Here is a 55,895-nt window from a genome sequence, read left to right on the forward strand (position 1 = left end):
AGCGATTTGTGAGGCAAACCATATTCCTATTGCTGTCATCCCTATGGCAGATTATGGGATGTTGGATGGTAAGAAAGTACTAAATCTAGCTCTAGAATTGCTAGGAGAAAAATAAGGAGGCTTCCCATGTCTAATTTTAATTCTCAGAAAATTATCGCTCCAATCATGCGTTTTGTAAACATGAAAGGAATTATTGCTCTTAAAGATGGGATGTTAGCGATCCTTCCATTAACGGTAGTTGGTAGTTTGTTTCTGATTATTGGGCAATTACCATTTGAAGGTCTTAACCAGGCTATTGCTAGTGTATTTGGCGATACATGGACAGAGCCATTTATGCAGGTTTATTCAGGAACATTCGCCATCATGGGATTAATTTCTTGCTTCTCCATTGGTTATTCATATGCTAAAAACAGTGGAGTAGAGCCTTTGCCAGCAGGAGTTTTGTCCCTATCTTCATTCTTTATCTTGTTAAAATCTTCTTATGTACCAGCTAAGGGAGAACCGATTGGTGATGCCATTGCAAAAGTATGGTTTGGTGGTCAAGGGATTATTGGTGCCATTATTATTGGTCTGGTAGTTGGTGCGATTTATACTGTGTTTATCCAAAGACATATTGTTATTAAAATGCCAGAACAAGTACCTCAAGCCATTGCCAAACAATTTGAAGCGATGATTCCTGCTTTCGTGATTTTCTTACTATCAATGATTGTCTATATCGTATCAAAAGTAGTGACAAGTGGCGGTACCTTCATTGAAATGATTTATGATGTCATTCAGGTTCCTCTACAAGGTCTAACAGGATCACTTTACGGAGCGATTGGAATTGCCTTCTTTATTTCGTTCTTGTGGTGGTTTGGTGTGCATGGACAATCAGTTGTCAATGGTGTAGTAACAGCCTTGCTACTTTCTAACCTGGATGCCAATAAATCAATGTTGGCAGCTGGGAAGCTATCCGTTGAAAATGGTGCCCACATTGTAACCCAACAATTCCTAGATAGTTTCCTTATTTTGTCTGGATCAGGTATAACCTTTGGTTTGGTTATTGCTATGTTATTTGCTGCTAAGTCAAAACAATATAAGGCACTTGGGAAAGTTGCAGCTTTTCCTGCAATCTTCAATGTTAATGAACCCGTCGTATTTGGCTTCCCAATTGTAATGAACCCAGTGATGTTCCTTCCATTTATTATCGTTCCAATTTTAGCAGCGATAATTGTTTATACTTCAATTGCTATTGGGTTCATGCATCCATTCTCAGGTGTGACACTTCCTTGGAGTACACCAGCCATTATTTCTGGATTTATGGTTGGAGGTTGGCAAGGTGCTTTCGTTCAAGTGCTAGTTCTTGCAACCTCGACAGTTGTATACTTCCCATTCTTTAAATTCCAAGATAATCTTGCTTATAACAATGAATTACAAGCTGAAAAATAGTGCGTTTATTAGGAATGCACAGATGTGCGACTAGAATAGAATTTATAGGTATAATCCATAATTCATTGAAATTCGTAAAATTTAATGCTACTATAGTTACGAAAGAAAACAAAATAATTTCAAAAGAAAGGTTTTGAAAAAATGAAACAAGTAGAAGTAGCAAGTACAAGCATTAAAACAGAATATTTTGGAAGCCTCACTGAACGCATGAATAAGTATCGTGAAGATGTCTTAAACAAGAAGCCTTACATCGACGCTGAACGTGCCGTTCTTGCAACTAAGGCATATGATCGTTATAAGGAACAACCAAATGTTCTTAAACGTGCCTATATGTTGAAAGAGATTCTTGAAAATATGACAATCTATATTGAGGATGAATCCATGATTGCTGGAAACCAAGCATCCTCTAATAAAGATGCTCCGATCTTCCCAGAATATACTTTAGAGTTCGTTCTGAAGGAATTGGATCTTTTTGAAAAGCGGGATGGTGACGTCTTTTATATTACGGAAGAAACGAAAGAGCAGCTCCGTAGTATCGCACCGTTCTGGGAAAATAATAACTTACGTGCAAGAGCTGGAGCTCTTCTACCTGAAGAAGTATCTGTCTATATGGAAACAGGATTCTTCGGTATGGAAGGGAAGATGAATTCAGGAGATGCCCACTTAGCAGTCAATTATCAAAAATTATTGCAATATGGCTTGAAAGGTTTTGAAGAAAGAGCTCGCCAAGCTAAAGCAGCCCTAGATCTAACGGATCCAGCTAGCATTGATAAGTACCATTTTTACGATTCAATCTTTATCGTAGTTGATGCTGTTAAGACCTATGCTCAACGATTTGTGGAACTTGCTAAACAACTTGCTGAAACAGCAACTCCTGAACGTAAGAAGGAATTGCTTGAAATTGCAGAGATTTGCTCGAAAGTTCCATACGAGCCTGCAAGTACATTTGCAGAGGCTGTTCAGTCTGTTTGGTTTATCCAATGTATTCTTCAGATTGAATCAAATGGACACTCACTTTCATATGGCCGTTTTGACCAATATATGTATCCATACGTTAAAGCTGATTTGGAAAGTGGACGGGAAACTGAAGAGAGTATTGTTGAACGCTTGACCAACCTTTGGATTAAGACTATTACAATTAACAAAGTACGTAGTCAAGCACATACCTTCTCATCTGCAGGTAGTCCGCTTTATCAAAACGTTACGATTGGTGGTCAAACGCGTGATAAGAAAGATGCCGTCAACCCATTGTCTTATTTGGTGTTGAAGTCTGTTGCTCAAACTCACCTTCCTCAACCAAACTTAACTGTTCGTTACCACGCTGGTTTGGATGCCCGCTTCATGAACGAATGTATTGAAGTTATGAAGCTCGGATTCGGTATGCCTGCTTTCAATAATGATGAGATCATTATTCCATCCTTTATTTCAAAAGGTGTTCTTGAAGAAGATGCTTATGATTACAGTGCAATTGGTTGTGTAGAAACAGCTGTTCCAGGTAAATGGGGATATCGCTGTACAGGTATGAGTTATATGAACTTCCCTAAAGTTTTGCTCATCACGATGAATGATGGAATCGATCCTGCTTCTGGTAAGCGCTTTGCACCAAGCTTCGGTCATTTTAAAGACATGAAGAGCTTCGATGAATTGCAGACTGCTTGGGACAAGACTTTGCGCCACTTAACCCGCATGAGTGTGATCGTAGAAAACTCGATCGACCTATCTCTTGAAAGAGAAGTGCCAGATATCCTCTGTTCAGCTTTGACAGATGACTGTATTGGACGTGGAAAACACCTAAAAGAAGGTGGAGCTGTCTACGATTATATTTCTGGTCTACAAGTGGGTATTGCAAACTTATCCGATTCACTTGCAGCAATCAAGAAACTGGTATTCGAAGAAGGACGCTTAACGCCACAAGAGCTATGGCATGCTCTGGAAACCGATTACGAGGGCGAACGTGGAAAAGAAATCCAAGAGATGCTTATCCATGATGCACCGAAGTATGGAAACGATGATGACTATGCGGACAGCTTAGTTCGAGAAGCATACGATATTTATGTGGATGAAATTGCTAAATATCCAAATACTCGCTATGGACGTGGGCCAATCGGTGGTATCCGTTACTCAGGTACATCTTCTATTTCAGCCAATGTAGGACAAGGTCGTGGAACATTAGCTACTCCGGACGGTCGTAATGCTGGAACTCCACTAGCAGAAGGATGCTCTCCATCCCACAATATGGACCAACATGGCCCAACATCTGTTCTAAAATCTGTTTCTAAATTGCCAACAGATGAAATTGTTGGTGGTGTTTTACTGAACCAAAAAGTAAACCCACAAACTTTAGCCAAAGAAGAAGATAAATTAAAACTTATTGCTTTACTCCGTACGTTCTTTAATCGTCTACATGGATACCATATTCAATACAATGTGGTTTCTAGAGAAACGTTGTTAGATGCTCAAAAACATCCGGAAAAACACCGTGACTTAATTGTACGTGTTGCAGGCTACTCAGCTTTCTTCAATGTACTATCAAGAGCTACACAAGATGATATTATTGGACGGACAGAGCATACTCTATAGTAAAGAGGTATGTATATGGAATTTATGCTTGATACTTTAAATTTAGATGAGATAAAAAAATGGGCACGAGTGTTACCCCTTGCTGGGGTAACTTCGAACCCAACAATTGCTAAAAAAGAAGGGGACATTGATTTTTTTGATCGTATCCATAAGGTGCGAGAAATCATTGGGGGCTCTCCTTCCATCCATGTTCAAGTTGTCGCAAAAGATTATGAAGGAATTTTGAAAGATGCGGCTAAAATTCGCGAACAATGCGATGAAAACACCTATATTAAAGTCCCAGTAACACCTGAAGGACTTGCTGCAATTAAAGTGTTAAAAGCAGAGGGTTACAAAATTACTGCAACAGCAATCTATACTGTTTTTCAAGGGCTGTTGGCGATTGAGGCAGGAGCCGACTATTTAGCACCTTATTACAATCGTATGGAAAACTTAAACATTGATTCAGCTCAGGTTATTTCTCAGTTAGCGAGTGCCATAGAGCGTGATCATTCATCAAGCAAAATTCTAGCAGCTTCCTTTAAAAATGTGGCTCAAGTTAATCGAGCATTTAAAGAAGGAACACAAGCAATTACGGCAGGGGCAGATGTCTTTGAAGCAGCTTTTGGAATGCCTTCTATTGCAAAAGCAGTAGATGACTTCGAGGCAGATTGGTCAGCCGTTCATCATAAGAATACAATTTGATAAAGGAGGAGTGTATGAGAAATTTTGCAAGTCCATCTCGTTACATTCAAGGGGAAAATGCTTTATTTGAAAATGCAAAACCAATTTTAGAACTGGGGAGTCATCCCGTTTTACTCTGTGATTCAGTGGTCTATGATATCGTAGGGGAACGTTTTGAAAAGTATCTCCTTCGGTATGGCTTTACAGTCTTGCCAGTATTCTTCAATGGTGAAGCTTCTGACAATGAAATCAATCGTGTGGTCAGTCTGGCAGAAGAGAACGGCTGTGACTTAGTCATCGGACTTGGCGGAGGAAAGACCATCGATAGTGCAAAAGCCATTGCCGATCTTCTAAAATCACCAGTTGTCATTGCTCCGACCATTGCCTCTACAGATGCTCCGGTTTCAGCCTTGTCAGTTATCTACACGGATGAAGGTGCCTTTTTTCGCTATATCTTCTATTCTAAAAACCCAGAATTGGTCTTGGTGGATAGCAAAGTCATCGCTCAAGCACCAAAACGTTTGCTCGCTTCTGGTATCGCAGATGGATTAGCGACTTGGGTTGAAGCGCGTGCAGTGATGCAAGCTAACGGAAAAACCATGCTAGGCAAACACCAAACTTTAGCTGGTGTCGCGATTGCGCAACGTTGTGAAGAAATCTTATTTGCAGACGGACTTCAAGCCATGGCTGCTTGTGAAGCCAAAGTGGTAACGCCTGCTCTTGAAAACATCATTGAAGCCAATACCCTTCTCAGTGGGATTGGATTTGAAAGTGGTGGCTTGGCAGCAGCTCATGCCATCCATAATGGCTTTACAGCCCTTACTGGAGACATCCACCATTTGACACACGGTGAAAAAGTAGCCTACGGAACGCTAGTTCAATTGTTCTTGGAAAACCGTCCTAAAGAAGAATTGAATAAATACATTCGTTTCTATCAACAAATCGGTATGCCAACGACTCTGAAAGAAATGCATCTTGAAAATGCAAGCTACGAAGACCTTCTCAAGGTTGGCCAACAAGCCACCATTGAAGGAGAAACCATCCATCAAATGCCATTCAAGGTACAAGCATCTGATATTGCTCAAGCCATTGTAGCAGTAGATGCTTATGTCAACTCCTTAGGCTAATCAAAGAAATACAGAAACCATCGTCTGTTGGCGATGGTTTTTTTGATGGTTGGTCGTTTCGTTTGATTTGGAGGTTTATCCTTCTGAATGAATAGCTTTTCCCTCCCACATAGCTGAAAAATGCAACCATATAGAAGGATCAAAGGCAAATGCTCCGATTTTTGATAGACTCAGGAGGTAGCGTTACAAATACAAATTGGAGGAAATGAAATGATAGAATGTAGTCAAAAAGAATTGGAACAAATTGTAGGAGGTGGGGGTTCTCGCCCAAATGTGATTCCAGGTCAGTCAGATAAGATTGAGATTGGACGTCCTGGCTTTGTGAAGCGACCACCACTCGCTCGTATTTAAGACATGATAGCAATCTTGATCATGGTGTTTTGAAATCTAGATAGGAAGAATAGGAGAAAAAATGAAAATCTATACAGAAACAGAATTGACGACAAATGAACTCGAACAAACAGTAGGAGGGGTGATTACTCCAATCAGAAGCCCTGAACTAACGTATGGTGGCGGTGGTTGGGGAACCCCTGGAATTTACCCGGGTTGGGGAAATCAAGGAATGTCGCCTTCAGGTGGCGGTTTTAGATGGCTGGAGCAAATTGCCCCAATATTTAGTAGAAAAAGAAAGTAAGATAGAAAGGTGAATGCAATGAGAAAGACAGACAGACCGTTTCAACTCGCGACACTAGGGATTCTCTGCATCAATTTTGCGCTTTTTAACGTGGGGCTCCCAACGGATTTAGTGGGCCACCTATCGGATGACTCTTATTATGGCTTGCTCCTCTTGTTGATTGGATTGATTGGGGGGTTAGCCGTTACACTCTTGGTAAAGAGTCGTCGTTGGGACTTGTACGGGAAATTTACTTTTAAAGCTTCTTATTTTGCGGTTTTTGTGCTTGTTTTTCTTGCTCACTTTTTATGGGATATGTTTTCTGCAGCGGTATTTCCGCCCACTAAGAATTCCATAGCCCTTGCAGAAGTATCTAGTGGTTTGTCAGGCTGGGCCTTGGTATTGATACGTTATGTCTATGCCTGCTTGCTGGCTCCTATTGTGGAGGAACTAGTCTTTCGTGATTTGGTCATGACGGCGTTGGCATCTTATCAGAAGTATAAGCTGGATATGCTGGTGTCTGCTTCCTTGTTCAGCCTCTCGCATGTCTGGCAGCATGGTTGGGATTTGCCAAGCTTTATCGTCTACTTGGTACCAGGCTTGCTATTTTGTGCGGTCCTGCGCTATACCAAATCGATTTACTGGGCCATCCTCCAGCATGCCTCTTGGAATAGTTTCCTTACCCTCGTATCCCTCCTGGTCAGTGGGATTTAAGCAAGGGGAGCTAGTGGCAGAGAGCTTTATCCATCATTAAAGAGAGAGTGGGACAGAAATCGGTAATTCGTTAGAATTCGATTTCGTCGTCCCACCTCCGCACAGTTGAGTAGGGCTGTAAAAGCTGATGAAATCAGCGTAGTAGAGCCCACTCAACCACTGCGTCTTGCTCGACAATCAAAAAATAATTGAGAGGCTAGGACTTTTGTCCCAGCCTCTTTTTGTATGGAGGCAAAATCATTATTTTTTCTTAACTTTTGAAATATTATACAGTTAAGCGTTTACATTTTTCCATAAAGTGCTATAATTTAATATGAAGAATAACATTTTATACAGAGGTGATCCATATGAAAAAAGGGAAGCTACTCTTAGCCACCGGCGCTCTGCTTTTGTCTGTAAGCGCACTGGTAGCCTGCTCACAAGGAGGGAAATCTTCAAGTTCGGACAACCAGGTCTTTAGTTATGTCTATACGCAAGACCCGGATACTTTGGATTATTCACTCTCTAACAAGAAGTCTACCTCAGAATTTACAGGAAATGCTGTGGATGGCTTATTAGAAGTTGACAAATACGGCAACTTGATCCCATCTCTTGCTAAGGATTGGACTGTTTCAAAAGATGGTCTGACTTATACCTACAAACTTCGTAAAGGGGTTAAATGGGTGACCGCTGAAGGGGAAGAATTCGGAGAAGTTAAGGCCCAAGACTTTGTGACGGGGCTTCAGCATGCGGCGGATAAGAAGTCTTCGGCCCTCTATCTCGTCCAACAATCCGTTAAAGGGTTGGATGATTATGTCTCAGGGAAAACCAAAGACTTCTCAACGGTTGGTATCAAAGCCATTGATGACTATACGGTTCAATACACCTTGAACCAACCAGAAAGTTTCTGGAATTCAAAAACGACCATGGGTATTTTGATGCCAGTCAATAAAGAATTCTTAGATTCTAAGGGAGATGGCTACGGTCAAGGTACAAACCCTGCTAGTATTCTTTATTGTGGTCCTTATTTGATCAAAGCGATTACTTCTAAATCTGTTGTGACGCTTGAAAAGAACCCAACCTATTGGGATGCGGATAATGTCAAGATCACCAAGGTGAAGCTAACCTATTATGATGGACAAGATTCAGAATCACTCATCCGTGGATTTGATAATGGAGACTTTACCGTTGCCCGTGTCTTCCCGAATGGTTCCAACTATAAGAGTGTAGAGAAGAAACACAAAGATGACATCGTCTTTAGTGACCAAGGATCTTCTACTTATAACTTGTCCTTCAATATTGACCGTCAGGCTTATGAGATTACAACGAAAACGACAGATGCTCAAAAGAGCTCAACCAAGAAAGCAATCTTGAATAAAGACTTCCGTCAAGCCATTATGTTTGCCTTCAACCGCAAGGCCTATGTAGCGCAAGCCAATGGGGAAGCATCTGCGGATAAGGTCATCCGCAATACCTTCACGCCTCCAAACTTTGTTCAAGTTGATGGCAAAGACTTTGGTGAGTCTGTCGAAAAAAATCTAGAAGAATACGGTGATGAATGGAAAGGTGTCTCCGTCGAAGATGGAAAAGATACCCTTTACAATCCAACCAAGGCCAAGGAAGAATTTGCCAAGGCTAAAGAAGCCCTTCAGGCCCAAGGGGTAGAGTTCCCAATTCATTTGGACCTCCCTGTTTCATCAACCTATACAGAAGGAGTCAAGCAAGCCCAATCCTTTAAACAGTCAATCGAATCGACTCTGGGAGCAGAAAATGTGGTCATCGACTTGAATATGATATCTGAGGATGATCTGCAACGAGTGACCTACTTTGCTGAAAATGCTTCTCAACAAGACTGGGATTTGAACAACAACTTGGGTTGGGGACCAGACTATACGGATCCATCTTCTTACCTAGATATCACAAACTCTAAGAATGGTGAAAATGCCAATGCTTACTTTGGATTTGATGCGGGGACCAATAATGCCGCAGCCAAAGAAGCTGGTTTTGATGAATATGATCAATTGATCGAAGATGCGCACAATGAAACCAAAGATGTCAATGCCCGCTATGAAAAATATGCCAAGGCTCAGGCTTGGTTGACAGATAGTGCCCTCTTGATCCCGATTCATTCAGATGGTGCCTCTCCAGGTGTTCGTAAGACAGTTCCATACTCAGCTGCCTTTGCTTGGACAGGACACAAGGGTCAATCCTTCAACTACAAGTACTTGGAATTGCAAGACAAAGTCTTGACAGCCAAAGAGTACGATGAAGCGCGTGAACAATGGAAGAAAGAAAAAGAAGAATCCAATAAGAAAGCTCAAAAAGAACTACAAAGTCACGTAGAAGACTAGGAATTCAAGAACAATTGCTATTGAACAGGGAAGAGAGTGGGACAGAAATCGGTAATTCGTTAGAATTCGATTTCGTCGTCCCACCTCCGCACAGTTGATAGGGCTGTAAAAGCTGATGAAATCAGCCTAGTAGAGCCCTATCAACCACTGCGTCTTGCTCGACAATCCAAAGACAATTGAGAGGTTAGGACTTTTGTCCCAGCCTCTTTTTGGTGGATAGAACCTTTAAAAATCCCTTAAAAATGGTATAATAGGAGCATCACGAAAATTGGAGAGACAGCATGAGTTTTTACAATCATAAAGAAATCGAGCCTAAGTGGCAAAAATACTGGGCTGACCATCATACTTTTAAGACAGGAACAGATGCTTCAAAACCTAAGTTTTATGCACTTGACATGTTCCCTTACCCATCTGGAGCGGGTCTTCATGTAGGACACCCAGAAGGCTACACAGCAACTGATATCCTCAGCCGTTTCAAACGCGCCCAAGGTTACAATGTCCTTCACCCAATGGGATGGGATGCTTTTGGTTTGCCTGCAGAGCAATACGCTATGGATACAGGAAATGACCCAGCGGAATTCACAGCGGAAAACATCGCCAACTTCAAACGCCAAATCAATGCGCTTGGATTCTCTTACGACTGGGACCGTGAAGTCAATACTACAGATCCAAACTACTACAAGTGGACGCAATGGATTTTCACTAAGCTTTACGAAAAAGGTTTGGCTTATGAAGCTGAAGTGCCAGTAAACTGGGTTGAAGAATTGGGAACAGCTATCGCCAACGAAGAAGTTCTTCCTGACGGAACCTCTGAGCGTGGTGGTTATCCAGTTGTCCGCAAACCAATGCGCCAATGGATGCTCAAAATCACTGCCTATGCGGAACGCTTGCTGACTGACTTGGATGAGCTTGACTGGCCAGAGTCTATCAAGGATATGCAACGCAACTGGATTGGGAAATCAACTGGTGCCAATGTCACTTTCAAGGTGAAAGGAACAGACAAGGAATTCACCGTCTTTACGACACGTCCGGATACCCTTTTTGGTGCGACTTTCACTGTTTTAGCGCCTGAGCATGAACTAGTAGATGCCATCACAACACCTGAACAAGCTGAGGCTGTAGCTGACTACAAACACCAAGCCAGCCTCAAGTCAGATTTGGCTCGTACAGACCTTGCCAAGGAAAAAACAGGGGTTTGGACTGGTGCTTATGCCATAAACCCTGTCAATGGCAAAGAAATCCCAATCTGGATTGCCGACTATGTTCTTGCTAGCTACGGTACAGGTGCTGTTATGGCCGTACCTGCCCATGATGAGCGTGACTGGGAATTTGCTAAACAATTCGGCCTTCCAATCGTAGAAGTCTTGGAAGGTGGAAACGTAGCAGAAGCTGCTTACACAGAGGATGGCCTTCACGTCAACTCTGACTTTTTGAACGGGCTTAACAAAGAAGATGCGATTGCCAAGATTGTGGCTTGGTTGGAAGAAAAAGGTTTTGGTCAAGAGAAGGTGACTTACCGTCTCCGCGACTGGCTCTTTAGCCGTCAACGTTACTGGGGTGAACCAATCCCAATCATTCATTGGGAAGATGGAACTTCAACAGCTGTTCCAGAAAGTGAACTCCCACTTGTCTTGCCAGTAACCAAGGACATCCGCCCTTCAGGTACTGGTGAAAGCCCATTGGCTAACTTGACAGACTGGCTGGAAGTGACTCGTGAGGATGGTGTCAAAGGTCGTCGTGAGACGAATACGATGCCACAATGGGCCGGTTCAAGCTGGTACTACCTCCGCTATATCGATCCACACAACACTGAGAAATTGGCTGACGAGGATCTCCTCAAACAATGGTTGCCAGTCGATATTTATGTAGGTGGTGCAGAACACGCCGTGCTTCACTTGCTTTACGCTCGTTTCTGGCACAAATTCCTCTATGATATCGGTGTAGTTCCAACGAAAGAACCATTCCAAAAACTCTTTAACCAAGGAATGATCTTGGGGACAAGCTACCGTGACCACCGTGGCGCACTTGTGGCGACTGACAAGGTTGAAAAACGTGATGGTTCCTTCTTCCATGTGGAAACAGGAGAAGAGTTGGAGCAAGCACCAGCCAAGATGTCTAAATCTCTCAAGAACGTGGTTAATCCAGATGATGTGGTGGAACAATATGGTGCGGATACCCTTCGTGTCTATGAAATGTTCATGGGACCACTTGATGCTTCCATCGCTTGGTCTGAAGAAGGATTGGAAGGAAGCCGTAAATTCCTTGACCGTGTTTACCGTTTGATTACAAGTAAAGAAATTGTTGCGGACAACAATGGTGCTCTTGACAAGGTTTATAACGAAACCGTTAAAGCTGTCACAGAGCAAATCGAGTCGATGAAATTCAACACAGCCATTGCCCAACTCATGGTCTTTGTCAACGCTGCTAACAAGGAAGATAAACTCTATGTGGATTATGCCAAAGGCTTTATCCAATTGATCGCCCCATTTGCCCCTCACTTGGCAGAAGAACTCTGGCAAACAGTCGCAGCAACAGGGGAGTCAATCTCTTATGTAGCTTGGCCAACATGGGACGAAAGCAAATTGGTTGAAGACGAAATCGAAATCGTTGTTCAAATCAAAGGTAAAGTCCGTGCTAAACTCATGGTCGCAAAAGACCTTTCACGCGAAGAATTGCAAGAAGTGGCTCTGGCTGACGAAAAAGTCAAAGCAGAGATCGATGGCAAAGATATTGTGAAGGTGATTAGTGTACCAAATAAATTGGTTAATATTGTTGTAAAATAACCAATTTATTTGCTTATTTGCAACCTCAAACAGTTTCCCAAACTGTTTGAGCCAACTAAACTCGTTAATATCGTTGTAAAATAACCAATAAAAAAACAGTTGAAATTTTTTCAACTGTTTTTTTATATTAATGGCGTCGGGCTAAGTCAGCTCCGAATTTATATCCTGCATTAAAGACGGATACGAAAAAGTTCGCAACTCCTGAAATCGCAACGATTTCAGCTAGGCCAACACCGCCCTTGGTGTTTTCTAATTCTTCAGTTGTTAAAAGTTGTAAATTGTTCATTGCTTTTCTCCTTTCTGATTCCCCGATATGCAATGATGAGGATCCAAATAACAAGAATCACAGAAAGTAAATCACTCACTCCATAAGTTTCAAATGGGAGTGTGAGATAGTGAAGGTCGTGTAAGATTTGTAGAACTGCTAAAAAGATTCTAGAAAAAAGTAAAGTAGATATCGTGATGATATGGAATATGCGTCTTTTTTTCATCGTTCTTACCTATGGACGGTTAGCTAGATATCCTAGTCCTGCTCCTGCAGCAAAAACGAGTCCGATACTACTGACAGCAGTTGCAGCAATTTTCCATGTAGCTACCCCTGCAATGACAGCTGGAATAAATCCACCTTGAATAGAGGCTAGTTCATGATCTGATAGTATGTCATCAGAATGAATACAAATTGTGTTCATCTATCTTCTCCTTTCTTTGAAGAAAATTGTTTCTTCACTTGTATTATTCGTAAAAATTCCAGAAAATCTCTCCTTATTTTCAAAATCATGAAAAAAGTTGAAAGTCACCTTTGGAGTATGATAAAATAAGGAATTATACTAGTTATGAAGAGATTGGAGAATGAGCGATGAAGAAACCAGTGATTGGGATTACGGGTAACCAACGCCCTTTTCGTGAAGAGGAAGGAATGTACCTCAGTTACACACCGACAGGCTTTGTCCAAGGGGTTCAAGAAGCGGGGGGCATCCCTCTCATCCTTCCGATTGGAGACCCAGCAACGGCTGAGCACTATATTTCCTTGATTGACAAGCTGATCATCACAGGTGGTCAGCATGTCTCTCCTCAGTTTTATGGAGCAGAAAAGGAAATTGTCAGTGACGATTACTTGCTTGAGCGCGACCTTTTTGAATTGGCCTTGATCAAGGAAGCAGTAGCCGTTAAGAAGCCTATCTTCACGGTTTGCCGAGGCATGCAGCTCTACAATGTAGCCATGGGCGGGACGCTTTACCAAGATATCGATCATCACTGGCAGGAAAATCCTGCCAGCGAAGCTAGTCATTCAATCGAAACCGTCGAGGGGACCGTTTTGCGAGACTTGTTCGGGGAAGTTGGTCAGATCAATTCCTACCACCATCAAGCGATCAAGGATCTAGCCCCTCATCTAGAAGTGATTGCTGTTAGCTCTGAAGATCAGATCATCGAAGCGGTGCAATCATCCCACGGGACAGCTTTTCTCGGGGTGCAGTGGCATCCAGAACTGCGTTATCAGATAAGTGAAGGAGACAAGGCTCTCTTTGACTATGTCGTTAATCAACTATAATGGAAACAAAACACGTTAGAAATCGGGTCTTCTGATAGCTAGCGTGTTTTTTCTATAATCTGCGTAAAAATGACTGAAAATAGTCTCTAGGAAGAGGGCTGAAAGGGAGTATAATAGAGAGGAAGACAATGAGAGAGGATAAACACATGATCAACTTTCCACAAGATTTTTTATGGGGGACTTCGACATCTGGTCCTCAGACAGAAGGGCGCTTTGCCGGAGATGGTAAGGGGGACAACCTCTGGGACTACTGGTATCAGGTAGAGCCTCATCGCTTTCGCTTCCAAGAAGGACCTGGCTTAACTTCGACCTTTTATGAAAACTGGGAGGAAGACATTGAGCTTCTAGTCGAGACGGGGCATACTGCCTTTCGGACCTCCATCCAATGGTCTCGGATTTTCCCTAAAGGGCGTGGAGAAGTCAATCCAGTAGGAGTGGCTTTTTACCGCCAAGTTTTTGAACGCATCAAGTCCAAAGGTATTCACTTGATGGTCAATCTCTATCACTTTGACCTTCCTTTTGCCTTGCAAGAAGAAGGAGATGGCTGGGAAAATAAGGAGACGGTCTACGCCTATCGCGACTATGCTCGTTTCTGCTTTGAAACCTATGGAGACTTGGTCGATCAGTGGATCACCTTTAATGAACCCATTGTTCCTGTAGAGTTTGGTTACTTTTATGATGCCCATTACCCACATAAGGTGGATGCCGCTGCAGCAGTTAAAGTTGCCTACCATACCCAGTTGGCAAGTAGCCTTGCTGTTCAGGCCTGTCATGAGGTGGATCCAAACTATCGAATTGGAGTGGTCTTAAACTTGACGCCAGCCTATCCGCGGAGTCAGCATCCAGCAGATGTCAAGGCGGCACGAATCGCTGAGCTCTTCCAAGCTAAATCCTTCCTCGATCCGTCTGTTCTTGGGACTTACCCACCAGAGTTGGTAGAGATTTTGCGGGAGCGTGCTCTCTTGCCAGAGGTGGATCCAAATGACTTAGAGCTGATCAAAGAACATACAGTCGACTTCTTAGGGGTCAACTATTACCAACCAATGCGTGTCTCTGCGCCCCGTTATGCGCCAAACCCAGAGTCTCCTATGTTGGTCGAGCAGTTCTACGAACCCTATGTCATGCCAGGAAGAAAGATCAACCCACATAGAGGCTGGGAGATCTATGAGCAAGGCTTGTACGATATTGCCCAAAATATCAAAGAAAATTACAACAACATCGAGTGGCTCCTAACAGAGAATGGAATGGGAGTTGAAGGGGAAGAAAAATTCCGTCAAAACGGGGAAATTCAAGATGACTACCGGATTGACTTCGTCAAAGACCACCTGCGTGAATTGCACCGAGCTATCCAAGATGGGGCCAACTGTAAGGGCTACCTTATGTGGACCTTTATCGACTGCTGGTCTTGGCTCAATGGCTATAAAAACCGCTACGGCCTTGTCGAATTAGACCTAGCCACTCAAGAAAGACGCCTGAAAAAATCCGGTCATTGGTTCCGTGAATTGAGCCAGCAGAATGGATTTGAAGAGTAAGTTTTTGAGGATTCTGTTATCTAAGTACGATAGGCCCGTTCATTTCAGTAAATGACTGACTAGTTTTATTTTCGGAAGTGTGGAACTCCATCAGATGCAGATGTTTCTGACGGCATTCTTCATTTCCGATTTTTCATTTAGTGCTGGAAAAGGTTCAAAACCCTTCAACTTCAATATGTGCTATAATGAAATCAGAAGAAAAGGAGCTTGTATGATGGATTTTAAAACAGAACTAGGACAAAAAGTACAAACTCTACGTGAAAGTAAGGGATTAAGTAGACAAGCAATCTGTGGTATTGAGGACCTATTAACGACGCGCCAACTCCAGCGAATTGAAAAGGGTCAGTCTTTGCCAACGATTGCAACAGCGAAGTATATTGCTGAACAACTAGGTGTTTCTTTGGATGCTTTGACAAATCAAACTAGTTTGGAATTACCTGCAGAGTATCTGAACCTGAAATATCAACTACGGACGTTATACCATTATGGAGATCAAGATCGTCTTCATCGGCATGAAGAAATTATTGAGGATATTTACGAAAACTATTTTGATAACCTGCCAGAGGAAGAAAAACTGTCTGTCCAGGTCGCCCAAGCCACGGTTGATATGATTGGATCTAAAAATCCTTCTTTTGATCAAGGTTTATTAGATGAGTATCTAGAGCAAGCCATGAAGAAAAAAGAGTTAAGTCTCAACGATGTGGAGATTATCAAATTGCGCTTGCTTTCTTTGGCTTTGGGAGCCTTTGATCAAGATGAATTTATACACTTAGTAGAGAAAATCCTACTTGCGATAGATTATTTCCCCTTATCAGAGTTGGAAATACTACAAAACACTCTTATCTCAGCTGCAGGTGTGTTAGCCCATTATGGGATATACGACAGATTGCCAGACATTGTTAAAGCCTTAAATGATATTATGACAAAGAGACATGATTTTCAGGATAATATTTTTGTTTATGCATTAAATTGGAAAGTTGCTTTATTTATAGAAGATAACTTAGAAGAAGCAAAAAATGATTATCAAAAAGTATGCTTGATGGCTGATTTGTTATCTGAGGATCTAGTGAAGAGAAACATGCAAGAAGAGTGGAAAGAGGACCTTGCCAAAAAAGGTCTAAACTACACTGAGGTATAGAGGAGCATTTATCCTTTCGTTTGTTGCCCTCAAAAAAATATAAAATGAACATTAAACACCTGTGAAGATTCACAGGTGTTTTTTGATGAAAAAGATGCTTAGACTGGACATGAATGTCCTCACGTTAAGGGATAGAAATTGGGTATACTGAGAGTACAAGGAAAGAAAAAAGGATCTTGGTGTCAGAAAATGGAAATTAGATTACACAATGTAAAGAAAAGTTATGGTTCCTTTGAGGCTTTGAAAGGAATTGATTTAGTTTTTGAGGAAGGTAAATTTTATGGACTTCTTGGACCGAATGGGGCTGGGAAAACAACGCTTTTTAATTTGTTGATTCAGAATTTCAAGCCAAGTTCAGGAGAGATTTTTTGGGAAGTAGATGGAAAATCATTGTCAACGAAAGATTTTTATCGACATATCGGTGTTGTATTTCAAAGCAATCGTCTAGATGATCATTTAACGGTAGAGGAAAACCTGATTTCTCGAGGAGCCTTGTATGGATTATCAAAATCACAAGTACAAAAGCGTATTAAAGATCTGCAATCCTATTTGGACGTAGCTAATCTTAAGAAGAAAAACTATGGCAGTTTATCAGGAGGACAAAAACGAAAAGTGGACATTGCCCGAGCGTTATTGCCACAACCGTCTTTGCTCTTGTTAGATGAGCCAACAACTGGTTTAGATCCACAATCTCGTCATGATTTATGGGAAGCGATTAATTATCTGAACAAAAAAGAAAATATGACAGTCGTTCTAATTACACACTATTTAGAAGAGATGGCTGCTTGTGATGTCTTAAATGTCTTAATCGAAGGGAACTTGTACTATTCAGGAGATATTGCCAATTTTATTAAACAGCATTCAACCACTAACCTGAATCTTACGTTAAAACCTGGTAAACCAGTCAATTCGTTATCTGTCTCTAAGTTTGCTAATAAGTGTCAGATCCTTTCGGAGGCAGAAGTCGTATGTAAGGATGTTTCCGTTGAAGAGATGATGGAAATTATTGCAGAAAATCAAGGAAAATCAATTATTGAAACATTTAATGTAGAATATTCAAATTTAGAAGCAGCTTATTTGAACTTACTAAGATCTAAAGGAGGAGAAGGGAATGCTTGAATTAATCTCTAGAAATCGGAAAGTCTATACAAGAGATCGCTTAGCTTTCTTTATGTCCTTCTTATCGGTCATCATCTTAATCTTGGTTTATCAAGTCTTTTTAGGACAAATTCAGATTGATGCCATCAAGGAAGCTTTGAATAGTGATACCGCCTCTACGGACACCATCCAGATGGTCAATTATTGGTTAATCTCAGGTTTAACGACCATTATTTCAATGACCAGTACTCTTGGTGCATTTGGAGTGATGGTTTCGGATAGAGAAAAGAAATTGAGTGAGGACTTTAAAGTCAGTCCAGTTTCTAACTTTAAAATTGAACTATCGTATGCGATCTTTGCGATATTATTTGGGATTATTATGACTCTGTTCTCTTGTATCTTTGCAATTGGTATGTTTAATGGTTTTAGTGCTCTTCTTGACTATTCTATGATGGACTACTTATCTATTTTAGGAGTTGTCACAATGGGAACGGTGTTATCTGCAACTATTATTCTGCCGATCCTAGCTTTTATTCGAACCAGTTCAGCATTTACAACTTTGAGTACAATAGTTGGAACTTTTATCGGATTCATTTCAGGTGTTTATCTTTCTATTGGTTCTGTAGGAGGAAGCTTGCAACAGGTCATGTCCTGGTTCCCTTTGACACAAGTGAATGCACTACTAAAACAGATTTTAATGAAAGATGCAATTAGTAAAGTCTTTGATCATGCACCGTCTACAGTAATAACGAACTACAAAGAATCTTATGGGATTATCTTGAAGAATGCGAGTGGGGAACATCTATCGAGTCAGTCCATGTTTGCCTATATTTTCATTATTATAGTTGTTTTGCTGGGAGTTGATTTGATGATTAAAAAGATCAAAAAATGAAGTGAAACTTATACAATTACTCGATAGGCATTTAGATCAGTTGGCATCAATGACGATCTAAAAATAAGCCAATCATCCTAACCTATCACTAAAAAAGTTGGTAGGTTTTTCTTAATCCTTTCTTAACTAGACCAATTTTTGATATTTTGAAGGTTGACAAACAGAAAAAAGCATTGTATACTGACTCCGCTGATAATTTTTCTATCGAATCAGACTAGACCAATTTTATAAATTGGCTAAGAAAATAAGGGAACTCAAGTACGGATACCTATTTTCTTTCATTTTTATAGAAGGAGAAAGCACAGCTTGTCTGTGTCGTATATACTATGTGTGGAATTGTTGGTGTTGTTGGAAATACAAATGCAACGGATATTTTGATTCAAGGGCTTGAAAAGCTCGAATACCGTGGTTATGATTCTGCGGGGATTTTTGTCCTAGGTGGTGCTGAGAACCATTTGGTGAAAGCGGTTGGTCGTATTGCGGAATTGTCTGCCAAGACAGCTGGAGTAGAGGGAACAACTGGTATCGGACATACTCGTTGGGCCACTCACGGGAAACCAACAGAAGACAATGCTCACCCGCACCGCTCTGAGACAGGACGTTTTGTCTTGGTCCACAATGGTGTGATTGAAAACTATCTCGAAATCAAAGAAGAATACCTGGCAGGTCACCACTTCAAGGGACAAACGGATACTGAAATCGCAGTGCACTTGATTGGAAAATTTGCGGAAGAAGAGGGCTTGTCAGTACTTGAAGCTTTCAAAAAAGCCCTTCACATCATCCGTGGATCTTATGCCTTTGCTTTGATTGACTCTGAAAATCCAGATGTCATCTACGTGGCCAAGAACAAATCACCACTTTTGATTGGTCTTGGAGAAGGCTATAACATGGTCTGCTCAGATGCTATGGCCATGATTCGTGAAACCAACCAATATATGGAGATCCATGACCAAGAGTTGGTAATTGTGAAAGCTGATAGCGTTGAAGTGCAAGACTACGATGGCAACAGCCGTGAGCGTGCTAGCTATACTGCTGAGCTTGACTTGTCTGATATCGGAAAGGGAACCTATCCTTACTACATGCTCAAAGAAATTGATGAGCAACCAACAGTAATGCGTAAGTTGATCCAAGCCTACACAGATGAAGCTGGTCAAGTAGTCCTAGACTCAGCTATCATCAAGGCTGTTCAAGACGCAGACCGTATCTACATTCTAGCAGCTGGGACTTCTTACCATGCAGGATTTGCTTCTAAGAAGATGTTGGAAGAGTTGACAGATACGCCAGTTGAACTCGGTATCTCCTCTGAGTGGGGATATGGGATGCCACTTCTCAGCCAGAAACCACTTTTCATCTTTATCAGCCAATCTGGTGAAACAGCTGATAGCCGTCAGGTTTTGGTCAAGGCCAATGAAATGGGAATTCCAAGCTTAACAGTGACAAACGTGCCAGGATCAACCCTTTCACGTGAAGCCAACCATACTATGTTGCTTCATGCAGGTCCTGAAATTGCCGTAGCATCAACTAAGGCCTATACAGCGCAAATCGCAGCCCTTGCCTTCCTTGCAAAAGCAGTCGGTGAAGCAAATGGCAATGAAAAAGCCAAGGCTTTTGATTTGGTTCATGAGTTATCTATCGTGGCTCAGTCTATCGAATCAACCCTTTCAGAAAAAGAACTGATTGATGCTAAGGTTCGTGACCTTCTTGAAACAACACGCAACGCCTTTTACATCGGACGTGGTCAAGACTACTATGTGGCTATGGAAGCTAGTCTCAAACTTAAAGAGATTTCTTACATCCAATGTGAAGGTTTTGCGGCTGGAGAGCTCAAGCACGGAACCATTGCCTTGATTGAGGATGGAACACCTGTTTTGGCCCTCTTGTCTGACCCAATTCTTGCCAACCACACTCGCGGAAATATCCAAGAAGTGGCAGCGCGTGGAGCTAAGGTCCTTACTATCGCTGAGGAAAATGTTGCCAAAGATACCGATGATATTGTTCTTACAACGGTCCACCCTTACCTCTCACCAATCTCAATGGTGGTACCAACCCAATTAATCGCTTACTTTGCAACCCTCCACCGTGGACTTGATGTAGACAAACCACGTAACCTTGCTAAATCCGTAACAGTAGAATAAAGATGAAAAGAAGTTAGGAGCTTGTCCTAGCTTCTTTTACTTTTATCAGAGCCTGGGTTAAAGAAAGTGAGTTAGAAAAACCCATGAAAAAATTTCATGGGCTATTTATCTGATGGTGGTAAGACATACTTTTGGATAGCTTGTGCTACGCCGTGTTCTTGGTTGCTGCTGGTGACAACTTGAGCTTCCTTTTGGACAGCTTCAGGAGCATTTCCCATGGCAACTCCAAGTCCAGCCAGACGAATCATGGGGAGGTCATTGAAGTGATCCCCGATGGTCATGACCTGTTCCAAAGGGACCTGGTAATAAGCAGCCAGTTCAAGGACAGCATCTCTTTTTGAGACGGACTTGGCGGTGACTTCTAGGTAGTTTTCCTTGGAAAGGTAGAAGGCCGTCTGCGGAAATTCTTGTGGATCCAGCTTCTGATAGAGTTCTTGAATCTTCTGAGTCTCCCCAATCAAGAGCAATTTGTGGAGATGGAGATCAATGTCAGAGAGAGTCTGAGAAAGTGGCTGTATCTGTGGCGTCTCACCAGTTATCGAAGCCTCAACTTGTGTCCACTGGTCCTCTCTGGAGTTGAACCAGACTGCCCCACTATAACAATTAATCGAAATGCTGGAATCTAATTCTTCCACACGATGGAGGAAGGTGCGGATCTCATCTTTGTTCAGGCTGTGTTCAAATAGAATTTCTTCTCCCTTGATGATGAGAGCCCCATTGTAGCAAGCGATTGGTTCCTGATGGACGCCCAATCTTCTTGCGATAGGAGCAATCCCGATAGGAGAACGAGCCGATGCTAAGATAAAAGGAATCTTTTTTTCTTGGAGCTGGGGGATGAGTTCGATGAGGTCGGGATCGACCTGATGCTGCTGGTCCAGAATGGTTCCGTCAATATCACTGACAATTAAACGAATGGAAGACATAGGCACCTCCTTTTTCTTTAGTATACCATATTTTAGGAGAATGAAAAGGAGGGGTATAGTTGATTCTTATAACGGGGTCAAGTAATTTTCAAAGTAGGTTCCTTTCTTCAAAAATAAAATAATAGATCAGAATGCGCGCAAGGCTTTATTTTCAAGGGCTTGCGCTTTTTTTGATACCTACCTCAATAAAGAAATTTTAAGGCCTTGATAGGGAAAATATATTAGTCAGCTACTTTTCGAGGTGATATCATGGTTACAAATTTCAGAAGGGCAGCAATCAGTCTTCCTTTTGGAGAAGAGATTGAGGAGGTTTCACGGTATGAGTAAAAAAGAATTGGTTCTTCGTGCCATTCGAGGCGAAGCAGTAGAGCGAATTCCTGTAGGATTTTGGCTCCATTATGTGACCCAAGAAGAAAAAGAATTGGGTCTAGACAATCCGGCCGTACTTGAAAAAAGTATCAAAGGACACCAACACTATGTTGAAGAAATTTCCCCTGATTTTGTCAAGATTATGAGCGATGGCTTCTTCCGCTATCCGAGTGCTCTTTATTCGAGAGAGATCACATCAATCCAAGAATTAAAGGATATTCAGCCCATCGGAGAGCATCATCCTTGGATTGAAAAACAAATTGAAGTGGTCAAGGAAATTCGTTCTCATTTTCATGAGGAGATTGCTTCTTTCTACAACATCTTCTCGCCCATTTCTTATTTGAAACGCTGGTTCCGGACAGATCATTCTCGCGGGGATCAAGTGATTGCGGACTTTATCAAGGAAGATCCAGAAACCTTGGCCCATGTACTTGATGTCATTGCTGAAGATATCGCTATTCTTAGTCGCCGCTTGATCCAAGAAGCGGGAGTGGAAGGGATTTACTTCTCAACTCAGCAGATCCAAGATGAGCGCGTGACAGATGAAGAATACCGCAAGATTATTGAACCGAGCAGTATCGCTGTCCTAGAAGCGGCCAATGAAGCGGGTGGCATCAATATCCTTCATATCTGTGGCTTTGAAGGAGCTAGCAATGAAGTGGAACTCTTCAAGGATTATCCAGCTCAGGTTATCAACTGGGCGACCCATCATGAAGGGATCAGCTTAGCAGAGGGGCGCAAGCTCTTTGGCAATCGCGCCGTCTTGGGTGGCTTTGTCAATGGTAAGAAAGGCTTGCTCTACCAAGGGGAACGAGCAACTATCGAGCAAGAAACCCGTCGCTTGGTGGCAGAAGCTGGAAGTCGCGGTTTGATCCTTGGAGCAGACTGCACCGTGCCAGACGATTTCCAATTGGAACGTCTTGATTGGGTGCGCCAAGCAGCTGTCTTATAAAAGAGAAAGGAGAGGGAGATGAAAAAAATCAATATTTGGTGTCTGATGCTGGTAGCTTTATTCCTAGTCCTAGGACTCGCAAAAGTTGCTGCCGCTAGCAGTCAAGAGGAAAGCAAAAAGGATCCGGATGTGGAAAGACTGGAGAAAATTCCAGCCCATAGTCTCTCCCTCATTCGCCCGTCTGATCTAGCGGGCGTCCTGCTCCTAGAAGATCAGTGATAAAAAAAGATGAAGGGCTTGATAAAAAATATATATTAGTCAAATAAAAGTCCAAGTGTTAAGATAACTAGCAAGAAAAGAACAGAACGAGGTAAGAACATGTCCACAAAAAGAGAATTAGTCTTAAAAGCTTTCAGAGGGGAAGCGGTTGATCGTGTGCCAGTTGGCTTTTGGCATCATTTTACAAGGGAAGATGAATGGTTAAAAGGATTTTCCAATCCAGAAATTATCGAAAAAAACCTCAATGGTCATAAAAACTTCCTACACAAGGTCAAACCAGACTTTGTCAAACTCATGAGTGATGGCTACTTTGCTTATCCAAACCCAGCCATTCACAAAGGCCTTGAAAACATCTCAGACTTAGCAGGGATTGAACCCCTTGGAGCAGATCATCCATGGATCACAGAGCAGGTAGAGCTTGTGAAAAAAATCCGTGCCGGTTTTGAAGAGGACATTGTAGCCATCTACAACATCTTTGCTCCAGTGACCTACTTCAAATGGTTGGTCGGAGAAGTTTCAGGAGGAGATGACTTGATCGCCAACTTCATCGATCAAGATGCAGCCACTCTTAAAAAAGTATTGGATACCATTGGCCAAGATATTGCCAGTTTGAGCAAACGAATCATCAAAGAAGCAGGAGCAGACGGGATCTACCTCAGTGTTCAAAGTATACAAGATTCGCGTGTCAGTCAGGAAGTTTACAAACAAGTCATCGCACCGAGTGAACTCCATGTCTTAGAGACAGCTAAGGAAGCTGGTGGCGTAAACATTCTTCATATCTGTGGCTACGAAGGAGCTCGCAATGATATCCACCTCTTTACAGACTACCCAGCTCAAGTCATCAACTGGGCAGTCGGACCAGAAGGCATCAGCCTAGCAGAAGGACGCGAAATCTTCGGTGGACGCACGGTTCTCGGTGGTTTTGAAAATGGTAAAAATGGTCTTCTCTACACAGGAGACAAGGCTGCCATCCAAGCAGAAACCAAACGCATCATCGCAGAAACGGGAACGACAGGCTTGGTCATCGGTGCCGATTGTACCATTCCAAGTGACATTGATGAAGAACGAATCGAATGGGTTCGTGAAGCTGCAGCAGAATAAGGAAAATAGAAAGCGAGAAAAGAGAATATGAGTAAAAAAACATGGATTATTGGTGGGGTGGCTGTTCTTGCCCTTGCAGGTGCAACGATTATTGGTCGAAGCTTGAACCACGCAAACGAAAGTAAAGGATCAACAGGATCTAATAATGTAACAACCTTGAAAGTGGCCCATACTCAAAACTATGTGCCGTACGATTTCGTCGATGAAAAAGGGGAATCAGATGGCTATGAAGTAGCTGTGCTCAAAGCTATTGACGAAAAGCTACCAGACTACAAGTTTGAGTATACTGGAACCAGTGACGACGACCTCTTGATTGGTCTAGAATCTGGTAAATACGATATCGGAACCAAAGGAGCTTGGTATACCGAAGAACGCGCCAAGAAATTTATCATTCCAAAAGAACCAATCGGAGCAAGTATCATCGGATTTACCGTACGGAAAGAAGATGCGGATAAATACAAGAACATCGATGATTTCGCTAAAGAAAAAGGAAAATTGGTTCCAATTTCACCACAAAATGCCCAATGGAATGTTATTAAAGAATACAATGAAAAGCATAAGGACCAACCAATCGAATTAACAGCTGCTGAATCTTTCAAAGTCGCAGATGCCTATGCTTGGGTTCTGGAAGGACGTTACGACGGCTTCTTTGACATCAAACTTTCCTTTGAAAAAGCTGTCACAGATAAAGATGGTTCTTACCACCAATATGCAGACAAACTTAGCTGGTTTGCCTACAAAGGAATTCCAACTTACCCATTGATTCATAAGGATAAGAAAAACGAAAAATTTGCGGAAGCCTACAGCAAGGCCATCAAAGAATTGGAAGAAGATGGGACGCTTGCTAAATTATCCGAAAAATATTTTGGTGAAGATGTCTTCAGTTATGTAGATAAAGAAAAATAAGATGAAACTGGGTGCGCATAGCCCCAGCTTCCTTATTTCTATACGGATACAGAAAGGAAAAGAAACATGGTCTCATACGACATTTCCAAGGTCTGGTCATTTCTTCCAACCTTGGTCCAGGCCCTACCGGCGACCCTAGCTTTGATGGTGTTAACGACGCTTCTCGGTTCTGCTTTTGGCTTGGTTTTGACCTGGGCACAAGTATCAGAAGATAAGGTAGGAGCAGGTCTGGCAAAAGGCTATGTCTTTACCTTGCGTTGTACCCCTCCGATAGTCTTGCTCTTTTTGGTCTTTTATGGACTGCCCCAATTTTTGAACTGGTGGTTGGGCATCGACATTGACCACTGGTCCAAGTTTGTCTTTGTCCTGATTGCCATGTTTCTTCTCTTTGCAGCAATGATCTCCGAGGTCTTCAAGGCAGCCTATTTGGCCATTCCAAAAGGTCAGATGGAAGCGGGCTTGAGTATCGGGTTGACACCAGCTCAGACCATTTGGCGGATTGTCCTTCCACAAGCCTTTCGCGTGGCTCTTCCAAATATGACAACTGCCATCTTGAACCTCATGCGCGATGCTGCATTGGCTTATACCATTGGCTTTATCGATATCATGGGAGCAGGAAACAACTTGATCAGTCGCAATCTTGGAAATTATTCCCTCGAGACCTATACAGCCGTCGCAGTGATCTACTGGGCTATTGCCCTTGTGATTTCCTTCTCCGCTCAATTGCTTGAAAAACGACTCAGTGTAACAGAAAGGTAGCTTATGGATTTCAATTTTATTAGTAAAACGTTTCTAGCCACCTTGGGTGGTGTTCCAGTGACCCTTCTGATCATGGTCGTATCGATTCTCTTGAGTTTTTTTCCAGCCCTCTTTTTGGCACTCGGCCAGATCTATAAGGTCAAAGGGGTTCGCAGTTTCTCAGTGGTTTACTTAGCCTTTATTCGCGCGACGCCTCCGATTCTCTTGATTCTCTTCTTTTATAGTCTCTTTCCCAGTCTCTTAAATAGCTTTTTTAAGAGCATAGGCAGTCACTTTAATGTCTTTGAGATCAATCCCATTTACTATGCCTTTATCATTTTTAGCTTGATGACAACAGGAAGTCTGGCTGAAATTCTCCGGTCAGCTATTCTGACCGTGGATAAGGGCCAGTTAGAAGCAGCGCAAGCCATTGGTTTGACTAACCGCCAAGCCTATATCCGCATTGTTTTTCCCCAAGCCCTGCGTGCAGCCCTTCCCAATTTGTGTAACTTAGTTATCAATTTGGTCAAAGGTACCTCCCTTGTCTTTGTCATGACCATCAAGGATATCACTGCCATTGCCAAGGTCGAAGCCTCTTATGGCTATCAATATTTTGAATCCTATCTAGTGATTTTTATTCTTTATATTGTCATTTGTGGGGTGATTCAGTGGGGATTCAATCGCTTAGAAAAACGCCTGACACTCGCATAGAAGAAGGAGAAAAAAGAAGATGTTAGAAGTAGAACACGTATCGAAAAAATTTAAGGACCACCAAGTCCTGGTAGATGTCAATCTCAAGGTCAACCAAGGGGATGTCGTGGTTATTTTGGGTCCATCTGGATCAGGAAAAACAACCTTCCTTCGCTGCCTCAACCATTTGGAAAAGGCGGATACAGGCCGTTTGACTTTGGGTGGAAAAGAGTATGACCTTGCAAAACTCAGCAAAAAAGAGATTCTAGAAATCCGCCAAAAGACAGCCTTTGTCTTCCAGCATTATAATCTCTTTGCCAACAAAACAGCGCTTGAAAATATCTTAGAAGGCCTGGTTGTAGCCCGTAAGATTCCAAAAGAAGAGGCTATCCAACGGGCAGAATCAGCCCTTGAAAAAGTTGGTCTCCTCGCTTATAAGGATTACTATCCTTCTCAATTGTCAGGTGGCCAACAGCAACGGATCGGAATCGCGCGTGCCATCGCAGTCAAACCAGACGTGATCTTGCTAGACGAGCCAACTTCGGCGTTAGACCCAGAGTTGGTCGGTGACGTCTTAGATGTCATGAAGCAATTGGCTCAAGAAGGAGTGACCATGGTTGTCGTAACCCATGAGATGGGCTTTGCGCGTGATGTGGCCAACCACGTCATCTTTATGGATGGCGGACACATCATCGAAGAAAATGAACCGCATGAATTCTTCAACAGTCCAAAAGAAGAACGAACCAAACAATTCCTTTCACGGATTCTATCCGACGCCACCTACAGTGTCGAATACATGATTTAACAGGAGACACACCTAGTAAGGGTGTGTTTTTTAGTCTGGAAAAAATTTTTTAAAAAAATGTAAAAAATTATGTAAAAAGTGTTGACAAAAAAATCGGACTGCGTTATAATAATTTATGTAAACAAAAAGAGGTTGGAAAATCTCAAGAGTTTACAGGATCAATAGTGGAAAGGAGATGGTGAGATGCTATTTCCAAAATATAGAAAACTAATTGATAAAAGAAGAAATACAAGATCCTAGCCCTCGAGGCTATTCATTTAAAAGTAAAATAAAATTATGTAAAAAACGTAAAGTAGCCAAATCGGCTACTCATTTTCAAGAATAAATTAAAATTATGTAAACTAGAGGTAACAACTATGAATAACAACTTTAACAATATGGATGATCTTTTCAATCAACTAATGGGAAACATGGGTGGTTTTCGTTCTGAAAGCCGTCGCTATATGATCAACGGTCGTGAAGTGACACCGGAAGAATTCGCTATTTACCGTCAAACTGGACAACTTCCAAATGAAGGAAGCGAGCAAGTGCAACACCATCAAGGTAAAGGCATGAAACAAGATGGGATCCTTGCAAAACTTGGTCGTAACTTGACCGAAGAAGCTCGTGAAGGTAAGCTAGATCCAGTTATTGGACGTAATAAAGAAATTCAAGAAACTTCTGAAATTCTTTCTCGCCGTACTAAGAACAATCCTGTTCTTGTTGGTGATGCTGGTGTTGGTAAAACAGCCGTTGTAGAAGGCTTGGCCCAAGCTATCGTGAATGGGGATGTCCCAGCTGCTATCAAGAACAAAGAAATCATCTCCATTGATATTTCTGGTCTAGAAGCTGGTACACAATACCGTGGTAGCTTTGAAGAAAATATTCAAAACTTGGTCAACGAAGTTAAAGAAGCTGGAAACATTATCCTCTTCTTTGACGAAATCCACCAAATCCTTGGTGCAGGTAGCACAGGGGATGGTCAAGGATCTAAAGGTCTTGCGGATATCTTGAAACCAGCTCTTTCACGTGGGGAATTGACCGTGATTGGGGCAACCACTCAAGATGAATACCGCAACACCATCTTGAAAAACGCAGCTCTTGCACGTCGTTTCAACGAAGTCAAGGTTAATGCTCCATCTGCTGAAGATACCTTCAAGATCCTCCAAGGAATCCGTGAATTGTATCAACAACACCACAATGTGGTCTTGCCTGATGAAGTCTTGAAAGCGGCAGTTGATTATTCTGTTCAATACATTCCACAACGTAGCTTGCCTGATAAGGCCATCGACTTGGTCGATGTGACAGCTGCTCACTTGGCAGCACAACACCCAGTGACAGATGTCCATGCTGTGGAACATGAAATTGAAGAAGAAAAAGCGAAACAAGAAGCTGCAGCTGCTAAAGAAGATTACGAAGCAGCCCTTAATGCAAAAATTCGGATCGAAGAATTGGAAAAACAAATTGCAAACCATACAGAAGATCACAAGGTGACAGCAACTGTCAATGACGTAGCAGAGTCTGTCGAACGGATGACTGGTATTCCAGTATCACAAATGGGTGCAACTGATATCGAACGCTTGAAAGATATGGGTCACCGTTTGCAAACCAAAGTTATTGGTCAAGACAAGGCTGTTGAAGCCGTTGCCAAAGCGATCCGTCGGAACCGTGCAGGCTTTGACGAAGGAAACCGCCCAATCGGTAGCTTCCTCTTCGTAGGCCCTACTGGTGTTGGGAAGACTGAGTTGGCTAAACAATTGGCCCTTGATATGTTCGGTACCAAAGATGCTATCATCCGTTTGGATATGTCAGAATACAGCGATCGTACAGCCGTTTCTAAATTGATTGGTACAACAGCAGGTTATGTTGGTTATGATGACAACAACAATACTTTGACAGAACGCGTCCGTCGTAATCCATACTCAATCGTCCTTCTTGACGAAATTGAAAAGGCGGATCCTCAAGTCATCACCCTCCTTCTCCAAGTCTTGGATGATGGTCGTTTGACAGACGGTCAAGGAAACACCGTCAACTTCAAGAATACCGTAATTATCGCTACTTCAAACGCTGGCTTTGGTTACGAAGCCAACTTGACAGAAGATGCGGACAAACCAGAACTCTTGGATCGTTTGAAACCATTCTTCCGTCCAGAATTCTTGAACCGCTTTAATGCAGTGATCGAATTCTCACACTTGAGCAAGGAAGACCTTTCTAAGATTGTTGACTTGATGTTAGTAGAAGTGAACAAAACTCTTGCTAAGAAAGACATTGACTTGGTGGTGAGCGATGCTGCCAAAGAATACATGACCGAAGAAGGATACGATGAAGTCATGGGCGTACGTCCACTCCGTCGGGTGGTTGAACAACAAATCCGTGACAAGGTAACCGACTTCCACTTGGATCACCTTGATGCTAAACACTTGTTAGCGGATATGGAAGATGGAGAATTGGTTATTAAAGAGAATACAAACTCAGAAGAATAACTAGGACATCTAGCACCATAAACGAGAGAAAATCAGTTTGAAAAAGAAGGCTAAGAAGAAATTCTTAGCCTTTTTTATGTCAATAAAAGAAAAATATATAAGGTATAGTTTTATCGTTTTTTTTCCCAGAAAGTGAAAAATGATAAAAAATAGGTATGTTTTTTCATGAATTGATGCTAAATACAGCGTGAAAATGCCTTAGAAAGCGTCTGTAAGCAAGATTTCCATATAAATGAACAAATAAATTATATAATATATAAAAGACTAAATTTAAGGGGATAGGATGATTTTATGAAAAATCCAATTGATATTTATTCGACAAAAGATTATAAGAAAGTTGAAGCTGTCGTTCAATTGATGGTGGATGGAAAGGTGACAAGTTATAGAGTAGCAACTGAGACAGATATTAGTAAGATGAGTCTAGCTACCTTGACAAAAGGAACCAGTAAAATTAAAAACATCACCTATCAAACAGCGATGTTGTTGATTGAATGGTATGATAAAAATCATGAAAAATATGGAATCACAATCGATTAGCAAAAACCTATTTTTTATGGTTTTTTCTTTTTGTAAAAAAGAAAGCACTAGAAAAGCTGTCTGGATCGAATTGTGGCTGGACACCTCCATCCATGGACTTATTTTTTTGAAAATCAAGGGTTCGTATTGAAAATACCTATAAAATTTGCTATAGTAGAGCATATATGATTTAAAAAGGAGAAATGGGATGCAAAGTGGTACAACCTTGCTATTTATGCTTGCGCTAATGGTCGGAATGATGTTCTTCATGAGCCGTAGCCAAAAGAAACAATACCAAAAACGGATGGAAAGCTTGAACAAGCTTCAAAAAGGGTATGAAGTGATTACCATCGGTGGTTTGTATGGAACAGTTGATGAAGTAGACACTGAACGTAAAACCGTTGTCTTGGATGTGGATGGCGTATACCTCACATTTGAATTGACAGCTATTAAAACAGTTTTGCCAGTTTCAGAAGGAGTGACAGCTGGTGCAGTTGAAGGTGCTGGTGACTCAGATTCTATCATCGACGGTGAATAATAAGAAAGAGCGATCAAAGGGTCGCTTTTTTCATTTTTAGCTAGATGCCCCCTAGAAAAGGGACTAGACTGCCATTTTAAGCGGATTTATGATATAATGAAGCGATAAAAACAGTGAAATAGGTAGAAAAACATGTTTCGTTTTAAAAAGAAAGAAAAATTAAGCGTTCCCCTAGAAGTGCCCAAGCACATTGGAATCATCATGGATGGGAACGGTCGTTGGGCCAAAAAACGGATGCAACCTCGTGTCTTTGGCCACAAGGCTGGCATGGAGGCTCTGCAAGAAGTAACCATCGCAGCTAAGGAAATGGGAGTGCAAGCCCTAACGGTCTATGCTTTCTCAACTGAAAACTGGACGCGTCCACAACAGGAAGTGAGCTTTATCATGAATCTTCCAGTTGAATTTTACGATCGTTTTGTTCCAGAACTTCATAGAAATAATGTGAAGATCCAGATGATCGGTGAAGTTTCCCGTCTTCCAAAGGAAACCTTAGAGGCTCTGGAAAAGGCAGAGGCGTTAACCCACTCCAATACAGGTTTGATTTTGAATTTTGCCTTGAACTATGGAGGACGGGCGGAACTGACCCAAGCAGTCAAACAAATTGCCCAGGAGGTTCTCGATGCGCACTTGAATCCAGGTGATATTTCAGAAGAGACCATTGCCAATTATCTGTATACCAGTAGTCTACCCAAGGACTTGCGAGATCCTGATTTGATTATTCGGACGAGTGGCGAGCTTCGCTTGAGTAACTTTTTACCTTGGCAAGCAGCCTACAGTGAGCTTTACTTTACCGATGTGATGTGGCCTGACTTTGGAGAAAAGGCCTTGCATGATGCAATAGAAGAATACAGCCATCGTCATCGACGTTTTGGTGGTGTATAGGAGAGAAATAGATGAGAAAAGATTTACAGAAGCGAGTGATTTTTGGAGGAATCGCCCTAGCATTCTTTATCCCAGTTGTCCTTATGGGCGGCCTTGTGTTCCAGATTGTAGTTGGACTCATCGCTATGTTGGGTGTTCATGAATTGTTGAAGATGAAAGGCCTGCAGACTGAAACCATCGAAGGGGCCTTGGCCATGCTAGCAGCTCTTGTATTGGCGCTACCCTTAGAGAGTTACCTTCCCTTCTTGCCAGCGGGTGGCAATTTCATCGCCTATGGCCTGTTGGTCTTATTATTGATGGGGACGACTGTCTTGGCGCAAGGCTATACCTATGACGAGGTTGTCTATCCGATTGCTTCAAGTTTTTATGTTGGCTTTGGCTTCCATGCCTTGATTCAAGCACGCTTAGCAGGTGTAGATAAGATTCTCTTGGCCCTCTTTATTGTTTGGGCTACGGATTCAGGGGCCTACTTTATTGGGAGCCAGTTCGGTAAGAAAAAACTCTTGCCAAGAGTATCACCCAACAAGACTGTTGAAGGAAGTCTTGGAGGGATCGCTTGTGCTGTCGTTGTGACGATGATCTTTATGATGCTAGATCGTACCGTTGCGGGCTCTTACGGTTGGGTGACCATGATTCTCTTTACCATTCTTTTCAGTATAGCAGCTCAGTTTGGTGACCTAGTCGAAAGTGCCATCAAGCGCCATTTTGGAGTGAAAGACTCTGGCCGTTTTATTCCTGGTCATGGTGGTGTCTTGGATCGATTTGATAGCTTGATTTTTGTTTTCCCACTAATGCTATTCTTTGGTCTGTTTTAAACAGAAGTCATCCCATCATCAGTTAAAACGAAGGAGCGTGTATGCAATTTATTGCCTTTATTATCATTTTTGGCGTCATTGTCCTGGTGCATGAGTTCGGCCATTTCTATTTTGCAAAGAAATCAGGCATCCTTGTTCGCGAGTTTGCGATTGGGATGGGGCCCAAGATTTTTGCCCATGTAGGCAAGGACGGAACAGCCTATACCATTCGAATCCTTCCGCTGGGCGGCTATGTTCGAATGGCAGGATGGGGAGAAGACACGACAGAGATTAAGACAGGAACGCCTGTCAGTCTGACTTTGAACCCTGAGGGAACTGTTGTTCGGATCAACCTTTCTGGAAAAAATATCGACCAGACAGCTCTCCCCATGAATGTCACAGATTTTGATTTTGAGGATAAACTTGAAATCACAGGAATCGTCATTGAAGAGACCAAGACCTATCCTGTCCACCATGATGCAACCATCGTTGAGGAAGATGGGACAGAAGTACGGATTGCCCCTCTGGATGTGCAGTATCAAAATGCTAGTATCTGGGGACGACTGATTACTAACTTTGCTGGTCCCATGAACAACTTTATCCTGAGTATTGTTGTGTACTCGCTCCTGGCCTTTATGCAGGGAGGAGCAGTGGACTACTACAGCAACCATGTTCGAGTTGTTCCTCAAGGAGTAGTGGCTAAGGCTGGTCTAAAAGACAATGACCAGATTGTTCAGATCAATGAATACAAGGTTTCCAACTGGGATGAATTGACAGATTCAGTCCAGAAGGCAACCCGTAACCAAGGAAAAAATCCAGAAGTAACGATCACCTATGAACGAGACGGGAAGACTCAAAAAGTGACGGTCCAACCAGAAGAAGATGGTGGACGCTATTATATCGGTGTGATTAATGCCGTTAAGACCGGCTTTTTCGATAAGCTTCTCTCAGGTGTGACAGATACTTGGTACACAGCAAGTCGTATCTTAACGGCCTTGAAGGATATTATCTTCCACTTTAGTTTGAACAAGTTGGGTGGTCCGGTAGCGATCTACAAAGCGAGTTCGCAAGCAGCGGAGCTAGGACTTCCAGCTATCCTGTCCCTGATGGCCATGTTGTCCATCAATATCGGAATCTTTAACTTGATCCCCATTCCGGCCTTGGATGGTGGAAAAATCTTGATCAATCTGATCGAGCTGGTTCGTCGGAAACCACTTAAGCAGGAGGTAGAGACCTACTTGACCCTTGCTGGAGTAGCGGTCATGGTTATCTTGATGATTGCCGTTACTTGGAACGATATTATGAAATTATTTTTGAAATAGAAAAGGAAATGAATCTGAATGAAACAAAGTAAAATGCTTATTCCAACACTTCGCGAAATGCCAAGTGATGCGCAGGTCATCAGCCACGCTTTGATGCTCCGTGCTGGTTATGTTCGTCAAGTCTCTGCAGGTGTTTATTCTTACCTGCCATTGGCTAACCGTGTGATCGAAAAAGCTAAGAAGATCATGCGTCAAGAATTTGACAAGATTGGTGCAGTTGAGATGTTGGCTCCTGCTCTTCTCAGTGCGGACCTTTGGCGTGAATCTGGCCGTTATGAAACTTACGGTGAAGACTTGTATAAACTAAAAAATCGTGAGAAGTCAGACTTTATCTTGGGTCCAACTCACGAAGAAACTTTCACAGCAATTGTCCGTGATTCTGTCAAGTCTTACAAGCAATTGCCACTGAACTTGTACCAAATCCAGCCTAAGTACCGTGATGAAAAACGTCCACGTAATGGACTTCTTCGTACGCGTGAATTCATCATGAAAGATGGTTATAGCTTCCACGCTAACTACGATAGCTTGGATGTAACTTATGATGAGTACAAGGCGGCCTACGAGCGTATCTTCACTCGCAGTGGTTTGGACTTCAAGGCGATCATCGGTGATGGTGGTGCCATGGGTGGTAAGGATAGCCAAGAATTTATGGCCATTACTCCTTCGCGTACAGACCTTGACCGTTGGGTGGTGTTAGACAAGTCTGTTGCATCATTTGACGAGATTCCTGCAGAAGTACAAGAAGAAATCAAGGCAGAATTGCTCAAATGGATGGTTTCTGGTGAAGACACCATTGCCTACTCAAGCGAGTCAAGCTATGCAGCTAACTTGGAAATGGCAACTAACGCCTACAAACCAAGCAACCGTGTTGTGACGGAAGAAGAAGTAGCTCGCGTGGAAACACCAGGTGTCAAATCGATTGATGAAGTGGCTGCTTTCTTGAATGTCTCTGAAGAGCAAACCATCAAGACCTTGGTTTATATCGCAGATGAGGAGCCAGTTGTGGCCCTACTCGTTGGCAATGACCAACTCAACGAAGTTAAGTTGAAAAACCACCTTGGAGCGGACTTCTTGGAACCTGCAACTGAGGCGGAAGTGAAAGAATTGTTGGGAGCGGACTTTGGATCTCTTGGCCCAGTTAATCTTCCTGAAAATGTTAAGATTATTGCTGACCGCAAGGTGCAAGATAGCCGCAATGCTGTTGTGGGGGCTAACGAAGATGGCTACCACTTGACGGGTGTCAACCCAGGTCGTGACTTCACTGCGGAATATGTCGATATCCGTGAAGTGCGTGAGGGTGAGATTTCTCCAGACGGACAAGGCGTTCTCAATTTTGCGCGTGGGATTGAGATTGGTCACATCTTTAAACTGGGTACTCGTTACTCAGCAAGTATGGGAGCAGATGTCTTGGACGAAAATGGCCGTGCTGTACCAATCATTATGGGTTGCTACGGTATCGGTGTCAGTCGTCTTCTTTCAGCCGTTATGGAGCAACACGCTCGCCTCTTTGTTAACAAGACGCCTAAAGGTGAATTCCGTTACGCTTGGGGCATCAACTTCCCTAAAGAATTAGCGCCATTTGATGTACACTTGATTCCAGTCAATGTCAAAGACGAAGCTTCTCTTGAATTGACAAGTAAGATCGAAGATCAATTGATCAAGGCCGGTTACGAAGTCTTGGTAGACGATCGCAACGAACGTGCCGGTGTTAAATTTAGCGATAGTGACTTGATTGGTTTGCCAATCCGCATCACTGTTGGGAAGAAAGCAGCTGACGGTGTCGTAGAAGTGAAAATCAAAGCTTCAGGTGACACGATTGAAGTACATGCAGACAACCTGCTTGAAACTCTTTCTATTTTAAATAAATAAGCAATGGTAGAAGGCTAGGATTCTCAACATCCTAGCCTTCTTTTTTGTAAGCTGATCCAGCTAGCTGAAAGGATCTTCTTATAGTCGAAAAGTTAGGCGAATTATGATAAAATAAAGGCTAGTAATTCGTCAGGGAGAAATCATGTCAACTAGCTTTGAAATCTTAATGAATCAGTTGGGAATGCCTTTAGAAATGCGTGAATCAGACGCTTTTAAAGGGGCTGAAATCCAAGAGGTCATCGTCCATAAGCTCAGTCGTGTTTGGGAATTTCGTTTTGTTTTTGCCGAAATTCTTCCCATCACGATTTTTCAGGAGCTCAAAAACCACTTGGCTGAGGAGTTTTCAAAGACAGGAAATCGAGCGGAGTTTGAGATTCAGGTAAAGAATCCAACTTTTAGTGATGAGCTCTTGCAAGCCTATTATCAGGAAGCTTTTGAAGATGGTCCCTGTGCGAGTCAAGGCTTTAAGAGCATGTATCAGCACCTACAAGTCCGCTCTCAAGGAGAAGAGTTGATCATTAGTGGCCCTTCATCTGTGGATACGGAGCACCACCGGAAAAACCATCTGCCTAATCTTGCTAGTCAATTGACCAAGTTTGGTTTTCCTCATTTCCAGTGTCGGGTTGAGGCGGATGACCAGTTGACAGAAGAACTCCATCAAGCCTTCGAGGCTGAGAAGGATCAAATCTTCCAAGCAGCTAATGAAGAAACCTTGCGGGCCATGGAGTCCTTGTCTCAAATGGCTCCACCACCAGCAGAGGAAAAACCAGCCTTTGATTTCAAGGCCAAAAAGGCTGTGGCCAAGCCTAAGCTGGATAAGGCAGAAGTCACTCCTATGATTGATATCACGACAGAAGAGAACCGCATTGTCTTTGAAGGAGTGGTCTTTGATGTTGAGCACAAGGTGACGCGGACAGGTCGGGTCTTGATCAATTTCAAGATGACCGACTATACTTCTAGTTTTTCGCTCCAAAAATGGGCTAAAAACGAAGAAGAAGCTCAGAAGTTTGATATGATCAAGAAAAATTCTTGGTTGCGGGTCCGTGGGAATATTGAGGTCAATAACTTTACCCGAGATTTGACCATGAATGTCCAGGATGTCCAAGAAGTGGTCCACTATGAGCGCAAGGATCTGATGCCAGAAGGCGAGCGTCGGGTCGAGTTCCATGCCCATACCAATATGTCGACTATGGATGCCCTACCTGAGGTAGAGGAGCTAGTCGCAAAAGCAGCCAAATGGGGTCACAAAGCAGTGGCTATCACAGACCATGGAAATGTGCAGTCCTTCCCTCATGGCTATAAGGCTGCCAAGAAAGCTGGTATCCAACTCATCTATGGGATGGAAGCCAATATCGTCGAAGACCGTGTGCCGATTACCTACAATGAAGTCGATCTAGACCTTCATGAAGCAACCTATGTGGTTTTTGACGTGGAAACGACTGGACTTTCAGCGATTTACAATGATTTGATTCAGGTTGCCGCATCTAAAATGCACAAGGGCAATATCATCGCTGAATTCGATGAGTTCATCAATCCAGGACACCCCATTTCCGCCTTTACAACGGATCTGACAGGCATTACCGATGACCATGTTCGAAATGCCAAACCTTTGAAACAGGTCTTGGAGGAGTTCCAGGAATTCTGTCAGGATGCGGTTTTGGTTGCCCATAATGCCACCTTTGACGTGGGTTTCATGAATGCCAACTATGAGCGTCATGGCCTTCCCAAAATCACTCAGCCAGTGATTGATACGTTAGAGTTCGCGCGTAACCTTTATCCAGAGTACAAGCGTCATGGTTTGGGTCCCTTGACCAAGCGCTTCGGCGTTGCCTTGGAGCACCACCACATGGCCAACTATGACGCGGAAGCGACGGGTCGCTTGCTCTTTATCTTTATCAAGGATGTCGCAGAAAAACATGGCGTGACCAATCTAGCCAAGTTGAATGTGGATCTAATTAGTCCAGATTCCTATAAAAAGGCACGTGTCAAACACGCGACCATCTATGTCAAGAACCAGACCGGCTTGAAAAATATGTTCAAATTGGTCTCTCTTTCCAATACTCAATATTTTGAGGGTGTTCCTCGGATTCCGCGGACAGTTTTAGATGCCCATCGAGAAGGCTTGATCCTGGGATCGGCTTGTTCTGAAGGAGAGGTCTTTGACGCGGTCGTTTCTCAAGGAGTTGACGCAGCAGTCGAAGTAGCCAAGTATTATGACTTTATTGAGGTGATGCCTCCAGCCATCTATGCGCCCCTCATTGCCAAAGAGCAGGTCAAAGACATGGAGGAGCTCCAGACCATCATCAAGAGCTTGATTGAGGTGGGAGATCGCCTTGGGAAACCGGTCCTCGCGACAGGTAATGTCCACTACCTAGAGCCTGAGGAAGAGATCTATCGAGAAATCATTGTCCGCAGTCTTGGGCAAGGAGCTATCATTAACCGGACCATCGGTCATGGAGAAAATGCTCAACCAGCTCCTCTGCCAAAAGCTCATTTCCGCACAACCAATGAAATGCTGGATGAATTTGCCTTTCTAGGGGAAGACTTGGCACGAAAATTGGTCATTGAAAACACCAACGCTCTGGCAGAAATCTTTGAACCTGTTGAAGTGGTCAAGGGGGACCTCTACACACCATTTATCGACAAGGCCGAAGAGACAGTTGCCGAATTGACCTATCAGAAGGCCTTTGAAATCTATGGCAATCCGCTACCAGATATTGTCGATCTACGGATTGAAAAAGAGTTGACCTCTATCCTGGGGAATGGCTTCGCCGTGATCTATCTGGCTTCCCAACTCTTGGTGCATCGTTCCAATGAACGGGGCTACCTGGTGGGTTCACGGGGATCTGTTGGATCCAGTTTCGTGGCAACCATGATCGGGATTACGGAGGTTAATCCACTTTCTCCTCACTATGTCTGTGGTCAGTGCCAGTACAGTGAGTTCATCACCGATGGTTCCTATGGTTCTGGATTTGATATGCCTAATAAGGACTGTCCAAACTGTGGCCACAAGCTTAGTAAGAACGGCCAAGACATTCCCTTTGAGACCTTCCTTGGTTTTGATGGGGACAAGGTACCCGATATCGATTTGAACTTCTCAGGGGAGGATCAGCCGAGTGCCCACTTGGATGTCCGGGATATCTTTGGGGAAGAATACGCCTTCCGGGCAGGAACGGTTGGTACTGTGGCTGCCAAGACGGCCTATGGCTTTGTCAAGGGCTATGAGCGAGATTATGGCAAGTACTACCGAGATGCAGAGGTAGAACGCCTAGCCCAAGGAGCCGCTGGGGTCAAACGGACAACCGGTCAGCACCCAGGGGGAATCGTTGTTATTCCAAACTATATGGATGTCTATGACTTCACTCCGGTCCAATATCCAGCAGATGACGTGACAGCTGAATGGCAGACAACCCACTTTAACTTCCACGATATCGATGAGAACGTCCTCAAGCTCGATGTCCTGGGACACGATGATCCGACCATGATTCGGAAGCTTCAAGACTTGTCAGGCATTGATCCAAATGATATTCCTATGGATGATCCAGGGGTCATGGCCCTCTTCTCAGGGACCGATATCCTAGGAGTCACACCGGAGCAAATCGGTACCTCGACCGGTATGCTGGGAATTCCAGAGTTTGGGACCAACTTCGTTCGGGGTATGGTCGATGAGACCCATCCTACCACCTTTGCCGAATTGCTTCAGCTTTCTGGTCTGTCTCACGGTACCGACGTATGGTTGGGAAATGCCCAAGACTTGATCAAGGCAGGCATTGCTGATCTATCGACCGTTATCGGATGTCGGGACGACATCATGGTTTACCTCATGCACGCTGGCCTGGATCCAAAAATGGCCTTTACCATCATGGAGCGGGTGCGGAAAGGCATGTGGCTCAAGATTCCTGAAGAAGAGCGCAATGGCTATATCGAGGCCATGAAGGCTAACAACGTCCCTGAATGGTACATCGAGTCTTGTGGAAAAATCAAGTACATGTTCCCCAAAGCCCATGCGGCAGCCTACGTTATGATGGCCTTACGGGTAGCTTATTTCAAAGTGCACCATCCTCTCTACTATTACTGTGCTTACTTCTCTATTCGGGCTAAGGCTTTTGATATCAAGACCATGGGTGCAGGCCTAGAAGCCGTGAAAGCGCGGATGAAGGAGATTGCTGAAAAACGTAAGAACAACGAAGCTTCCAATGTGGAAATCGACCTCTACACCACTCTTGAAATTGTCAATGAGATGTGGGAGCGTGGCTTCAAGTTTGGGAAGCTAGACCTCTACCGCAGTGATGCGACGGAATTCATCATCGATGGAGACACCCTTATCCCACCATTTGTCGCCATGGATGGATTGGGAGAGAACGTAGCCAAGCAGATTGTACGAGCTCGCAAAGAAGGAGAATTCCTTTCTAAAACAGAGTTGCGCAAACGTGGAGGCGTCTCCTCAACCTTGGTAGAAAAGATGGACGAGATGGGAATCCTTGGTAATATGCCAGAAGACAACCAGCTCAGTCTCTTTGATGATTTGTTTTAATGGATCAACGATCCTCGCTCGGTTTGAGGTTGGTTAATGATAGAAAAGAAAAAAAGAGCAACATCCTGGAAGTCAGGGAAAGTCATTTCCATTCGCCTACGAAATGGTGTTTATGTCTTAGCACAAATGGTGCGAGAGCCCTATCTGATATTTTTTAACCATTTTAAGGAGGAAAATAGCTGGAAGGGAGTGACCTTGAAAGAGGAGAATATTCTCTTTTGTAAAGCAGTCACTCGTCAGTTTCTACGCTCTAGTCCTGTAACGATTGTCAAAGACCTTGAGCCCCTGTTAGATTATCGGTTACCCAAAGAATGGATTTATAGCCATATGGGTGGGCACCCGATTACGGTTTCGGTGAAGGGACGGGAGCGCCAAGTAGCTGGTTTTGGTCGACGCTGTTCTTTAGTTCTAGCGGATAAGGACAGTGGTCAACCGGAGGATAATCCTCTGCTGGGACTCTTCCAAGCCTATATCCTACCAGATATCAAAGAACAGGATTGGGAACGAGTAGGTCAGGCTGAACACATGTCCATTGAAGTATTTCCAACACTCAATGAACGTCTCTATCTCTGCTCTCTCTATGGGAAAAATGTGAATCCAGAGCTAGATATCTCTTTGGGAAAGCCCCTGCCCGATGCTTATGAAATCTATCTCGATATTCTTACCAACAGCCCAGAGGCTCAACGTCTCTATCTAGGAGAGTACGAAGAATAAGAAAGGACATTTGATGAAACTTAGAATTTTTGCGGAAAACAAGCCAGCTCAAAAGGTTTTTGAATATCAGTTAGAGCTTGCTGATCAGACAATTCTTCTATCGACAGCACTCTTGTCAGGTGCAATTGCTTTGGCAGGATTATTTTCTGCTTTGAAAGAAAAATAAATATAGAAAAGGATTGAACATGGTTTTACCAAATTTTAAAGAAAACTTAGAAAAATACGCAAAATTGTTGGTGGCAAACGGCATCAACGTGCAACCTGGCCATACCTTGGCTTTGAACATCGATGTGGAGCAAAGAGAATTGGCCCACTTGATTGTGAAGGAAGCCTATGCTTTGGGGGCACATGAAGTTATTGTCCAATGGGCAGATGATTTTACTACCCGGGAGAAATTCCTCCATGCACCGATGGATCGCTTGGACAATGTGCCTGACTACAAGATTGCTGAGATGAACTACCTCTTGGAACACAAGGCCAGTCGCTTGGGTGTGCGTTCATCTGATCCAGGTGCCTTAAATGGTGTCGATGCAGAGAAGCTTTCTGCTTCTGCTAAAGCTTTGGGCATGGCCATGAAACCAATGCGCATCGCCACTCAATCTAACAAGGTCAGCTGGACAGTTGCTGCGGCAGCAGGTTTAGAGTGGGCGAAAAAGGTCTTTCCAAATGCGGCTAGTGATGAAGAAGCAGTGGATCTCCTGTGGGATCAGATCTTCAAGACCTGCCGGGTATACGAAGAAGATCCAGTCAAAGCTTGGGAAGAGCATGCAGCTATTCTCAAGAGCAAGGCAGATACACTTAATAAGGAACAATTCTCAGCTCTTCATTACACAGCACCAGGAACAGATTTGACTCTTGGCTTGCCGAAGAACCACGTCTGGGAATCTGCGGGGGCTATAAATGCCCAGGGCGAAGGCTTCCTGCCAAACATGCCGACAGAAGAGGTCTTCACAGCTCCTGACTTCCGTCGTGCAGAAGGTTATGTAACCTCTACAAAACCGCTTAGCTACAATGGGAACATCATCGAAGGCATCAAAGTGACTTTTGAAAATGGAGAAATCGTAGATATCACAGCAGAAAAAGGCGATCAAGTCATGAAAGATTTGGTCTTCAAAAACAAGGGAGCGCGTGCCTTAGGTGAATGTGCCCTCGTACCAGATCCAAGCCCAATTTCACAGTCAGGCATCACCTTCTTCAACACACTCTTTGATGAAAATGCCTCTAACCACTTGGCCATCGGAGCAGCCTATGCAACCAGTGTAGAAGGTGGCGCAGAGTTCACAGAAGAAGAACTCGAAGCAGCCGGCCTCAACCGCTCAGACGTCCACGTCGACTTCATGATCGGCTCAAACCAAATGGATATCGATGGCATCCGAGAAGACGGCACCCGCGTCCCAGTCTTCCGCAACGGAGATTGGGCAATATAGGGAGCAGGACAGAAATCGGTAGACGCAGTCTCGATTTCGTAGTCCTGCCCCCGCAAAGTTGATTAGGAAGTACGAGTACCGCTGGTAGGAGTAGTTCCAATCAACCCCTGCGCCGAGAGACAGAAATCGGTAGACGCAGTCTCGATTTCTACCTCGCTTTTCGGTTTTAAGGCTCGGGCAAAAAAGGTCCACAGGACCTTTTTAGTACCCCCGCCCAGTTGATTAGAAAGGGCCTTGCTTCGCAATCCCTATCCGCCACCTCAAAACAGTGTTTTGAGCAATCAACCCCTGCGCCGAGAGACAGAAATCGGTAGACGCAGTCTCGATTTCTACCTCGCTTTTCGGTTTTAAGGCTCGGGCAAAAAAGGTCCACAGGACCTTTTTAGTACCCCCGCCCAGTTGATTAGGAAGGGGCCTTGCTCTGCAATCCCTATTCGCCGCCTCAAAACAGTGTTTTGAGCAATCAACCACTGCGCCAAGAGACAGAAATCAGTAACTCGAAGAGTTTGATTTCTACCTCGCTTCTTGGTTTTAAGGCTCGGGCAAAAAAGATCCACAGGACCTTTTTAGTACCCCCGCCCAGTTGATTAGGAAGGGGCCTTGCTCCGCAATCCCTATTCGCCGCCTCAAAACAGTGTTTTGGGCCATCAACCCCTGCGCCGAGAGACGGAAATGAGGTACTTAGAGCCTTTGTTTTTAGAATACATCAATAAAGAGTTTGGTTTTAACGACCAAGCTCTTTTTTGTGTCAGCTAGTTTTAATAAAATATAGGGATAAAATTTTATAGCTTCTTCTCTTAATTAAAGAACCTTTCAAAGAAGCCTTGACGAGGGCCTGCTTTCTAGATAGACTGGAAGTAAGCGTTTACACACAACAAATTTTAGGAGGTCCTGATGAAATCACATCAACCACGTTATGCTATTCGCAAGTATGCTGTAGGAGTTGCTTCGGTACTGGTTGGCTTTTTTGCCAGCGGTCAAGTCGTAGCAGCAGATACGCCAAGCGTTACAGAAAGCCCTGCAACGACTCTTCCGACACAGCCAAGTGAAGGAGACTTGCCTCAGTCTGCTACCGAGGAAACTGCTCAGCCGGTAGTAGAAAAACCAATTGTTCCTGCTCCAATCGTCGATCAAAGTCAACCGACCCTACCTGATCGAGAACTGCGCGCATCCGATCTTGATCGCTTGATTCGTGAAGAAGCGATCTCTGTCACAGAAGCTGATGTGACAACTCAACCGGTAACAGCAGCGACTGAAACACCCGCTAAAGATCCAGAGCAAGAAGAAAAATTGGCCAAGAAAAAGGTCATCTCTATTGATGCGGGACGCAAATACTTCTCGCCTGATCAAATCAAGGAAATCATTGATGAAGCCAGCAAGACAGGTTATACCGATTTGCATCTCTTAGTGGGAAATGACGGCTTGCGCTTTGTCCTTGATGACATGTCCTTGCAAGTAGGAGACGCGTCCTACTCAAGTCAAGCGGTCAAAGAGGCTGTAGAAAAAGGAACCAAAGCCTACTATGATGATCCAAATGGAACAGCCTTGACTCAGGCTCAAATGGATGAGATTTTGGCTTATGCCAAATCCAAGAAAATAGGGGTCATTCCAACGATTAATAGCCCAGGGCACATGGATGCGATTTTGACAGCTATGGAGCAATTGGGAATCGAAAACCCTCACTTTAATTACTTTGGTACGAAAAAGTCAGAACGGACTGTCGATTTAGACAACCAAAAAGCTCTAGATTTCACTAAAGCCTTGGTGGACAAGTATGTGGCTTATTTCAGTGGCAAGACAGAAATCTTTAACATCGGCTTGGACGAATATGCCAATGATGCAACAGATGCCCATGGTTGGCAGGTCCTTCAAGCTAGCAAGCATTGGCCAGATGAAGGCTATCCAGATAAAGGCTACGAAAAATTCATCCAATATGCCAATGATCTAGCGGCTATTGTGAAAAAACACAAGATGAAACCAATGGCCTTCAACGACGGTATCTACTACAATGGCGACACCTCCTACGGAACCTTTGATAAGGATATCATTGTTTCCTACTGGACAGGTGGTTGGAACGGCTATGATGTGGCTTCGTCAAAATTCCTATCTGAACTAGGCCATCAAATTCTTAATACCAATGATGCTTGGTATTATGTCCTCGGCCGGGATAAGGCTGGATCTGGCTGGTACAATCTCGATCAAGGACTTGAAGGGATTTCCAAGTCAGCGATTGATGTTGTTCAAAAAAATGATGGGGCTAAGGTTCCCTTCATTGGTGGGATGGTAGCTGCCTGGGCAGATACCCCATCAGCAACCTACAAAAAAGAGCTACTCTTCAAGCTCATGCACGCTTTTGCAGATAAGAATGCGGACTACTTTGTAGCAGATCCTGAAGTTGTTGAAAAAGCTCTGGCGGAAGCTCCAACTGATTTAGACCACTACACACCAGAATCCCTAGTGGCCTTTACAGCAGCAAAAAAGGCGCTGGAAGGAGTAGGAGCAGAGACGACTCGAGCAGAAGCTAAGGAACTGATTGCTTCTCTCAAAGCCGCTCAAGAGTCCTTAGTCTATACAGAAAGCTATGCCAAAGAGTTGGCAGACAAGGAAGCTGCTGAAAAACTAGCTAAGAGCAAGGTGATTTCCATTGACGCAGGACGCAAATACTTCTCATTGGATCAGCTGAAACGAATCGTGGACAAGGCCAGTGAGCTAGGCTACTCTGACTTGCACCTCCTTGTCGGAAACGATGGCATGCGCTTCGTCCTCGATGATATGACGGTGGAAGCTAATGGCAAGACTTATGCCAGCGATGACGTGAAACAGGCCCTTCTCGAAGGAACCAAAGCCTACTATGACGATCCAAATGGTCAAGCCTTGACCCAAGCAGAGATGGACGAATTGTTGGCTTATGCGACTTCTAAAGGAATTGGCTTGATCCCAGCAGTCAATAGTCCAGGTCACATGGATGCCATCTTGGTAGCGATGGAAAAACTAGGTATCGAACATCCGCAAGCGACCTTTGATACGGTCTCTAAGACAACCATGGATTTGACCAACGAAGAAGCGGTCAACTTCACCAAGGCCCTCATTGGCAAGTACATGGACTATTTCAAAGGCAAGTCTAAGATCTTTAACTACGGAACAGACGAATACGCCAATGATGCTACTAATGCCCAAGGCTGGTACTACCTCAAATGGTATGAGCTCTATGGTAAGTTTGCGGACTATTCCAATAGTCTGGCTGCTATGGCTCGTGAAAAAGGCTTGCAGCCAATGGCCTTTAACGATGGCTTCTACTATGGAGACGAAGATGATGTTACCTTTGACAAGGACGTCTTGATTTCTTACTGGTCTAAAGGATGGTGGGGCTATAACCTCGCATCACCACAGTACCTCGCAGACAAGGGCTATAAATTCCTCAATACCAACGGTGACTGGTACTATGTTTTGGGCCATAGAGGAGATCAAAGCTATCCACTCGATAAAGCTCTTCAACATTCAGAAACCGTTCCATTTGAACAATTAGCTTCAACCAAATACCCTGATGTGAAATTACCAGTGTCCGGAAGTATGTTGGGAATTTGGGCAGATGAACCAGCTAATGAATACAAGGAAGAAGAAGTCTTCCAGGTCATGGAAGCATTTGCCAACCACAATAAGGACTACTTCAAAGCTGACTATACAGCCCTTCGTGCGGTCCTTGCCAATGTTCCAACAGATCTTTCCATCTACACTGAGGAATCTCGTTCAGCTCTTGCAACGGTGCTAGATCAGTTAAATTGGAAGATCAGTCGTGCTCACCAAGAAAAAGTGGCAGAGCAGGTTGAACAGGTAACTCAAGCTCTCAGTCAATTGAAACCAATCACCCAAGTGGGAAGCCAAGCAGAAGATGATGTCAGAGCCTTGGTAGCAGACATACCAAGTTTGGAAGTTGTCGAAAAAGAACTGGATTTTGAAGTTGTCGAACGGACCAATCCAGATCTAGCCAAGGGTGAACGAAAAGTGGTTCAAGCAGGTGTCAAAGGTCAGCAGCGTGAATTTGTTGCGGTCTCTGCCCTTGATGAGAGCCGCCAAGTGCTAGGAACAGAAGTATCGAAAGAAGCTATTGCTGAGATTGTGGAAGTGGGAACCAAGGAGGCAGAAGTGATTACTCCGACTCCAGGTTTACAGGATGGTCCAAGTCCTCAACCAGACTTACCTCAAGTTGATCAAGGAGGTCATCATCAAGTAAGACCAGTAGCTCCTGAAGTGAAGCCACTTGTGAACGCTCAACCAGCTCCAGTCGCTTCAGAACAAAAAACAGTAGAAGAGGCTAAGCTAACACCGATGCAAGATCAAACATCGGCTAGTCATCAGCTTCCTGAGACTGGACAAGAGTCTATTTTAGGATTGGCTTTGCTTGGAGCAATCTTAGGAGCGACAGGGATGAGTCTCAAAGGACGGAAAGAAGACTAATCAGCCCCCCGATTGAACTAAGTTTTTCTATTTTCCAGACATGGAAAAGGAAAGACTTGGTTCTTTTTTTGTCTCGGAAACTGTACCCGGACAGTTCTCTCTTTTCCGCCTTGTTCAGCTTGGATGAACTTGATAAAATAAAAACATGACACGATACAAAGCAACTATTTCTTACGATGGAACTCTATTTGCTGGTTTCCAACGCCAACCGCATGCCCGTAGTGTGCAAGAAGAAATCGAGAAGACCTTGATGCGTCTCAATCAAGGAAATCCTGTGACCATACATGGAGCAGGCCGGACGGATGCAGGTGTCCATGCCCTTGGGCAGGTCATCCATTTTGATCTCCCTCAAGCGCGGGACGAGGAGAAGCTCCGCTTCGCCCTCGATACCCAAACCCCAGAGGATATTGACTTTATCCGGGTGGAGCAAGTTCCCGATGACTTTCACTCGCGCTACCAGAAGCACAGCAAGACCTATGAATTTATCGTGGATTATGGTCGTCCCAAGAATCCCATGATGCGCCACTATGCAACCCACTACCCCTATCCTTTGGATGTGGAAAAGATGCAAGCAGCTATCCGAAAGTTGGAGGGAACCCATGATTTCACCGGTTTTACAGCTTCGGGTACCAGTGTGGAAGACAAGGTTCGCACGATTACAGAGGCTCGCTTGGACGAGGATGCAGAACATCATCGCCTTATCTTTACCTTTTCGGGCAATGGCTTTCTCTACAAGCAAATCCGCAATATGGTGGGAACTTTGTTGAAGATCGGAAATGATCGGATGCCGATAGAGCAGATCGATCTGATTTTAGAAAAGAAGGACCGCAATCTAGCAGGTCCTACAGCAGCACCAAATGGCTTATATTTAAAGGAGATCCGTTATGAGTAATGAATTGATTCTAGCTATTTCAGGAAATGATATTTTTAGTGGGGGAGGTCTTCACGCTGACCTGGCCACCTATACAACCAACAAACAGCATGGCTTTGTAGCAGTGACTTGTTTGACCGCCATGACCGAGCACGGTTTTGAAGTGATTCCGGTGGATCCGACGACCTTTGCTCAACAGCTCAACTCTCTCAAGGATGTTCCTTTCTCTGCTATTAAACTCGGCCTCTTGCCAAATGTCCAAGTGGCAGACTTAGCCTTGGACTATGTCAAAGCCCATGCGGAGATTCCTGTGGTACTAGACCCTGTCTTGGTCTGCAAGGAAACCCATGACGTGGAAGTGTCAGCCCTTCGAGACGAATTGATCAAGTTCTTCCCTTATGTGACCATCATCACGCCAAACTTACCAGAAGCTGAGATCTTGACTCAAAGCAAGATTCAATCGCTCGACGATATGAAGGAGGCAGCTCGCAAGCTCCATGAATTGGGAGCAGCGACTGTCGTGGTCAAAGGGGGCAATCGTCTTAACAAGGAAAAAGCCATCGATGTCTTTTATGACGGCCAAGACTTTACGGTCTTCGAAGAAGACGTTTTAGAAAAGAATAATACAGGAGCTGGTTGTACCTTTGCCTCTAGCATAGCAAGCCAGTTAGTCCAAGGGAAGGCAACCTTAGAAGCTGTCAAAGCCTCTAAAGACTTTGTCTACCAAGCCATTCAAAAATCAGATCAATATGGAGTAGTTCAATATGACCAATAAACGGACCCAAGTAATCGCGCATTTAGCCATTTTAACCGCCTTGACAGTTGTGCTAGGCTATTATACCAAGTTGCCAACTCCTACCGGGATGGTGACCTTGCTGGATCTAGGCGTCTACTTTACCGCCTTTTATTTGGGGCGCAAAGAAGGAGCAGTGGTCGGTGGTCTTGGTGCCTTTCTCTTGGACCTCCTCTCTGGCTATCCTCAATGGATGTTCTTTAGTCTCTTGTTCCACGGGGCTCAAGGCTATTTTGCTGGCCTTAAAGGAAAAGCCCGTTACATCGGTCTGCTTCTAGGAACGGTTATCATGGTAGGTGGTTATGCCCTATCTTCAGCACTCTTTTTAGGAAATACCTGGGTAGCGGCCATTGAAGAGGTTCCTCATAATTTGGTTCAAAACTTCGTTGGGATGGCTCTGGGATATGCTCTGTATCATTTCTTACCAAAGAAGGGAAATTAGAAGATGGAGTTAGAGCAATTAAAAAGAGAAACCCAGGAGATCTTGCTGGATCTTTTATCCAAGGCCAATCTGCATCAGGGACAAATCCTCGTATTAGGCCTGTCCACCAGTGAAGTCGCTAGTGCAAGTATCGGGAAGAACTCAAGCCTAGAGATTGGACAAGCCATTGTGAAAACCATCTTGGATACCCTGACTCCCAAAGGGATTTACTTAGCTGTCCAAGGATGTGAGCACCTTAACCGCGCTTTGGTGGTCGAACGTGAACTAGCAGAAAAGAAAGACTTAGAAATCGTCAATGTACTACCGAGCCTCCATGCGGGGGGTGCCGGTCAGTTGGCTGCTTTCGGTTATATGAAAGACCCTGTCGAAGTGGAATACATCACAGCCCAGGCTGGTTTGGATATCGGGGATACTTCGATTGGGATGCATGTCAAGCATGTGCAAGTACCCGTTCGCCCTGTCTTGAAAGAACTAGGTGGCGCGCATGTGACGGCTCTAGCCAGTCGTCCCAAGTTGATCGGTGGGGCGCGTGCTACTTACCAGGAAGACCCACTTCGGAAGTCCTAATAGGAAGGAAACTAGTTCAGGTACGGACTAGTTTTTTTATTCCGGGACAATTTTTGAGATAGGAAAGAAATTTTAAATCTTTTTGTCTTCAGAAACCACTATAAAATTCCTCTAAAAAGAAGCAGTTTCTACAAAACCAAGATGCCCAAAAACTTGCATTTTCGAAGTTTTATGGTAAAATTATTAGGAATGACTATATTATTTTAAGGAGAGACAGAATGTCTGTATCATTTGAAAACAAAGAAACAAACCGCGGAGTATTGACTTTTACCATCAGTCAAGACCAAATTAAACCAGCTTTAGACCGCGTGTTTGAGTCTGTTAAGAAAAACTTGAACGTACCAGGATTCCGTAAAGGTCACCTTCCACGTCCGATCTTCAACCAACGTTTTGGTGAAGAATCACTTTATCAAGATGCTTTGAACGATCTTCTTCCAGCAGCTTATGAAGCAGCAGTAAAAGAAGCAGGTCTTGAAGTGGTTGCTCAACCAACTTTTGACGTTGTATCAATGGAAAAAGGTCAAGATTGGACATTGACAGCAAATGTTGTTACAAAACCAGAAGTAAAATTGGGTGCTTACAAAGACCTTGAAGTATCTGTAGAAGTTTCTAAAGAAGTAACAGATGAAGATGTAGATGCACGTATCGAACGCGAACGCAACAACTTGGCTGAATTGGTAATCAAAGAAGGACCAGCAGCTGAAGGTGATACCGTTGTGATCGACTTTGTAGGTTCTGTTGACGGTGTTGAATTTGACGGAGGAAAAGGAGATAACTTCTCACTTGGACTTGGTTCAGGTCAATTCATCCCAGGTTTCGAAGACCAATTGGTTGGACACTCAGCTGGTGAAACAGTTGATGTTATCGTAACTTTCCCAGAAAACTACCAAGCAACTGACCTTGCAGGTAAAGAAGCAAAATTCGTGACAACCATCCACGAAGTAAAAGCAAAAGAAGTACCAGCTCTTGACGATGAATTGGCAAAAGACATCGACGAAGAAGTTGAAACTCTTGCTGAATTGAAAGAAAAATACCGCAAAGAGTTGGCTGAAGCAAAAGAAGAAGCATACAAAGATGCAGTTGAGTCAGCAGCGATTGACCTTGCAGTAGAAAATGCAGAAATCGTTGACCTTCCAGAAGAAATGATCCACGAAGAAGTACACCGTGCTGTTAACGAATTCCTTGGAAACATGCAACGTCAAGGAATCTCTCCAGATATGTACTTCCAAATCACTGGTACAACTCAAGAAGATCTTCACAAACAATATGAAGCAGATGCAGCAGCACGTACTAAGACAAACCTTGTCGTAGAAGCAGTTGCTAAAGCAGAAGGCTTCGAAGCAACTGACGAAGAAGTAACTGCAGAAATCGAACAATTGGCAGCAGACTACAACATGCCAGTTGAACAAGTTCGTAGCTTGCTTTCACCAGAAATGTTGAAACACGATATTGCTGTGAAGAAAGCTGTTGAAGTGATCACAAGCACTGCAAAAGTAAAATAAAAAAGACGATCTTCCATCTTGATGGAAATAAGTCATAAGAAGAAAAGCTGAGGCCATGTGTCCCGGCTTTTCTCTTCTTATTGGCACGGAATTTTCCTTTGACGAAAGGGGAAAATTATCGTACAATAGAGTGTAACGATAAATGATGTATTCTAGGGGTATCCTCTTTTTTAATGAAAAAGAGTGTTGCCTTGAGATAAAAATGAAGGAGATCTACCTTGGAATTAGAAGTATTTGCTGGACAAGAAAAAAGTGAACTTTCAATGATTGAAGTAGCCCGTGCGATCTTAGAATCACGTGGCCGTGATCATGAAATGTATTTCAATGACCTGGTCAATGAAATTCAAATCTACCTCGAAAAATCAAACAGTGAAATTCGTGAAGCTCTTCCCTTGTTCTATACAGAATTAAATGTGGATGGAAGCTTTATCCCACTAGGAGACAACAAATGGGGACTTCGCTCATGGTATGCGATCGATGAGGTAGATGAAGAAATCATCGCTCTTGAAGAAACTGATGAAGACGAAGAGCCTAAGAAACGTAAGAAAAAACGTGTCAACGCCTTTATGGATGGAGACGAAGACGCGATCGATTACAATGCGGATGATCCAGAAGACGAAGATGTCTACGAAGCAGATCCAGCGCTTACTTACGATGATGAAAACCCAGAAGATGAGAAGGATGAAGTAGAAGCCTATGACGCTGAAATCAATGAAATCTCACCAGACGAGTTGGATGAAGAAGTTGAGTTAAGTGACGAAGAAGACGAAGAAGAGTCTTACGAAGACGAAGAATAATCCAAAAAACAAGGAATTCGTTCCTTGTTTTTTGTTTGCTTGAAGAAGGCTTCAAGGAGGAGTATAATAAGGGTGTAAGAATGATGTAGCGAAGAAGGAGGAAGGACATATGGACTGGATACTTGATCAAAGTTTGGTGGATTTGGGGATTGAGACAGTTGTAATCGGAGTGGCCAAACAGGTGGATCCACAAGCTCCCTTGTCTGCAACTTTCCTAGCTAAAAAGAAGGAGATGGAAGCCTGGGCCTTAAATTGTGATCTCAGCTCGGTGAAAGAGGAGGCAGTTGTACAAGGATATATGGACTTGTTGAAGGAAGCGGGGCGTAGTGTCAAGAAGAACCCGCCGACAATTCTTGCTTTGATTAAGAATATCCAAAGTCGTGGCTTTCTTCCAACGATCAATAGTGTGATTGATATCTATAATGTTGAATGTCTCCGTTCCTTTTTAGCCATTGGAGGGCATGATCTGGATAAAATCCAGAAACCAATCGAGTTTACGATTAGTCAAAGAGAGGATACCTTTTTGCCCATCTTATCAACAGAAAAGCATGTTAGTGAAACCGATCCGGTCTACCGAGATCAAGAGGGTATTATGGCCTGGCTAGATGTGAGAGATGGTGAGCGCTATAAGATGGAGGAGACTACCCGCAATGCCCTCTTTATCATCCAGGGAAACAGAGCGACCTCTGTAGAGATGCGCTTGGAAGCACTGGAGCGGATTAGAGAAGATTTGTCCTCTTGCATGCCCGATTTAGAATTTGAAAAATATCTGGTTACCCCCAGTGAGACAATTCCAGTCCCTTAAAGGAGCCCTTCTGTAATAGGGATGAATCCTCATTTGAACAGGAGAGACAAGTGAAGCTGCCGACGCTCTGCTTAACCTGTGAGAATCTGCCAACTTTGAAAAAAGTTTGAAAAAAATCTTGACAAGTAAGTAGAAGATTGATATACTAGTAAGGTACTTAATCGCGGGGATGGCGGAATTGGCAGACGCGCAGGACTAAGGATCCTGTGACCGCTTTAGGTCGTGAGGGTTCAAGTCCCTCTCTCCGCATCGGATAATCAAGACAGCTTCGGCTGTCTTTTTTCTTGTTCATTTAGGAGAAAGATTGCTTGAAAGAGAAGAAAACGCTTTAAAGCTTCAGGAAAAGCTAGCATTTTCAATGAAAAAGTGATAAAATAAACAATGTAAGTGGTTTAACCACAATAAATTAGAGGAGGCCTACTACTAATGGCAATCGTTTCAGCAGAAAAATTTGTCCAAGCAGCTCGTGACAATGGTTACGCAGTTGGTGGATTTAACACAAACAACCTTGAGTGGACTCAAGCTATCTTGCGTGCAGCAGAAGCTAAAAAAGCTCCAGTTTTGATCCAAACTTCTATGGGTGCTGCTAAATACATGGGTGGTTACAAAGTAGCTCGCAACATGATCGCTAACCTTGTTGAAGCAATGGGTATCACTGTACCAGTTGCAATCCACTTGGACCATGGTCACTACGAAGATGCTCTTGAGTGTATCGAAGTTGGTTACACTTCAATCATGTTCGACGGATCACACCTTCCAGTTGAAGAAAACCTTAAATTGGCGAAAGAAGTTGTAGAAAAAGCTCACGCTAAAGGTATCTCAGTTGAAGCTGAAGTTGGTACAATCGGTGGTGAAGAAGACGGTATCGTTGGTAAAGGTGAATTGGCACCAATCGAAGATGCTAAAGCAATGGTTGCTACAGGAATCGACTTCTTGGCAGCAGGTATTGGTAACATCCACGGTCCATACCCAGCAAACTGGGAAGGTCTTGACCTTGACCACTTGAAGAAATTGACAGAAGCTCTTCCAGGATTCCCAATCGTATTGCACGGTGGTTCAGGTATCCCTGATGAGCAAATCCAAGCAGCTATCAAACTTGGTGTTGCGAAAGTTAACGTTAACACTGAGTGCCAAATCGCATTCGCTAACGCAACTCGTCAATTCGTACGTGAATACGATGCAAACGAAGCAGAATACGACAAGAAGAAACTCTTCGACCCACGTAAATTCTTGAAACCAGGATTCGAAGCAATCACAGCTTCAGTTGAAGAACGTATCGACGTATTTGGTAGCGAAAACAAAGCTTAATCTTGCTTGAAACGTTATTAACCAGAGGTTTATCCGCAAGGATAAGCCTTTTTTGGTTCTCTTATTTGGAAAAGTGTTTATTGTAAACAAAAAATGATTGCGATTCTGACAGTTTAAGGTTATAATAAACAAAAACGAAGTAAGTAGGTAGGGAATGAAAAAACAGGAAAGACTGAATGAGATTATCAATCTGGTCAATAAAGCTGGAACCGTTTATGTTCAAGACATCATGGAAAGTATGCAGGTGTCGGATATGACGGTCCGTCGGGATTTGATTGAATTGGAAAAGCAAGGTCTCCTTATTCGGGTTCGAAATGGAGCCAAAAGTAACCAATTCCTCCCATCACGGGAACTGCCCCATGAAGAGAAGTTGCTAAAGAATATTCTAGCTAAGCGTGAAGTAGCGAAGAAAGCTAGCGAACTGATAAAAGAAGGCGAGAGTATTTTCCTTGGACCGGGGACCTCTGTTGAAGTTCTTTCTGAAGCCATTAATAATAAGGAACTGCGCGTGGTGACAAATTGTCTACCGATTTTTCAAGAATTGTTAAAGAAAAAAAGTGATACCTTTAAGGTAATCCTCTTGGGAGGAGAACTCCGAGAAACCAGTCAAGCTTTTGTCGGCGAGATAACGAACACTCTCATGGAAAGAATGTACTTCCACAAGATGTTTTTTAGTGGGAATGGCATTGTGGATGGACGGGTTCTGACCTCTTCTTTTGAAGAAGCCTATACGCAAAAGTTAGCCTTAGAACGTTCTTCCGAAGCCTATCTACTGATTGACTCCTCCAAGATTGGCAAGGAAGACTTTACCTCTATCTGTTCCTTGAAAAAAGTAACTGCGGTGATAACGGACGATGCATCTGAGAAAGCACATGAAGAATTAGAGGAATATACACGTGTGATTGTATAAATAATAAACTGAAAAGAGAGAGCGATTCTCTCTTTTTTTGTTTATTACAAACAATTTAGGGCTAAAAAATAATAAAAAATAAAGAAAAATGAAAAAAATAAACAAAAAACAGTTGACAACAAACAAAATTAGCGCTATACTGTGTTTGTGAATAACAAAACGAAGTCGAATGAAGAAAGAGGAGAACTTTCTTTGTTGACGGAAATGCAAAAAGGAGAAGCATATGGCAATTGTAGTTGGTGCGGATGCAGCAGGTATCCGCTTAAAAGAAGTAGTCAAAGAATATTTGGAAGCAGAAGGTTTCCAAGTCGTGGACGTGACAGAAGAAGGGCAAGACTTTGTCGATGTGACCTTAGCTGTTGCAAAAGAAGTGAAACAAGCAGAAGATAATCTGGGTATTGTTATTGACGCTTACGGAGCTGGTCCATTCATGGTCGCTACTAAAATTAAAGGAATGGTTGCAGCAGAAGTTTCAGATGAGCGTTCTGCCTATATGACTCGTGGCCACAACAATTCTCGCATGATCACCATGGGTGCTCAAATCGTGGGTGACCAATTGGCCAAAAATATCGCCAAAGGTTTTGTAAACGGTAAGTATGACGGCGGTCGCCACCAAATCCGTGTCGATATGCTTAACAAGATGTGCTAAGGGGAGGAGTAAAAGAATGAAAATTGCAATTGGATGTGACCATATTGTCACAAATGAAAAAATGGCTGTTTCTGAATTTTTGAAATCAAAAGGCTATGAAGTCCTTGACTTCGGAACCTATGACCATGCGCGCACCCACTATCCAATTTTTGGGAAAAAAGTCGGAGAAGCAGTAGCTAGTGGTCAAGCAGACCTTGGAGTTTGTATCTGTGGAACGGGTGTTGGCATTAACAACGCGGTTAATAAGGTCCCTGGAATCCGTTCAGCCTTGGTACGCGACATGACAACGGCTCTTTATGCAAAAGAAGAACTCAATGCTAATGTCATTGGTTTTGGTGGGAAAGTAACCGGTGAATTGCTCATGTGTGATATCATTGAAGCATTCATTCATGCAGAATACAAACCAAGTGAAGAAAACAAGAAATTGATTGCCAAGATTCAACATTTGGAAAC

Annotated in this window: 49 protein-coding genes and 1 tRNA gene (1 of these 50 cut by a window edge); 47 read left to right on the plus strand and 3 right to left on the minus strand. The window is 43.3% G+C overall.

The genetic code is table 11. From position 1 onward, the window contains the following. From ADH27_RS09465 to leuS, 10 genes are all read left to right on the plus strand, one after another. Positions 1-115: the end of a PTS sugar transporter subunit IIB gene (locus ADH27_RS09465; RefSeq protein ID WP_013904534.1), read on the plus strand. The gene continues 194 nt to the left of window position 1, outside the view; 115 of the gene's 309 nt are visible here — the last part of the coding sequence; its start codon lies beyond the left edge, outside the window; it ends in the stop codon at positions 113-115. An 11-nt stretch (positions 116-126) separates the two neighbouring features. After that, a complete protein-coding gene (locus ADH27_RS09470) occupies positions 127-1,428 on the plus strand; it encodes a PTS sugar transporter subunit IIC (RefSeq protein ID WP_048691625.1) in 1,302 nt (433 codons plus the stop codon). A gap of 141 nt (positions 1,429-1,569) precedes the next feature. After that, entirely contained in the window at positions 1,570-4,008 is a 2,439-nt protein-coding gene (locus ADH27_RS09475) for a glycyl radical protein (RefSeq protein WP_023027619.1), read from the plus strand. A 15-nt stretch (positions 4,009-4,023) separates the two neighbouring features. Next, positions 4,024-4,692: a fructose-6-phosphate aldolase gene (locus ADH27_RS09480; RefSeq protein ID WP_048717592.1), complete on the plus strand. Its 669-nt coding sequence runs from the start codon at positions 4,024-4,026 to the stop codon at positions 4,690-4,692. Between the two features lie 14 nt (positions 4,693-4,706). After that, a complete protein-coding gene (locus tag ADH27_RS09485; RefSeq protein WP_048717594.1) occupies positions 4,707-5,798 on the plus strand; it encodes a glycerol dehydrogenase in 1,092 nt (363 codons plus the stop codon). Positions 5,799-6,008: 210 nt separating this feature from the next. Next, positions 6,009-6,149 carry a bacteriocin gene (locus ADH27_RS10275; protein ID WP_125335735.1) on the plus strand — a complete coding sequence of 47 codons (141 nt, stop codon included), beginning with the start codon at positions 6,009-6,011 and terminating at the stop codon, positions 6,147-6,149. A 61-nt stretch (positions 6,150-6,210) separates the two neighbouring features. Beyond that, a complete protein-coding gene (locus tag ADH27_RS09490; RefSeq protein WP_048717596.1) occupies positions 6,211-6,432 on the plus strand; it encodes a hypothetical protein in 222 nt (73 codons plus the stop codon). Between the two features lie 18 nt (positions 6,433-6,450). After that, positions 6,451-7,125 (plus strand): CPBP family intramembrane glutamic endopeptidase, encoded by a 675-nt coding sequence (locus tag ADH27_RS09495; protein ID WP_048717598.1) that lies wholly within the window; start codon positions 6,451-6,453, stop codon positions 7,123-7,125. Positions 7,126-7,472: 347 nt separating this feature from the next. Then, positions 7,473-9,455, plus strand: a complete 1,983-nt coding sequence (locus ADH27_RS09500) for a peptide ABC transporter substrate-binding protein (protein ID WP_048717600.1) — start codon at positions 7,473-7,475, stop codon at positions 9,453-9,455. 281 nt (positions 9,456-9,736) lie between these two features. Continuing rightward, complete coding sequence (gene leuS, locus ADH27_RS09505; RefSeq protein WP_048717602.1) at positions 9,737-12,238, plus strand: leucine--tRNA ligase; 2,502 nt, start codon at positions 9,737-9,739, stop codon at positions 12,236-12,238. Between the two features lie 127 nt (positions 12,239-12,365). Here leuS and ADH27_RS09510 read toward each other — a convergent pair whose 3' ends face one another. After that, positions 12,366-12,524 carry a class IIb bacteriocin, lactobin A/cerein 7B family gene (locus tag ADH27_RS09510; RefSeq protein WP_048717604.1) on the minus strand — a complete coding sequence of 53 codons (159 nt, stop codon included), beginning with the start codon at positions 12,522-12,524 and terminating at the stop codon, positions 12,366-12,368. Between the two features lie 214 nt (positions 12,525-12,738). Next, a complete protein-coding gene (locus ADH27_RS09515) occupies positions 12,739-12,927 on the minus strand; it encodes a class IIb bacteriocin, lactobin A/cerein 7B family (RefSeq protein WP_048717606.1) in 189 nt (62 codons plus the stop codon). Positions 12,928-13,094: 167 nt separating this feature from the next. Here ADH27_RS09515 and ADH27_RS09520 point away from each other — a divergent pair, with 167 nt between their 5' ends. The 6 genes from ADH27_RS09520 (at position 13,095) to glmS (ending at position 20,582) form a co-directional block, all read left to right on the plus strand. After that, entirely contained in the window at positions 13,095-13,787 is a 693-nt protein-coding gene (locus ADH27_RS09520) for a gamma-glutamyl-gamma-aminobutyrate hydrolase family protein (protein ID WP_048717608.1), read from the plus strand. 146 nt (positions 13,788-13,933) lie between these two features. Beyond that, positions 13,934-15,319 (plus strand): glycoside hydrolase family 1 protein, encoded by a 1,386-nt coding sequence (locus ADH27_RS09525; RefSeq protein ID WP_048717667.1) that lies wholly within the window; start codon positions 13,934-13,936, stop codon positions 15,317-15,319. 211 nt (positions 15,320-15,530) lie between these two features. Next, on the plus strand, positions 15,531-16,457 hold the full coding sequence (locus ADH27_RS09530; protein ID WP_239681789.1) for a helix-turn-helix domain-containing protein: 927 nt from the start codon (positions 15,531-15,533) through the stop codon (positions 16,455-16,457). A 189-nt stretch (positions 16,458-16,646) separates the two neighbouring features. After that, a complete protein-coding gene (locus ADH27_RS09535; RefSeq protein ID WP_048717610.1) occupies positions 16,647-17,576 on the plus strand; it encodes an ABC transporter ATP-binding protein in 930 nt (309 codons plus the stop codon). Continuing rightward, entirely contained in the window at positions 17,569-18,447 is an 879-nt protein-coding gene (locus tag ADH27_RS09540) for an ABC transporter permease (protein ID WP_048717612.1), read from the plus strand. The genes ADH27_RS09535 and ADH27_RS09540 overlap by 8 nt, the downstream gene beginning before the upstream one ends. A 326-nt stretch (positions 18,448-18,773) precedes the next feature. Further along, positions 18,774-20,582, plus strand: coding sequence for a glutamine--fructose-6-phosphate transaminase (isomerizing) (glmS, locus tag ADH27_RS09545; RefSeq protein WP_048717614.1), 1,809 nt, complete (start codon positions 18,774-18,776; stop codon positions 20,580-20,582). A 101-nt stretch (positions 20,583-20,683) separates the two neighbouring features. Here the strand turns inward: glmS and ADH27_RS09550 are convergent, their stop codons facing one another. Further along, on the minus strand, positions 20,684-21,505 hold the full coding sequence (locus ADH27_RS09550; protein WP_048717616.1) for a Cof-type HAD-IIB family hydrolase: 822 nt from the start codon (positions 21,503-21,505) through the stop codon (positions 20,684-20,686). A gap of 319 nt (positions 21,506-21,824) precedes the next feature. Here ADH27_RS09550 and ADH27_RS09555 point away from each other — a divergent pair, with 319 nt between their 5' ends. The 31 genes from ADH27_RS09555 to lacB all read left to right on the plus strand — a co-directional run. After that, entirely contained in the window at positions 21,825-22,826 is a 1,002-nt protein-coding gene (locus tag ADH27_RS09555; protein ID WP_006596959.1) for a uroporphyrinogen decarboxylase family protein, read from the plus strand. An 18-nt stretch (positions 22,827-22,844) separates the two neighbouring features. Next, positions 22,845-23,045 carry a hypothetical protein gene (locus ADH27_RS09560; protein WP_048717618.1) on the plus strand — a complete coding sequence of 67 codons (201 nt, stop codon included), beginning with the start codon at positions 22,845-22,847 and terminating at the stop codon, positions 23,043-23,045. Between the two features lie 99 nt (positions 23,046-23,144). Further along, the gene (locus ADH27_RS09565; protein ID WP_048717620.1) at positions 23,145-24,146 is read left to right on the plus strand and encodes a uroporphyrinogen decarboxylase family protein; all 1,002 of its coding nucleotides are present in this window, start codon (positions 23,145-23,147) and stop codon (positions 24,144-24,146) included. 27 nt (positions 24,147-24,173) lie between these two features. Further along, positions 24,174-25,052 (plus strand): transporter substrate-binding domain-containing protein, encoded by an 879-nt coding sequence (locus ADH27_RS09570; RefSeq protein ID WP_048717622.1) that lies wholly within the window; start codon positions 24,174-24,176, stop codon positions 25,050-25,052. 66 nt (positions 25,053-25,118) lie between these two features. After that, complete coding sequence (locus tag ADH27_RS09575; RefSeq protein WP_048717624.1) at positions 25,119-25,811, plus strand: amino acid ABC transporter permease; 693 nt, start codon at positions 25,119-25,121, stop codon at positions 25,809-25,811. Positions 25,812-25,814: 3 nt separating this feature from the next. Next, positions 25,815-26,501: an amino acid ABC transporter permease gene (locus ADH27_RS09580; protein WP_048717626.1), complete on the plus strand. Its 687-nt coding sequence runs from the start codon at positions 25,815-25,817 to the stop codon at positions 26,499-26,501. Between the two features lie 19 nt (positions 26,502-26,520). After that, the gene (locus ADH27_RS09585; protein WP_048717628.1) at positions 26,521-27,285 is read left to right on the plus strand and encodes an amino acid ABC transporter ATP-binding protein; all 765 of its coding nucleotides are present in this window, start codon (positions 26,521-26,523) and stop codon (positions 27,283-27,285) included. Positions 27,286-27,641: 356 nt separating this feature from the next. Beyond that, a complete protein-coding gene (locus ADH27_RS09590; protein WP_048717630.1) occupies positions 27,642-29,747 on the plus strand; it encodes an AAA family ATPase in 2,106 nt (701 codons plus the stop codon). Between the two features lie 291 nt (positions 29,748-30,038). Next, on the plus strand, positions 30,039-30,284 hold the full coding sequence (locus ADH27_RS09595) for a hypothetical protein (protein WP_023022151.1): 246 nt from the start codon (positions 30,039-30,041) through the stop codon (positions 30,282-30,284). Between the two features lie 187 nt (positions 30,285-30,471). Beyond that, positions 30,472-30,801, plus strand: a complete 330-nt coding sequence (gene yajC / locus ADH27_RS09600) for a preprotein translocase subunit YajC (RefSeq protein ID WP_006595033.1) — start codon at positions 30,472-30,474, stop codon at positions 30,799-30,801. A gap of 132 nt (positions 30,802-30,933) precedes the next feature. Then, the gene (locus ADH27_RS09605) at positions 30,934-31,683 is read left to right on the plus strand and encodes an isoprenyl transferase (RefSeq protein WP_048691553.1); all 750 of its coding nucleotides are present in this window, start codon (positions 30,934-30,936) and stop codon (positions 31,681-31,683) included. An 11-nt stretch (positions 31,684-31,694) separates the two neighbouring features. Then, positions 31,695-32,498 carry a phosphatidate cytidylyltransferase gene (locus ADH27_RS09610; RefSeq protein WP_023027645.1) on the plus strand — a complete coding sequence of 268 codons (804 nt, stop codon included), beginning with the start codon at positions 31,695-31,697 and terminating at the stop codon, positions 32,496-32,498. Positions 32,499-32,539: 41 nt separating this feature from the next. Beyond that, positions 32,540-33,799 carry an RIP metalloprotease RseP gene (gene rseP, locus ADH27_RS09615; protein ID WP_048717632.1) on the plus strand — a complete coding sequence of 420 codons (1,260 nt, stop codon included), beginning with the start codon at positions 32,540-32,542 and terminating at the stop codon, positions 33,797-33,799. Between the two features lie 18 nt (positions 33,800-33,817). Then, a complete protein-coding gene (locus tag ADH27_RS09620) occupies positions 33,818-35,668 on the plus strand; it encodes a proline--tRNA ligase (RefSeq protein WP_048717633.1) in 1,851 nt (616 codons plus the stop codon). A 142-nt stretch (positions 35,669-35,810) separates the two neighbouring features. Further along, positions 35,811-40,202 carry a PolC-type DNA polymerase III gene (locus ADH27_RS09625; RefSeq protein ID WP_048717635.1) on the plus strand — a complete coding sequence of 1,464 codons (4,392 nt, stop codon included), beginning with the start codon at positions 35,811-35,813 and terminating at the stop codon, positions 40,200-40,202. Positions 40,203-40,238: 36 nt separating this feature from the next. Beyond that, a complete protein-coding gene (locus ADH27_RS09630; protein ID WP_048717637.1) occupies positions 40,239-40,916 on the plus strand; it encodes a hypothetical protein in 678 nt (225 codons plus the stop codon). A gap of 13 nt (positions 40,917-40,929) precedes the next feature. Next, positions 40,930-41,082: a hypothetical protein gene (locus ADH27_RS10375; RefSeq protein WP_048717639.1), complete on the plus strand. Its 153-nt coding sequence runs from the start codon at positions 40,930-40,932 to the stop codon at positions 41,080-41,082. Between the two features lie 19 nt (positions 41,083-41,101). Beyond that, positions 41,102-42,343: an aminopeptidase gene (locus tag ADH27_RS09640; RefSeq protein ID WP_048717641.1), complete on the plus strand. Its 1,242-nt coding sequence runs from the start codon at positions 41,102-41,104 to the stop codon at positions 42,341-42,343. An 894-nt stretch (positions 42,344-43,237) separates the two neighbouring features. Then, positions 43,238-46,798 carry a family 20 glycosylhydrolase gene (locus ADH27_RS09645; protein WP_048717643.1) on the plus strand — a complete coding sequence of 1,187 codons (3,561 nt, stop codon included), beginning with the start codon at positions 43,238-43,240 and terminating at the stop codon, positions 46,796-46,798. Between the two features lie 145 nt (positions 46,799-46,943). Next, entirely contained in the window at positions 46,944-47,690 is a 747-nt protein-coding gene (gene truA / locus ADH27_RS09650) for a tRNA pseudouridine(38-40) synthase TruA (protein ID WP_048717646.1), read from the plus strand. Further along, positions 47,683-48,444 carry a bifunctional hydroxymethylpyrimidine kinase/phosphomethylpyrimidine kinase gene (locus ADH27_RS09655; RefSeq protein WP_023027655.1) on the plus strand — a complete coding sequence of 254 codons (762 nt, stop codon included), beginning with the start codon at positions 47,683-47,685 and terminating at the stop codon, positions 48,442-48,444. The genes truA and ADH27_RS09655 overlap by 8 nt, the downstream gene beginning before the upstream one ends. Further along, on the plus strand, positions 48,434-48,904 hold the full coding sequence (locus tag ADH27_RS09660) for an ECF transporter S component (protein ID WP_048717648.1): 471 nt from the start codon (positions 48,434-48,436) through the stop codon (positions 48,902-48,904). The genes ADH27_RS09655 and ADH27_RS09660 overlap by 11 nt, the downstream gene beginning before the upstream one ends. Positions 48,905-48,907: 3 nt before the next feature. Further along, positions 48,908-49,471 (plus strand): TIGR01440 family protein, encoded by a 564-nt coding sequence (locus ADH27_RS09665; protein WP_048717650.1) that lies wholly within the window; start codon positions 48,908-48,910, stop codon positions 49,469-49,471. Positions 49,472-49,689: 218 nt separating this feature from the next. Continuing rightward, positions 49,690-50,973, plus strand: a complete 1,284-nt coding sequence (gene tig, locus ADH27_RS09670; RefSeq protein WP_048717652.1) for a trigger factor — start codon at positions 49,690-49,692, stop codon at positions 50,971-50,973. Between the two features lie 218 nt (positions 50,974-51,191). Continuing rightward, the gene (gene rpoE / locus ADH27_RS09675) at positions 51,192-51,770 is read left to right on the plus strand and encodes a DNA-directed RNA polymerase subunit delta (protein ID WP_048717654.1); all 579 of its coding nucleotides are present in this window, start codon (positions 51,192-51,194) and stop codon (positions 51,768-51,770) included. A gap of 109 nt (positions 51,771-51,879) precedes the next feature. Then, positions 51,880-52,575: a B3/B4 domain-containing protein gene (locus tag ADH27_RS09680; protein ID WP_048717656.1), complete on the plus strand. Its 696-nt coding sequence runs from the start codon at positions 51,880-51,882 to the stop codon at positions 52,573-52,575. 163 nt (positions 52,576-52,738) lie between these two features. After that, positions 52,739-52,824, plus strand: a tRNA-Leu gene (locus ADH27_RS09685). Positions 52,825-53,001: 177 nt separating this feature from the next. After that, on the plus strand, positions 53,002-53,883 hold the full coding sequence (locus ADH27_RS09690) for a class II fructose-bisphosphate aldolase (RefSeq protein ID WP_048717658.1): 882 nt from the start codon (positions 53,002-53,004) through the stop codon (positions 53,881-53,883). 154 nt (positions 53,884-54,037) lie between these two features. Beyond that, positions 54,038-54,793 carry a DeoR/GlpR family DNA-binding transcription regulator gene (locus tag ADH27_RS09695; RefSeq protein ID WP_006595008.1) on the plus strand — a complete coding sequence of 252 codons (756 nt, stop codon included), beginning with the start codon at positions 54,038-54,040 and terminating at the stop codon, positions 54,791-54,793. Positions 54,794-55,016: 223 nt separating this feature from the next. Next, positions 55,017-55,442, plus strand: coding sequence for a galactose-6-phosphate isomerase subunit LacA (gene lacA / locus ADH27_RS09700; RefSeq protein WP_006595007.1), 426 nt, complete (start codon positions 55,017-55,019; stop codon positions 55,440-55,442). Positions 55,443-55,458: 16 nt separating this feature from the next. Continuing rightward, the coding region (gene lacB / locus ADH27_RS09705) for a galactose-6-phosphate isomerase subunit LacB (protein ID WP_048715590.1) at positions 55,459-55,895 on the plus strand (437 nt) is incomplete at its 3' end.

It is taken from the genome of Streptococcus sp. 343_SSPC, assembly GCF_001072385.1.
GTDB lineage: Bacteria > Bacillota > Bacilli > Lactobacillales > Streptococcaceae > Streptococcus.

Coding starts and splice junctions, on each gene's coding strand:
- ADH27_RS09470 (WP_048691625.1), top strand. CDS start 127: ATGTCTAATTTTAATTCTCAGAAAATTATCGCTCCAATCATGCGTTTT.
- ADH27_RS09475 (WP_023027619.1), top strand. CDS start 1,570: ATGAAACAAGTAGAAGTAGCAAGTACAAGCATTAAAACAGAATATTTT.
- ADH27_RS09480 (WP_048717592.1), top strand. CDS start 4,024: ATGGAATTTATGCTTGATACTTTAAATTTAGATGAGATAAAAAAATGG.
- ADH27_RS09485 (WP_048717594.1), top strand. CDS start 4,707: ATGAGAAATTTTGCAAGTCCATCTCGTTACATTCAAGGGGAAAATGCT.
- ADH27_RS10275 (WP_125335735.1), top strand. CDS start 6,009: ATGATAGAATGTAGTCAAAAAGAATTGGAACAAATTGTAGGAGGTGGG.
- ADH27_RS09490 (WP_048717596.1), top strand. CDS start 6,211: ATGAAAATCTATACAGAAACAGAATTGACGACAAATGAACTCGAACAA.
- ADH27_RS09495 (WP_048717598.1), top strand. CDS start 6,451: ATGAGAAAGACAGACAGACCGTTTCAACTCGCGACACTAGGGATTCTC.
- ADH27_RS09500 (WP_048717600.1), top strand. CDS start 7,473: ATGAAAAAAGGGAAGCTACTCTTAGCCACCGGCGCTCTGCTTTTGTCT.
- leuS (WP_048717602.1), top strand. CDS start 9,737: ATGAGTTTTTACAATCATAAAGAAATCGAGCCTAAGTGGCAAAAATAC.
- ADH27_RS09510 (WP_048717604.1), bottom strand. CDS start 12,524: ATGAACAATTTACAACTTTTAACAACTGAAGAATTAGAAAACACCAAG.
- ADH27_RS09515 (WP_048717606.1), bottom strand. CDS start 12,927: ATGAACACAATTTGTATTCATTCTGATGACATACTATCAGATCATGAA.
- ADH27_RS09520 (WP_048717608.1), top strand. CDS start 13,095: ATGAAGAAACCAGTGATTGGGATTACGGGTAACCAACGCCCTTTTCGT.
- ADH27_RS09525 (WP_048717667.1), top strand. CDS start 13,934: ATGATCAACTTTCCACAAGATTTTTTATGGGGGACTTCGACATCTGGT.
- ADH27_RS09530 (WP_239681789.1), top strand. CDS start 15,531: ATGATGGATTTTAAAACAGAACTAGGACAAAAAGTACAAACTCTACGT.
- ADH27_RS09535 (WP_048717610.1), top strand. CDS start 16,647: ATGGAAATTAGATTACACAATGTAAAGAAAAGTTATGGTTCCTTTGAG.
- ADH27_RS09540 (WP_048717612.1), top strand. CDS start 17,569: ATGCTTGAATTAATCTCTAGAAATCGGAAAGTCTATACAAGAGATCGC.
- glmS (WP_048717614.1), top strand. CDS start 18,774: ATGTGTGGAATTGTTGGTGTTGTTGGAAATACAAATGCAACGGATATT.
- ADH27_RS09550 (WP_048717616.1), bottom strand. CDS start 21,505: ATGTCTTCCATTCGTTTAATTGTCAGTGATATTGACGGAACCATTCTG.
- ADH27_RS09555 (WP_006596959.1), top strand. CDS start 21,825: ATGAGTAAAAAAGAATTGGTTCTTCGTGCCATTCGAGGCGAAGCAGTA.
- ADH27_RS09560 (WP_048717618.1), top strand. CDS start 22,845: ATGAAAAAAATCAATATTTGGTGTCTGATGCTGGTAGCTTTATTCCTA.
- ADH27_RS09565 (WP_048717620.1), top strand. CDS start 23,145: ATGTCCACAAAAAGAGAATTAGTCTTAAAAGCTTTCAGAGGGGAAGCG.
- ADH27_RS09570 (WP_048717622.1), top strand. CDS start 24,174: ATGAGTAAAAAAACATGGATTATTGGTGGGGTGGCTGTTCTTGCCCTT.
- ADH27_RS09575 (WP_048717624.1), top strand. CDS start 25,119: ATGGTCTCATACGACATTTCCAAGGTCTGGTCATTTCTTCCAACCTTG.
- ADH27_RS09580 (WP_048717626.1), top strand. CDS start 25,815: ATGGATTTCAATTTTATTAGTAAAACGTTTCTAGCCACCTTGGGTGGT.
- ADH27_RS09585 (WP_048717628.1), top strand. CDS start 26,521: ATGTTAGAAGTAGAACACGTATCGAAAAAATTTAAGGACCACCAAGTC.
- ADH27_RS09590 (WP_048717630.1), top strand. CDS start 27,642: ATGAATAACAACTTTAACAATATGGATGATCTTTTCAATCAACTAATG.
- ADH27_RS09595 (WP_023022151.1), top strand. CDS start 30,039: ATGAAAAATCCAATTGATATTTATTCGACAAAAGATTATAAGAAAGTT.
- yajC (WP_006595033.1), top strand. CDS start 30,472: ATGCAAAGTGGTACAACCTTGCTATTTATGCTTGCGCTAATGGTCGGA.
- ADH27_RS09605 (WP_048691553.1), top strand. CDS start 30,934: ATGTTTCGTTTTAAAAAGAAAGAAAAATTAAGCGTTCCCCTAGAAGTG.
- ADH27_RS09610 (WP_023027645.1), top strand. CDS start 31,695: ATGAGAAAAGATTTACAGAAGCGAGTGATTTTTGGAGGAATCGCCCTA.
- rseP (WP_048717632.1), top strand. CDS start 32,540: ATGCAATTTATTGCCTTTATTATCATTTTTGGCGTCATTGTCCTGGTG.
- ADH27_RS09620 (WP_048717633.1), top strand. CDS start 33,818: ATGAAACAAAGTAAAATGCTTATTCCAACACTTCGCGAAATGCCAAGT.
- ADH27_RS09625 (WP_048717635.1), top strand. CDS start 35,811: ATGTCAACTAGCTTTGAAATCTTAATGAATCAGTTGGGAATGCCTTTA.
- ADH27_RS09630 (WP_048717637.1), top strand. CDS start 40,239: ATGATAGAAAAGAAAAAAAGAGCAACATCCTGGAAGTCAGGGAAAGTC.
- ADH27_RS10375 (WP_048717639.1), top strand. CDS start 40,930: ATGAAACTTAGAATTTTTGCGGAAAACAAGCCAGCTCAAAAGGTTTTT.
- ADH27_RS09640 (WP_048717641.1), top strand. CDS start 41,102: ATGGTTTTACCAAATTTTAAAGAAAACTTAGAAAAATACGCAAAATTG.
- ADH27_RS09645 (WP_048717643.1), top strand. CDS start 43,238: ATGAAATCACATCAACCACGTTATGCTATTCGCAAGTATGCTGTAGGA.
- truA (WP_048717646.1), top strand. CDS start 46,944: ATGACACGATACAAAGCAACTATTTCTTACGATGGAACTCTATTTGCT.
- ADH27_RS09655 (WP_023027655.1), top strand. CDS start 47,683: ATGAGTAATGAATTGATTCTAGCTATTTCAGGAAATGATATTTTTAGT.
- ADH27_RS09660 (WP_048717648.1), top strand. CDS start 48,434: ATGACCAATAAACGGACCCAAGTAATCGCGCATTTAGCCATTTTAACC.
- ADH27_RS09665 (WP_048717650.1), top strand. CDS start 48,908: ATGGAGTTAGAGCAATTAAAAAGAGAAACCCAGGAGATCTTGCTGGAT.
- tig (WP_048717652.1), top strand. CDS start 49,690: ATGTCTGTATCATTTGAAAACAAAGAAACAAACCGCGGAGTATTGACT.
- ADH27_RS09680 (WP_048717656.1), top strand. CDS start 51,880: ATGGACTGGATACTTGATCAAAGTTTGGTGGATTTGGGGATTGAGACA.
- ADH27_RS09690 (WP_048717658.1), top strand. CDS start 53,002: ATGGCAATCGTTTCAGCAGAAAAATTTGTCCAAGCAGCTCGTGACAAT.
- ADH27_RS09695 (WP_006595008.1), top strand. CDS start 54,038: ATGAAAAAACAGGAAAGACTGAATGAGATTATCAATCTGGTCAATAAA.
- lacA (WP_006595007.1), top strand. CDS start 55,017: ATGGCAATTGTAGTTGGTGCGGATGCAGCAGGTATCCGCTTAAAAGAA.